This is a genomic window from Rhizobium sp. SVR5-9E (assembly GCF_056755095.1).
The window spans coordinates 1-53,945 of record NZ_JBNDHS010000019.1; the positions used below are offsets into that span (position 1 = coordinate 1).

The following is a 53,945-nucleotide window of genomic DNA, read 5'->3' on the forward strand; positions in this document are numbered from 1 at the left end:
AGCTAATAGATACCTATCCGGCGTCTGCCAGCGTGGCGGGCGGAAAAGGGCTGGACCAACCGCTGTTCGACAGCGTCATAGTTGTCACTGATCGACGCCTTCTGGACAAGCAGCTGCGTGACAACATCAACGACTTCTCGGAAGTCAAGAACATCGTCGCGCCGGCCATGCGCTCCGCCGACCTGAAATCGGCACTGGAGAATGGCAAGAAAATCATCATCACGACGATCCAGAAGTTCCCCTTTATCATCGAGGGAATCGCCGACCTCAGTGACAAACGCTTTGCGGTGATCATCGACGAGGCGCATAGCGGGCAAAGTGGCAGCGCGCATGACAACATGAACCGTGCAATGGGCGCGGGCGAAGCAGACCCCGACGAATACGACCCGCAAGATCGTATCCTGGCAGCGATGCAGTCACGCAAAATGCGCGGCAACGCCTCCTATTTTGCGTTCACGGCGACGCCGAAGAACACAACGCTCGAAAAATTTGGTCAGCTTCAGCCCGACGGAAGCTTCAAGCCGTTCCACCTCTACAGCATGAAGCAGGCGATCGAGGAAGGCTTCATCCTGAACGTCCTGGCAAACTATACGACCTACAAGAGCTATTACGAAATCCAGAAGTCGATAGCGGACAATCCACTGTTTGACACCAAGAAGGCTCAGAAAAAACTCCGGGCTTACGTGGAGCGCAGCCAACAGACGATAAACACAAAAGCTGAGGTCATGCTCGACCATTTCATCGAGCAGGCTGTGACGCCGAAGAAGCTTCACGGCAAGGCCAAGGGTATGGTCGTCACCCAGAACATCGAGTCGGCGATCCGTTACTACAAGGCTTTGACGAAGCTACTGGCAGAACGAGGTTATCCGCTCAAGGCCTTGATCGCGTTTTCCGGTGAGAAGGAGGTCGACGGTGTGACCTACACCGAGGCCGGCATGAACGGTTTCCCGGAGTCGGACACGAGGGACAAGCTCGACGAGGATGAATATCGGTTGCTTGTGGTCGCAAACAAGTACCTGACCGGCTTTGACCAGCCAAAGCTGACCACCATGTATGTCGACAAGAAGCTGCAACATGTTCTGGCTGTGCAGGCATTGTCACGGCTGAATCGCTCCGCGCCGAAACTCGGCAAGCGTACCGAAGACTTGTTTATCCTCGACTTCTTCAACGACGTCGCCGATATCAAATCCGCCTTTGATCCATTCTATACGGTCACCACACTGTCGTCGGCGACGGATGTTAACGTACTGCATGAGATCAAAGACGCGCTCGACGTCGTCGGCGTTTATGAGTGGCAAGAGGTAGAGGATTTTGTCGGCCGGTACTTTGCCGGTGACGACGCCCAGTTGCTTAGCCCAATCATTGATACAGCTGCCGATAGGTTCAATCATCAGCTGAACTTGGCCGACAACGACAAGATCGACTTCAAGATCAAGGCGCGCCAGTTCGTGAAGATTTACGGCCAGATGGCGTCAATCATGGCGTTCGAGGTCGTTGAGTGGGAAAAGCTCTTTTGGTTCTTGAAGTTCCTGGTCCCGAAACTGCTTATCACGGACCCAGACCAAGACATGCTCGACGAACTTCTGGAGGCCGTGGACTTGTCGTCTTACGGGCTCGAGAGAACCCGATTGAACCAAGACATCGAGCTTGACGCCGCTCCGACAGAGCTCGACCCGCAAAACCCCAATCCCCGCGGTTACCGGGATGGCGAACAGGAGCAAGACCCACTCGACGATATCATTCACACCTTCAATGAGCGATGGTTCCAGGGATGGGGCGCGACACCGGAGGAACAACGGGTGAAGTTCATCAATGTCGTAAACGGCATCAGAGCGCACCCCGATTTTACCGAGAAATACGAAGAGAACACCGACCCATACAATCGCGGACTTGCGCTCGAGAAGATGATGCAGGATGTGATGCTGAAGCGCCGTAAGGAGGAACTCGAGCTGTACAAGCTCTTTGCCTCTGACCCAGCCTTCAAAGCCGCCTGGAGCCAAAGCATCGAAACGGTCCTTAGAACCGGGGTGTGATGGTTGCCCAATATCATGGTTAGGCGCGCCAACGATGTATCATCGAAGAAATCATGGCATGATCTCCAATTGCATCGGCTTCTCGCGACATCCGCAGATATGCTGCGTTTTGACGCAGCGGCATACCTAGACGCGCCTTGCCGCGACCTCCGGCCACAAACCAAGTATCAAACGAACGCTTTCAAGCTGCCCGCCGCCGCTAACCCATCGGCGCAGGAAAATGGTGTCTACGAGAGGATTCGAACCTCCGACCCCAGGATTCATACCACTTCGGCTTTAACCGCCGCCCTAAGGCGTTCGTGGTCTGGACTGTCCCTTCACCATGGGCCGAAGCCTTTAGGTGCTACCCATCCAGTCTCTACACCTTCAACGGATTTCTCCGAAGCTTGGCTCGGGATTGGCATGCTGAAAGTTCAGCGAAGCGTTCCCCGACTTTGAGTAGATCGACTACACTCTTTCGTCGTGTAGCCCCCAATTTGCAACCAGGAATCCTGTGCTCTATCCTGCTGAGCTACGTAGACAAACCTTTGTTCCATTCGGTTCGTAACGCATGCTCACTCGAAGATCAACACCCGGGCGTCACCGCGATTCTCCATCGTTGTCGCGTCTATCCTCGCCTTTGATCTTCAGAACGGGATAAAGCCATCAGGACCTATGAAATCGTCCGGGCAATCTCTGCGACGCCCTCGACCGTCTGCGACCCGCAGATTATCCTCACTAACTCGAGCGATTTCATCATAAAGGCCATCGAGGTAAGACATCGCCTCGTGGAACTCATCCTCTAAAACGAAGCCATCAGAGTATGTGCAGAAGTCTTTAAACCGCTGGACCGACCTGTCGGCGACATCCTTCGCCTCTGTTGCCTCCTCAATCGATTGCTGGCCCGGTTCCCATGTCTCGATCAGCAGGGATCGAAACGCTTGCGCGGCTTCGATTTCATTCACAAGGATCGTGCGCAGAGTGAGGACTCGCATCTCCTCTGCCCTGGAGTTACATTCTCGGATGTCGTCGAGAAGCATGATTTCACCAAATACAACGTCGGGATAGCTATTCATTCCATTCCTCGGTGCTGCAGCGTGATATTGGCGGATTGAGTACGCGCTCGCGGCTTGTCGCCGCCAATAATGCCGAATGAAGTTGAACCTATCAACAGGCCCGAAACCAAAAGGAAGTCCGGGCGCGGTTTGAACAATCGCTTGCCAATTAGGACACCCGGTGCCTCCCATCGACCACGATCCAGCGAGGCACGAGGTCAACACGCTCGATCGATCGTGGGAGCGTTCGACAGGCAATTAAAGCCATCAAGGCAGTTGAGGCTGATAGCCGTCAAAACTCGCCGGCGATTTGCCAAACGCAAGCAGTCGTCGTCGAGAAATCTGCCAGTCCGATGGGAACACGAGCATTGTCGTGCCAAGACGATGACGGATAACTCTCGGGCGATTGGCAGGCTTGTCAGAAATTCGTACCGATCTTGGTACCGACAATAACCCAACCTCTTCAGTGGGTTGGAGAAGTGGTAAAACCGGTATGCCCTAAAAACTGCTCTATCCTGCTGAGCTACGGGACCACTGATGCCATGCATACAAAAGGCTCGGCGCGAAGCCAAGCCTTTTTGAAGTCCCCACAGCTATGAATTCAAGCGCCCAGGCGCTGTTCGGCCAACCGGACCCAGTAGGAAATCCCGTGGGCGATGACTTCGTCGTTGAAATCGTAGGCCGGGTTGTGGAGGCCCGCGGTGTCGCCGTTGCCGATGAAGATGAAGGCGCCGGGGCGGGCGTTCAGCATGTAGGAAAAATCCTCGCCGCCCATCATCGGATCGATCTCCGGATTGACGTTCGCCGCCCCTGCTATGTCGGTGGCGATGGCGATCGCGTGGGCGGTCTCGGTCGCGTGATTGACTGTAACGGGGTAGTTGCGGTGAAAATGGATATCGGCCTCCGCGCCATGCGCAGCCACCAGGCCGTTGATGACCTGCTTCAGCCGTGTTTCCGCCAGATCGCGGATGTCGTCATCAAGCGTGCGGATCGTGCCGGCGATCACCGCGTCGTTCGGGATGACGTTGTGGGCAAAACCCGCATTGAACTTGGTGACCGAGACGACGACGGAGCGCAGGGGATCGGCGCTGCGGGAGGCGATCATCTGCAGGTTGGTGACGATCTGAGCGCCGATCGCGATCGGGTCGATCGTCCGGTGAGGCTGGGCGGCATGGCCGCCGCGGCCCTTGATCGTGACGGTAAACTCGTCGGTTGCCGCCATGATCGGACCCTTGCGGATGGCGAAATGCCCGACGGGCAGCCCAGGAAGATTATGCATGCCGTAGACTTCCTGGATGTTGAAGCGCTCCATCATGCCGTCCTGAACCATCAGGTTCCCGCCGCCGCCGCCTTCTTCGGCCGGCTGGAAGATCACCGCAATATCGCCGTTGAAGTTGCGCGTCTCCGCGAGATATTTGGCAGCACCGAGCAGCATCGCGGTGTGCCCATCGTGGCCGCAAGCATGCATCTTGCCGGGAGTGGTTGATGCCCAGGGCTTGCCGGTAATTTCAGTCAGGGGCAGGGCGTCCATGTCGGCGCGCAGGCCGATCGTCCGGCTGCCTTCACCCTTGCCCTTGATCAGGCCGACGACACCGGTGCGCCCGATGCCGGTCACAATTTCGTCAACGCCGAACTCCTGCAGCTTCGCGGCAACGAAGGCTGCCGTGTTCTCGACCGCGAAAAGAAGCTCCGGCCGGGCGTGAATATAGCGGCGCCACTCGCTCACTTCGTCTTGTAATTCAGCGGCTCTGTTCAAAATCGGCATGCATGATTTCCTATGACGAGATCGGATGATTGGCGGCGGGCGCGATGCGAATGCCGCAGAAAGAACTTATTCAATGGCCTTTGCCATGTCATGGCCATATAGGCTAAATAGGTGAGGTTTCGAAATTTCCGGACATCTTAAGGACTAATCGTGTCGACGCGCCAGAACAATTTGTTTGCCGCTTTGCGGCCGCTTTCATTCGCAGCTGCCGTTACCGCCGCATTTTTGTCTTCCGCCCCGCTGGCGCAGGCCAACCCGCACATTCTCGTCGACGTTCAAAGCGGCCGCGTGCTGGAGCATGAGGAAGCGTTCAGCAAGTGGTATCCGGCCTCGCTCACCAAGCTTCTGACGATCTATACCACCTTCGAGGCGGTGCGCTCCGGCCAGATCAACTTTGACACGCCGATCGTCATGAGCAAGCGCGCCGCCTCCCAGCCGCCGGCAAAGATGTATTTCAAGCCGGGCCAGAAGCTCACGCTCGACAGCGCCATCAAGATCCTGATCGTCAAGTCGGCGAACGACATCGCGGTCGCGGTCGCCGAAGCGGTCGGCGGTACGCAGGAAGCCTTCGTGATGCGCATGAATGCCGAGGCCCAAAAGCTCGGCATGACGGATTCACATTTCATCAATCCGAACGGATTGCCCGGCAAGGGCCAGTACACGACGGCCCGTGACCTTGCGGTCCTCGCCGTGGCTCTGCGGCGCGACTTCCCGGAATATGCCGGTTACTTTTCGGTCGAAGGTATCACCACCGGTAAGCAGAACATTCCCGCCATTAACGTGCTGATCGGCCGTTTCGCCGGCGCCGACGGCATGAAGACCGGCTTCATCTGCGCCTCCGGCTTCAATCAGGTGAGCTCGGCCACGCGGAACGGTCGCACGCTCATCTCCGTCGTGCTCGGCACCGACAGTCTTGCCGCCCGCGCCGACGATTCCGCCGATCTTCTGCAGAAGGGCTTCACCACCGCCGCGACGAGCAACGACACGCTCAGTTCGCTGAAGCCTTATGGGCCTGGGCAGGATCAGGTCGCCGACATGACTGCGGACATCTGCAGCACCAAGGGCGCCAAGGTGCGCAGCGAAACCCGCGACGAGGTTGGCCGCATGAAGATCCTGTCGCCCTACATTCAGGAGCGGGACCACGAACCGAGTTTCGTCTATGCCGGCCTGATTCCCGGGCAGGATCCTCCGCCGAGCAAGGTGGCGAAAGCAGACGAAATCGGCGATATCGCCAACGTGCCGGTGCCGGTGCCGCGCCCGGCGTCCTTCTGAGGCTAAGCGATGAGCGTTCATCCCGACAGGATCCCCGTCACGATCCTGACCGGTTTTCTCGGTGCCGGTAAATCGACGCTTCTGAACCGCATCCTCAAGGATCCGGCGATGAAAGATGCTGCCGTCATCATCAACGAATTCGGCGATGTCGGCATCGATCACCTTCTGGTCGAGAGGTCGGGCGATGCGATCATCGAACTTTCCGACGGCTGCCTTTGCTGCACCGTGCGTGGCGAACTCGTCGATACGCTGGCGAACCTGATGGATGCGGTACAGACCGGCCGGGTGAAGGCGGTCAAGCGCGTGGTGATCGAAACCACCGGCCTTGCCGATCCTGCGCCGGTCATGCAGGCCGTCCTGGGCCATCCGGTCATCGCCACGAATTTCGACCTCGACGGCGTCGTTACGGTTGTGGATGCCGTCAACGGGCTTCAGACCCTCGACAATCACGAGGAAGCCCGAAAACAGGTCGCCGTCGCCGATCGCCTGGTCGTATCGAAGCGGTCGATGGCGTCCGCAGAGCTGTTGCAGGCGCTGGAGGCGCGGTTGCGCCAGCTCAACCCGCGGGCAGCTTCGATCGATGCCGACAGCCCGGGTGCCGGCAGCGCGGAAATCCTCGTAAACGGCCTGTACGATCCGGCAACGAAGATTGCTGATGTCAGCCGCTGGCTTCATGACGAAGACGAGCAAGACGGGCATCACCAGCACGGCCATCATCATGGTCACGATCACCATCACCATCACCATCATCATGGGCATGACCATCAGGATCCCCACGATGTGAACCGTCACGACGCGTCGATCCGGTCTTTCTCGATCGTCGAGGACAAGCTGATCGAGCCTATGGCGGTCGAGATGTTCATCGATCTGCTGCGGTCCGCGCATGGTGAAAAGCTGTTGCGCATGAAAGCGATCATCGCCGTTTCGGATCGGCCCGAACGGCCTCTGGTCCTGCATGGGGTGCAGAATATCTTCCACCCGCCGGTTCGTCTTCCCGCCTGGCCGAATCCGGCCGACCGCCGGACGCGCATGGTGCTGATCACCAAGGATCTGCCGGAGGATTACGTCAGGGACCTCTTCGATGCGTTCCTTGGCAAGCCGCGCATCGATACTCCGGATCGCGCGGCTCTCAACGACAATCCGCTTGCCATTCCCGGCATGAAGCTCTGAGGATCAGAGCCTTGAAAGGCTCTATCCCTTGCGGATCAGGAACCGGTGGCCGGTTTCGGTCTTAACCGTTTCCAGCAGCTCGTGTCCGTCTTCCTTGCAGAAATGGGGGATGTCGATTCCGGCTAGCGGGTCGGTCGTTTCGACGCGGATCACGCTGCCGCTTGCCATCGCGGAAAGCTTGCGGCGCGTCTTCAGGACGGGCAGAGGACATTTCAGGCCGCGCAGGTCATAAGAAACGGCGTCCAAACCGGCCAGTTCCTCTACCAAAATTTCCAGAATGGCTTCTTGGCGGCTTCGGCCGTTTGCTGCGGTGGTGCCACTGGGGCGAAAGCCAGCGGATTCTGCGTGGGAATCGGGACATTGGCAGGTGCGGCGGCAACGGCTGTTGCGTTATCCTGAACCGCGGTTGCCGGTGCAGCCGGCGCTGGCGCTGCAGTGGCCGTCATCGTGGCAGTTGCCGCAGGTGCGGCCGGTTTCGTCATCAGCTCTTCAAGCTCGGCAGCCTTGACCATGCGGCCGGCTTGCAGTGACGTGCCGGTCGGTGCGTAAGCGAGCTCGCGGCCCATGCGCAGCTTGGCTACAACGGCTTTGCGCTCGGCTTCGGTGGGATCGTACCACGCCATGCCGTCGAACTTCTTTTCGGCCTTGGCATAATCGGCCGCATAAGTCTTGTCGTAGGAGGAGAGTGCCGCTGTCAGGGCTGGAGGCGTCGACATGGCAGGACACTGGCCGGCGGGATTGAAGGCGGCGCCGTCTGCGGCTTGCTGGTTGAAGACGTATTTCTTTTCGCAGACGTTCACTTCCGGCGGACGCTTGGTGACCTCGAAGTTGTCGTAGCCAACCTTCAGCATCTTCCAGAAATCATAGCTCGGGCTCAGGCGGTGCTTGAACATGTTTTCCGCCGTCATGCGGAAGGGGAAGGCCTGCAGTTGAACCGTGGTCTGACCACCTTTGAAGGCATCGCGTGCGAAAGCGTAGATTTCCAGAACCTGTTCGTCGGTCATGGAGTAGCAGCCGGAGGACGAGCATGCGCCATGGATCATCAGGTCTGAGCCTGTGCGGCCGTTGACGGCGTCGTAGCGGTTCGGAAAGCCGGTGTTGATCGCGAGATAATATCTGGAGTTGGGGTTCAGGTTTGCCCGCGTCAGTTCGTAGAAGCCTTCCGGAGCCTGCCGATCGCCAGTCTTGACCTTCGGGCCCAGACGACCGGACCATGCGCAGATCTTATAGTCGGCAATCTTGTCGAAGCGGTTGTCCGTCTTCGCCTTCCAGATCTCGAGAGTCCCCTCTTCCTTGAAGATACGGACCATGATCGGCGAATTTCGGTCCATGCCTTTCGCCTTCATATCCGCAAGGATACGTGGCGGAAGAGGCTGTTCCACCTTGTTCTTGATCTTCGACAGATCGGTGTGGGTGACTTCCAAAGCGTCGTTGCAGCCGGCAAGAGCCAGCGCCATCAATGACACATAGGCAAAATGACGAATGCGCATTCCCAACTAGCCCATTAAAAATCGATGCGACCCGATCCGCTCCCTGGACTCCGGGCATTCCCCAGAATCATAGGCGGCCGATAGTTTACAATTTCTTACCAGCCTATGACCTGCTTGGGGATGCCCTGCAAGCGCGACTGTTATAGATAATACTATTGTGGCCAAGGTTTGGCCGCAATCCGGTCAGGGATGATGAGGGCTAGCCGAGATTTCGGCCCATGGCGAGGAATTTCTGGCGGCGGTCGCTGCGGAGTTGCTCGCCGGAACGCGGTGAAAGCTCGGCGAGCGCGTTGGCGATGACATCGCCGGTGGCGGCAATAACGCTCTCCGGATCGCGATGGGCGCCGCCGAGCGGTTCAGGAATGATGCCGTCGATAATGCCGAGCGACTTCAGATCTTCGGCGGTGATCTTCATGTTGGTTGCCGCTTCCTTGGCGCGGGTCGAATCGCGCCACAAAATGGAGGCGGCACCTTCCGGCGAAATCACGCTGTAGATCGAATGCTCGAGCATGTAGACCCGGTTGCCGGTCGCGATCGCGATCGCGCCGCCGGATCCGCCTTCACCGATAACGACGGAGACGATCGGCACTTTCACGCCAAGGCACATTTCCGTCGAGCGGGCGATCGCTTCCGCCTGACCGCGCTCTTCGGCGCCGACGCCCGGATAAGCGCCTGCGGTATCGACGAGGGTGATGACGGGAAGACCGAAACGGTCCGCCATTTCGAGAATGCGGATTGCTTTGCGATAGCCTTCCGGACGGGCGCTGCCGAAATTGTGCTTCAGGCGGCTCTTGGTGTCACTGCCCTTTTCCTGGCCGAGGATGGCGACCGGCTGCCCGCGAAAGCGGGCCAGTCCGGCCTGGATCGCCGCATCCTCGGAAAATTTGCGGTCTCCCGCCAGCGGCGTGAATTCCTGGAAAAGCGTCTTGGCATAGTCGACGAAATGCGGGCGCTGCGGATGGCGCGCGACCTGCGTCTTCTGCCAGGCGTTGAGCTTGGAGTAGATATCAACCATCGCTTCGCGGACGCGAACTTCCAGCCTGCCGACCTCATCGGACGTGTCGATGCTCTCGTCTTCCGACGCAAGCTTCTTCAGTTCGATGATCTTGCCTTCGAGGTCGGAGATCGGCTTTTCGAAGTCGAGATAGTTGTGCATGAGGTGCGTTTCCGTTCCTTGTGCGCGGGGCATTTTCCAGGCTCTGCCCCATGTCGCCGGTCCTATTCGTGCTTTTTCGCCTGTTTGGCAAGGGGGTGATGCGTCTGAACCAATTGCTGAAGCCGTTCCTCGAGGACATGCGTGTAGATCTGTGTGGTCGAAATGTCCGAATGACCGAGGAGTTCCTGAACGACGCGAAGATCCGCGCCGTTGGCAAGCAGATGGCTGGCGAAGGCGTGGCGCATCACGTGCGGTGAGATCATAGAAGGCGTCAGCCCGGCACGGATCGCGAGGCTCTTCAGGTCACGGGCAAAAACCTGGCGGGGCAGGTACCCCTCCTTGGATGCTGCCGGAAAAAGCCAGGGACTTTCGACCGGATCCTTGGCTTTCGCATGCTCTTCGGAAAGCGACCGGCCATAGGCCTTCAGTGCTGCGACGGCGGATTGCGATAGCGGCACGAGCCGCTCCTTGTTGCCTTTACCGCGAATGATCAGGAAGCGGCCCTCCTGATCGAGAACACGGACCGGTAGCGAAACGAGCTCGCTTACACGCATCCCCGTCGCATAAAGCAACTCCAGCAGCGCCAGCATCCGTCTTCGCTGCAATTGGCCCTGCGCAGGATCGTCGGCTTCCGCTTCGGCCTGGCTCAATAGCCGCGTCACGTCATCGACGCCCATCGTCTTTGGCAGCGCGCGCGCCTTTTTCGGAGCATCGAGAACACCGGTCGGGTCATCGACCCGCAGCCCCTCGGCATACAGAAATTTGTAGAATTGCCGCATGGCGGCCAACCGGCGGGCCTGGGACGACGGCTTGAAGCCCTGCCTTGCGAGCGAGGAAAGGTAGGCCGCGAGGTCGGCGGAGGCGGCATCCGTCAACCGCACGCTTTTGCCGTTCAGGAATGCATGAAGGTCGTCCAGATCGCGCTCGTAGGATTGCAGCGTGTTCGCCGCCGCTCCGCGCTCCGCACTCATCATCTCCAGAAATGCTTCCACGTGGGCGCGGCTCAGATCCATCATCGGATCACTTCTTCGCCGGTTTGATCGCGCCTGTCGCCGGTGGATTGATCCTCTCCGATGGAATGCGGATCGTCACGTCGCGCGGTTGCGGCTCGACGAAGGTCACAAGCGCGACCATGCCGCCGTAGATCGCCCCGGCGATCAGCGCCAGGACAGCCAGCAAACGGAAAAGGGTCGGCATTTTCGCAACTCCATGAACTCTGCCTCTTTTATGAAGAAGCGGGTTTACGTGCAAGAAGCGGCTTTCCAAGCATGTTTCCCTTGCCTGCGACTTGACGCTACACCCGCATTTGTCGATACCGTTTGCAAACAAAGTGTGAATGGACCGATGAGTGACCCAGTTCTGAAAGCCGGAGACAGCCTGAAAGACAGAGCTCGCGCCGCGCTCGGTTCACGCAATCTGATCCTCGTCGGTCTGATGGGGGCGGGGAAATCCTCCGTCGGCCGCATTGTCGCCCACCAGCTCGGCATTCCTTTCGTCGACAGCGACAACGAAATCGAGCGCGTCTCGCGCATGACGATCTCCGAGCTTTTCGCAGCTTACGGCGAAGAGGAGTTTCGGGCGCTGGAAACACGGGTGATGAAGCGGCTCTTGAAGAACGGCCCGCGTGTCGTCTCGACTGGCGGCGGCGCTTTCATCAACAGCAGAACGCGCAAGCATATCAAGAAGGGCGGCTTGTCGATCTGGCTGAAAGCCGATCTCGATGTGCTCTGGGAGCGCGTCAACAAGCGCGACACACGCCCGCTTTTGAAGACCGAGAATCCAAAGCAGACGCTCGAAAACCTGATGAATGCGCGATACCCGGTCTACGCCGAGGCCGACGTCACGGTGTTGTCGCGTGATGTTCGCAAGGAAGTCATGGCCGATGAGGTGCTCAAGGCCGTGATTGAAGCCCAAACCGAAAGTGCAGTTCCATGAATGCGATCTCCTCCGCTTCCGCCGAACGGAAAGTCCACGTGCCGCTCGGCGACCGCGCCTATGATATTCTGATCGGGCCAGGCATCATCTCCCGCGCCGGTGCGGAAATCGCATCGCGTCTGAAGGGGCGCAAGGCTGCGATCATCACCGACGAGCACGTCGCGCCGCTTTATCTCGAGACGCTGGTCAAGAGCCTCGAAGGCGCGGGCATTGCACTCGCGCAGCTCGTGCTGCCGGCTGGCGAAAAGACGAAGAGCTTCGAGCACCTGATCACCGTCTGCGACCGGGTGCTGGAAGCGCGCGTCGAGCGGAATGATTGCGTCATCGCCCTTGGCGGCGGCGTCATTGGCGACCTTGCCGGCTTTGCCGCCGGGATCGTGCGCCGGGGCGTGCGTTTCGTGCAGGTGCCGACGTCGCTGCTCTCGCAGGTGGATTCTTCCGTCGGCGGCAAGACCGGGATCAACAGCCGCCATGGCAAGAACCTCATCGGTGTTTTTCACCAGCCGGATCTGGTGCTTGCCGATACGGACGTTCTGAATTCCCTGAGCGCGCGTGAATTCCGCGCCGGCTATGCCGAAGTGGCGAAATATGGCCTCATCGACAAGCCGGATTTTTTCGCCTGGCTTGAAGCGAACTGGAAAGCAGTCTTTGCTGGCGGTGCCGCGCGCATCGAGGCGATTGCCGCGAGCTGCCAGGCCAAATCCGATGTCGTGGTGGCCGACGAACGGGAGAACGGGCCGCGCGCGCTCCTCAATCTCGGCCACACGTTCGGACACGCTCTGGAAGCGGCGACGGCCTATGACAGCGCGCGCCTGGTCCACGGCGAAGGCGTTTCGATCGGCATGGTTCTCGCGCACGAATTTTCCGCGCGCATGAACCTGGCAAGCCCCGACGACGCCAAGCGCGTTGAAAGCCACCTGAAAGAGGTTGGATTGCCGACGCGGATGTCCGACATCCCGGGTTCTCTTCCGCCGGCGGAAAAGCTTCTCGATGCAATGGCGCAGGACAAGAAAGTGAAGAACGGAAAGTTCACCTTCATTCTCACTCACGGCATAGGTCAGTCGTTCATCGCCGATGACGTGCCGGCTTCCGAAGTGTTGAGTTTTCTCAAGGAAAAACACCCGCAATGATGCTCGAAGGCGCGCTGGCATTTCTTTCGGTTTACTGGCCGGAAATCCTTTCCATCGTGGCCTTGGTGCTCATATCAGCTTTCTTTGCTGGCTCGGAGACGGCGCTGACGGCGGTTTCGCGCAGTCGCATGCATACGCTCGAGGCAAACGGAGAGGTGCGCGCCGGTCTTGTGCGCCAGCTGATCGAGCGGCGCGACCGGCTTATCGGCGCCCTGCTGATCGGCAACAACCTCGCAAACATCCTGGCTTCTTCTCTGGCGACCAGCGTGTTTCTCAGTCTTTTCGGCACGTCCGGGGTGGCGATCGCAACGCTTGCGATGACCATCGTCCTCGTCATCTTCGCCGAGGTGCTACCGAAGAGCTGGGCCATTTCGGCGCCGGATCGTTTCGCGCTCACCGCTGCTTTTCCGATAAGGCTTTTCGTCGCGGTCGTGGGTCCGGTTTCGTCTTTTATCAACGGATTCGTTCGCCGGATTCTGGCGGTCTTCGGCATCAATCTTTCACGCGAAACCTCGATGTTGACGGCGCATGAAGAGTTGCGCGGCACCGTCGATCTCCTGCATCGCGAGGGATCGGTGGTGAAGGCGGACCGCGACCGCCTCGGCGGTGTCCTCGATCTCAGCCAGCTCGAAGTTTCCGACGTCATGGTCCACCGGATGGCGATGCGGGCGATCAATGCCGACGACGCGCCGGAGGTGGTGATCCGTACCATACTCGAGAGCCCCTACACCCGCATGCCGCTCTGGCGGGGGGCAATCGACAACATCGTCGGCGTCGTACACGCCAAGGACCTCTTGCGAGCGCTGGCCGAGCCGGACGTCGAGCCGGAGAACCTCGATATCATCAAGATAGCGCAGAAGCCGTGGTTCGTTCCGGACAGCACCAATCTCGAGGATCAGCTGAATGCGTTCCTTCGTCGCAGGCAGCATTTCGCCGTCGTCGTTGACGAATATGGCGAGGTGCAGGGCATCGTGACGCTCGAAGACATTCTCGAGGAGATCGTCGGCGATATTTCCGATGAACACGACATTGATATGCAGGGGGTCCGCCAGGAATCGGACGGGTCGATCGTTGTCGATGGCAGCGTTCCGATCCGCGACCTGAACCGCGCGCTCGATTGGCAATTGCCGGACGAGGAAGCGACGACCATTGCCGGCCTCGTCATCCATGAATCGATGACGATTCCCGAAGAGCGGCAGGCTTTCACTTTCTACGGCAAACGTTTCATCGTGATGCGTCGGGAAAAGAACCGCATCACCAAGTTGCGTATTCGTCCCGCCGGAGAGGACGAGATCAAGCCGGTATGATCCAGCCAGACGCGGGCGATGATCCTCCTTTGTAAAAGGAGGGCAAAAGCCTATATAATGCAGGTGTTCCGCTACCAGCGGGTCACTTCGCCGGGTGCGGCGGGTTCGACGGCGAGGGCATGCAGCCCGGCGTCCAGCTCCGGTTTCAGCAGTTCGGTAATGGCCCGGTGACGGGCGAGCCTGGTCATTCCTGCAAATTTGGCCGAAACGATGCGCACTCGCATGTGCGTTTCGCCCATGCCTGTGATATCCGGCTGGTGGCCGGCATGCAGGTGGCTTTCGTTGATGACGTCAAGGCGTTCAGGGGCGAAAGCCTCGGTCAGTTTTGCTTCGATGCGGGTCTGGAGAGTCACGATTTCGTCCGGTTGGTTGGCAAAAAAGGGGTTCCCACCAAGCCAGCAACAATCGTGTTTGTCAATTCTTGTTGTCGCCTCTTCGGAGGCTCATAATTAGCGCCGCCATGAGACTTGATTCCAAATATTTCGATCGCATCCGCACCCGCCGCAAACGCGAGCAGGAAACCGAACAGGCTCCTCCGACCTGTCAGTGGGACGGCTGTGACAAGAAAGGCGCGCATCGCGCACCCGTCGGACGCAACGCCGAAGGGCAGTTCTTTCTTTTCTGCTTCGAGCACGTCAAGGAATACAACAAGGGCTACAACTATTTTTCCGGTCTCTCCGACGGCGAAATCGCGCGCTATCAGAAAGAAGCGATTACCGGCCATCGTCCGACCTGGACCGTCGGCGTCAACAAGGCCGCCAAGAACAGCCCGCTGCATTCCGACCTCCGTTCGGGTTCCTACCGCGTGCGCGACCCTTTCGGTTTCGTCAACGGCACCAAGGGAAGCGGACCGCGTTTTCCCGAACAGCGCAAGCTGAAAAGCCTGGAAGCCAAGGCTTTCGACACGATGGGCCTTGCCGCCAGCGCGACCTCCTCGGAGATCAAAAGCCGCTATAAGGAGCTGGTCAAGAAGCATCATCCCGACGCTAATGGCGGAGACCGCGGTTCGGAAGACCGTTTCCGGGCTGTCATTCAGGCCTATCAATTGTTGAAGCAGAACGGTTTTTGTTAATTCCTGTCCTTGCTCTCCGCCTTCAATCGGGTATGGTCCAAGTCGGCTGAGGCCGCAGGCAACCGCGGCAGGAATCTGTGCGTTTTGCCAACCCGCCTTCGCCAACCTTCCGGACGCGGCGTTTCTTGTCCGGGACTCAGTTCCAGAATGCTCGCACGCGGTCATTATCCCGCCGAGGTTTCGCTTCAGTCCCGGAGAAGTATCGCCGAGTTCCCACCTGAACGGCGCGGAACAAAGCTGCGGCGTCATGGTCGTGAAATGGCCTGAGATAGTATGGCCGGGTGGAAGCACCCGCCTTGGAGACATGATGAGCAAGATAGACCTTGATATTTCCGAGCTTCCCGATACCACCGTTTCGGTCAGGGAGGTCTTCGGGATCGATTCCGATATTCGCGTTCCGGCCTACAGCAAGGGTGACGCCTACGTTCCCGACCTCGATCCGGACTACCTTTTCGACCGCGAGACGACGCTCGCCATTCTCGCCGGTTTTGCTCACAACCGGCGCGTCATGATCTCCGGCTATCACGGAACGGGTAAATCCTCTCACATCGAACAAGTCGCTACCCGCCTCAACTGGCCCTGCGTGCGTATCAACCTCGATAGCCACGTCAGCCGTATCGATCTCGTCGGCAAGGACGCCATCGTTGTCAAGGACGGACTGCAGGTCACCGAGTTCAAGGATGGTATCCTGCCCTGGGCCTATCAGCACAATGTTGCGCTCGTCTTCGATGAATACGATGCCGGCCGCCCGGACGTGATGTTCGTTATCCAGCGCGTGCTGGAATCGTCCGGCCGCCTGACGCTGCTCGACCAGAGCCGGGTTATCCGTCCGCATCCCGCTTTCCGCTTGTTTGCGACGGCAAACACGATCGGTCTCGGTGATACAACCGGCCTCTATCACGGCACGCAGCAGATCAACCAGGCGCAGATGGACCGCTGGTCGATCGTGACTACGCTGAACTACCTGCCGCACGATCACGAAGTGAACATCGTCGCCTCCAAGGTTAAGAGCTTCGGGAAGGACAAGAACGGCCGCGAGACCGTTTCCAAGATGGTTCGGGTCGCCGATCTGACGCGCGCCTCGTTCATGAACGGCGATCTCTCGACCGTCATGAGCCCGCGTACGGTCATCACCTGGGCCGAGAACGCGGAGATCTTCGGGGATCTCGCCTTTGCCTTCCGCGTGACCTTCCTCAACAAGTGCGACGAACTTGAGCGTCCGCTGGTTGCCGAACACTATCAGCGCGCCTTCGGGGTCGAGCTCAAGGAAAGCGCAGCCAACATCGTGCTGGAGGCCTGAGGCCGGTCGATCATGGCATCTCGTGGTGACAATTCCAAAGCAAGGCCGAGCGGCCCGGTCGACGTCGAGCCCTTGCGGCGTGCGATAACTGGCTGCGTCCGGGCGATTGCGGGCGACGGCGAAGTCGAAGTGACCTTCGCCAACGAGCGCCCCGGCATGACGGCCGAGCGCATTCGTCTGCCGGAGCTTTCCAAGCGGCCGACCGCACACGAACTGGCGGTGACGCGCGGCCTGGGCGATTCCATGGCGCTTCGGCTCGCCTGCCATGATGAGAAAATGCATGCCACAATGGCGCCGCAGGGCGCTGATGCGCGCGCGGTGTTCGACGCCGTCGAGCAGGCACGGGTCGAATCGATCGGAACGCTGCGGATGGAAGGCATGGCGGCCAACCTGCGCTCCATGACCGAGGAGAAATACGCCAAGGCGAATTTCACCGGCGTCGAGCGGCAGGAAGATGCGCCGGTCGGCGAAGCCGTCGCCATGATGGTGCGTGAGAAGCTGACCGGCCAGAAACCGCCGGCTTCCGCGGGGAAGGTGCTCGATCTGTGGCGCTCCTTCATCGAGGAGAAGGCTGGTTCGGAACTCGACAACCTGTCGAACGTCATCAACGACCAGCAGGCCTTTTCCAAGGTCGTCCGCAACATGCTGTCGGCGATGGAAATGGCCGAGCAATACGGCGAAGACGACAACGAGCCGGATGCCGACGACCAGTCGGATCAGCAAGACCAGCCGAACGGCGACGAGCCGGATCAGGACGAGGTCGATGATGATGCCGGCACCGACGCGGCTCCGGTCGAGGATAGCGAAGTCGCCGACGAGCAGATGGAGGACGGCGAAACCGAAGGCGCCGAGATCTCCGACGATGACATGATGGAGGGCGAGGACGATTCGGAGACGCCCGGCGAGACGCGCCGGCCGAACACGCCCTTTGCCGATTTTAACGAGAAGGTCGATTATCACGTCTTCACCGAAGAATTCGACGAGATCATCACCGCGGAAGAGCTCTGCGACGCTGCCGAACTGGAGCGCCTGCGCGCCTTCCTCGACAAGCAGCTGGCGCACCTGCAAGGCGCCGTTGGCCGCCTGGCCAACCGCCTGCAGCGACGGTTGATGGCGCAGCAGAACCGCTCCTGGGATTTCGATCTGGAGGAGGGCTATCTGGATACGGCCCGCCTGCAGCGCATCATCATCGATCCGATGCAGCCGCTCTCCTTCAAGATGGAGCGGGATACGCAGTTTCGGGATACGGTCGTGACGCTGCTGATCGACAATTCCGGCTCCATGCGCGGACGGCCGATCACGGTGGCGGCGACCTGCGCCGATATTCTTGCCCGCACGCTGGAGCGCTGCGGCGTCAAGGTCGAGATCCTTGGCTTCACGACCAAGGCCTGGAAGGGCGGTCAGGCCCGTGAGACCTGGCTCGCCGGCGGAAAGCCGCAGACACCCGGCCGTCTCAATGACCTGCGCCACATCATCTACAAATCCGCTGATGCGCCGTGGCGCCGCGCGCGCACCAATCTCGGGCTGATGATGCGCGAAGGTCTGCTCAAGGAAAATATCGACGGCGAGGCGCTGATCTGGGCGCACAACCGCCTTCTGGCCCGGCGCGAACAGCGCCGCATTCTGATGATGATCTCGGATGGCGCGCCGGTCGATGATTCCACGCTGTCGGTCAATCCGGGCAATTATCTCGAACGCCACCTGCGAGCCGTCATCGAGCAGATCGAAACTCGTTCGCCGGTCGAACTGCTTGCGATCGGTATCGGCCACGATGTGACGCGCTACTATCGCCGCGCCGTTACGATCGTCGATGCGGATGAGCTCGCGGGCGCGATGACCGAGCAGCTTGCTTCGCTCTTCGAGGACCAGGCATCGCAGCCGCAGGCCGGCCGCCTGCGGCGCGCAAGCTGATTGCCGCAGGGAAACGGCTTGATGATCCGTCTCTCCCGCGTGGCTTTGCTCACCCTCTGTCTCGCGGCGGATGCTTCAGGCGCATTTGCGGTCGATAAGACTGAGATCAGCAGTCGTGCCATCCCGACGTTCAAGATCGGCTCCAGCGAGACGAAGTTTGGACCGTTGGAATTTCTCGGCGGGCTGGAGATGGTATCGGGCAACCGGCTCTTCGGCTCCTGGTCGTCGATCCGTTTCAGACCGGACCAGAAACATTTCGTCGGCGTGCTGGATACCGGTCATTGGCTGACCGGCAGCATCGAGCGCGATCCGCAGGGCAGGCTCTCCGGTCTGTCGGGCGTTGAAATCACGCCCATGAAGAATGGGACCGGGCAGACTTTCGAAGGCAAGGGACACATGGACGCCGAGGGCCTCGCGCTGAGGGGCGACCAGGTTCTGGCTTCCTTCGAGCAGGATCACCGGGTCGAGACCTATCCCGATCCCGGCTTCGAGAACTCGCCGTCACTAGGTTCGATCCCGCTCCTCGTGCCGACAAGATTGTTGCGGCCCGGCCGTGGCTTCGAGACGATGGCGGTGGCACCGGCTGATAGCCCGCTGAAGGGTGCGATCGTCATCATTTCCGAAGAGAGCCGGGATAAGCAGGGCAACGTCTACGGTGCGATCCTCGATGGGCCGCTAAAGGGACGCTTTTCGGTGATCCGTAAGGACGACTTCGATCCGACGGATGGCGCCTTCTTGCCGGACGGCGATCTCCTGCTTCTGGAGCGGCGTTTCAACATCGCCGAAGGCATCGGAATGCGTATCCGGCGTATCGGCGCAGGAGAGATCAAGCCGGGCGCCATGGCCGACGGCGAAGTCTTGCTGACAGCCGATTTCGGCTATCAGATCGACAACATGGAAGGCCTGGACACCTTTCAGGCGCCGGACGGCACCACCCATGTGATCGTCGTTTCCGATGACAACCACTCCATTCTGGAGCGGAACCTCATGCTCGAATTCCGTCTCTCGGAATAAACGCCGTCCGAAAGCAGCCCTACCTGTCAGGTTGCCCGCGCCACTTGCATCGGCCGCAATGTGTTCATGAGAGCGCTGTAGGGCAGCAACATCACAAGGCCCATGATCATCTTCACCGAGAAGTCGCTGATTGCCCAGGAAATCCAGCGAGGCGCCTGAGCGGCAAACGCACCGAGGATCGGGGCCGGCTCCAGCGCGAACGGCTCGTTCGGGCCGAGGAAGACGAAGAATGCGGCAAACGCAAAGGAGAAGAAGATCGCCGTATCAAGGGCCGAACCGATCAGCGAGCCGACGAGCGGCGCGCGCCACCAGGTCTGGCGACGGAGGCGATTGAAGACGGCTATATCGAGCAGCTGGCCTGCGAGATAAGCGGAACCTGAGGCGATTGCAATGCGCGGCACTGCCGTGAAGAAGGACAGCCCGACGCCGACGACGAAGCCTGCGAACACGACCTTTCGTGCGGCCTGAGGGCCGAACTGACGATTTGTTAAATCGGTGATCAGAAAGGCGACCGGGTAGCTGAATGCGCCCCAGGTCAGGATGTCGGCGAGGTTGATGCCGGCAACCTCGGCGTTCAGCGGAAACTGGACGAGGAAGTTGGAGGCGACGACCACCAAAGTCATCAGAGCGATATAAGCGAGCGTGTAGCGGGTCTTCAGCATTTTTTTATCCTGGGTGATGCCACCAGTTGGAGCGATAGCTAGGCAAAGCAAAAGGCTTGTCCGGCGTCAGCCGTGCAAGCCTTTTGAAGCGGTATGAGAGAAAGCGTCGAAGCTTATGCGGCTTCGGCGGTCTTCTTGACGATCTGGCGGCGCAGCAGACGCGCGCGCATCGACAGTTCGTTTTCACTTGCCTTCAGCAGGAAGGAGTCGAGGCCACCGCGATGCTCGACCGAACGAAGAGCAGCAGCCGAAACGCGCAGACGATAACGCTGGCCGAGAGCGTCAGAGATCAGCGTAACCTGGCACAGGTTCGGCAGGAACCGGCGCTTGGTCTTGTTGTTAGCATGGCTGACATTGTTGCCAACGAGGACGGCCTTGCCGGTCAATTCGCACACGCGAGACATTGGACACCTATTCTTGGTTTTCTCGGCCATCGGCTTGCAATCCCCGGCAAAACCGGGTCAGCAATCCAACAGGCCATAATTGGAAAGTTGCGGTTCTATAGTCAGAGCGGCCGCCCGCGTCAAGCCAAACGTTGGCCTTTCCCGCGATTCTGTCAAAAAGCTTGTGTTTGCTTACACACGAGGCAGGAGTATAGACTCTCTATGCGGGGCAAATCCGCCCCAAAGAAGGCTCTCGTCATGGTTCATCTGGGCAAGCGAATTTTCGTATTGTCAATTGCAGCACTGATGTCCGTCCCGGCCACTGCAAGCGAGATCCGCCATCGCACGGAATACAAGGTTGCTCTGGGAATTCTGCCGATTGCGCGTGCCGCTTTCGTTACCCAGATCGAGGACGATCACAGCTACCAGGTTTCCGGGGATATCAGTTCCGCAGGGCTTGCCGATCTCGTGACGAAGATTGCTGCAAAGACCACTGTCACCGGAGTCATCCGCGACGATCGCCTGCAGGCGCAACGCTATTACCTTTACTACAAGAGCGGCAAGCGCGCGCGTACCTACGAAGTCCGTTACAGAAACGGCAATATCGTCTCCACCACGGTCAGGCCGGAACGGCGCCCGCCGAAGAATTGGATCGATGTCAAACCGGGAGACATGCGCTCCGTACTCGACCCCATCTCAGGCTTGATCTTCCCTGGCGACGCGAAGCTTTGCTCGCAGCGGCTGCCGATCTATGACGGTGAGATGCGCATGGACCTCGTGCTTTCGCCGAAGCGATCAGAGGATTTCACGACGAACGGATTCTCGGGCAAGGCAACCGTCTGCGGCGTGCGTTTCGTGCCGAGGTCGGGATACAGGAAGGGCCGCAAGGATATCGACTATCTGAGCAGAAGCGGCGCCATGGAAATCTGGTTTGCAAAGGCGCAGGCCGCAAATGTATATGCTCCGGTCTATGTCCGCATTCCGACGCAATACGGAATGGTGACGATTACCGCTGTGAAATACGGCGTAAGCTGACGGAGCTGGTCTCCGTGAAGGGAGACAGGTGAAGCTTCGGGCGACATTGATCGGATTCACGGCCATTCTGATGTGGTCGTTTCTGGCACTCTTCACCGCTGCGTCCGGCAAGATGCCGCCGTTTCAGCTTTCGACGATCTGCTTTGCAATCGGCAGCATTCCGGGCATGGTGGTGATGATCCTCAACCCATCCCGCATTGCGCTGCTGAAGCAACCTGCAAAGGTCTGGCTCATCGGCATTGCCGGCCTATTCGGCTATCACTTCCTGTATTTCACGGCGCTTCGCAATGCGCCGGCGGTCGAGGCTGGATTGATCGCCTATCTCTGGCCCCTGCTCATCGTCGTCGGCTCTGCACTGCTGCCGGGCGAAAAGCTGCGCTGGTATCATGTGGCGGGCGCGCTTGCCGGGCTCTGCGGCACGTTTCTCATCGTCGGTCGAAACGGGATTGATTTCGATGGCGCCTATGCGGTCGGCTACGGTGCGGCTCTCCTCTGCGCCTTCACCTGGTCCGGCTACTCGCTGCTGACGCGGCGTTTCGATGCGGTTTCGACGGATGTCGTCACCGGCTTCTGCCTCGCGACCTCGATCCTGTCGCTCATCTGTCACCTCGGGCTTGAGACGACGGTCTGGCCGGAAACGGCTACGCAATGGGTCGCGGTCGCCGGTCTCGGGCTTTTCCCCGTCGGGGCTGCCTTCTATGCTTGGGATTTCGGCGTCAAGAACGGCGATATTCAGATTCTCGGTGCGGCAAGCTATGCCGCCCCGCTGCTGTCGACGCTGAACCTTACGCTTTTCGGCTTTGCCGAGCCGAGCTGGCGCATCGCGATCGCTTGTGTCCTGGTGACCGGCGGTGCAGTTCTGGCAGCACAGGAGATGTTTCGCCGCAAGAGTGCCGCAGAACAGCCCGCGGCAGCCGAGTAGCTTGGGGCCTGACCCTAGCCTCCGGGTTTCCAATCCGGCGGAGCCATTTCGAATTTCGAGAATTCGAAGCCGGGCGCTACCGTGCAGCCAACGAGTGTGTAATCGCCAAGCGTTTCAGCCGATTGCCAGCAGTTCGCCGGAATGATCGCCTGCGGCCGTTCGCCGTTGAGGATGTCGATGCCAAGCCTCAAGGTTTCGCTCGTCACGCCGTCTTGCGACCGGTGGAGCGCCAAGGGCGCGCCGGTATAGTAGTGCCAGACCTCCGCCGCATCGTGGACACGATGCCAGTGCGAGCGTTGCCCCGCCTTCAGCAGGTAATAGATTGCCGTGGAGTGGCCGCGGTCTCCGCCATTGTCATCACGAAACGTCTGCACATACCAGCCGCCTTCCGGATGCGGCTGCATCGAAAGCGCCTCGATGATCTGGTCGGGCGACATTCAGAAATGGTCCTTGCGGCTGCGGATTTCCGCGAACACTTCCTCGTTCGTCCGGCCTTCCATCAGGAGGTTGCGGCGGATCGCAGGATCCGCGGCGCGGAGGAACGGGTTGGTTTCCTTCTCCAGCGCAAGCGTCGTCGGGATCGTGAACTTGCCTTCGGCACGCAGCGCTTCGATCTCTGCCGCGCGGCTCTTCAGACGCTCGTTGTCCGGATCGATCGTCAGCGCGAAGCGGGCGTTGGAGAGCGTGTATTCATGGCCGAAATAGATCGCTGTCTCATCCGGCAGGACAGCCAGCTTCTGGAGCGAGTGCCACATGTCCGCGGCGGGGCGCTCAAAGAGGCGGCCGCAGCCAAGTGCAAAGAGGGTGTCGGCGGCAAAAAGGAGCTTATCGTCAACGAAATGGTAGCAGATGTGACCGGCGGTATGGCCTGGGGTTTCGATGACGTTGACCGTATGGTCGCCGAAGAGGAAGCTGTCGCCATCGGCCATGGTCTTGTCCAGGCCTGGAATGGCGACGGCCTCGTTGACCGGGCCGATGATCTCGCAGCCGAACTGCTCCTTCAGTGGCAAATTGCCTTCCACGTGGTCGGTGTGGTGATGGGTGGTGAGGATGTGCGAGATCCTCCATCCACGCCGCTTGGCCGCGGCTGTCACGGCTGCCTCTTCCGGCGCGTCGATCGACGCCGTCAGGCCCGTCTCCGCATCATGCACGAGGACGCCGAAATTGTCGGATCGGCACGGAAAAACTTCTAATTCCAAAGGTTTCATCGTCTAAAGGGCCTCTTTCCCACGGATATGCCCGGAATGTAGAGACTTCGACCTTGAAGTCCAACTGCCCGCTGATAACATTTGTCGCGATGCACATGGATATTGTCGATCTGCGCCAGTTCTACCACTCCGAGCTCGGTCGCTTTGCCGAGCAGTCGATAGCCATGGCGCTGTCGTCGCTTTGGGTACGCCTGCCGCAGGAGCGGCTCGTGGGCATAGGCTATGCCGTTCCGTTTCTTGATCGGTTCTGCGCGGATACGGAGCGCACGTTTGCCTTCATGCCTGCCGGACAAGGCGCCGTGAACTGGCCCATGGGGTCGCTGTCATCGACCGCCCTCATCTTCGATGAGGAATTGCCGCTTCCCGATTCTTCCATTGATCGGGTGCTGATGGTTCATTCGCTGGAATTTGCCGAAAGTCCACGGGAGACGTTGAAGGAACTCTGGCGGGTGCTTGCTCCCGGCGGCCGCCTTGTCATCGTCGTGCCGAACCGGCGCGGCGTCTGGGCGCGGATGGAGCATACGCCCTTCGGCTCCGGCCGCCCGTATTCGCGCGGCCAGCTTACGAACCTGCTGCGCGAGACAAACTTCACTCCTGGGGCCACCGCGGAGGCGCTGTTCTTCCCGCCGTCGAAGCTTCGTGCGGTTCTTAGCCTTCGGCGCGGTTTCGAGCGCGTCGGCCGCGCGCTCTGGCCGGCCTTTTCCGGCGTCATCGTCGTCGAGGCGCAGAAGCGGCTCTATCAGGGCCTGCCGGTCGCTGCCCGCGCGTCACGCCGCGTCTTCGTTCCGGTTCTTGCCCCTCATGGCGTTCCGACGACGCGCAGCCGCTAAGTCTCACTCGACAAAGGCCGCTTTCCGCTTTATTGCCACAGGGCAATTTCCAGCCGGTATTCCGGCATTTTCCAAGGTCGATCCTATGAGCGTTGAGAAGAGCAAGCCCGTTCCGCGTCCCGGTATCCTGGATATCGCAGCCTACGTGCCGGGCAAGGAGCACGCGCCAGGTGTCGCCCGCGTCTACAAGCTCTCGTCCAACGAAACGCCGCTCGGCGCGAGCCCGAAGGCAATCGAGGCCTTCCGTGCGGCTGCCGGCCATCTCGAACGCTATCCGGACGGCCAGGCGATCGCGCTGCGCGAGGCGATCGCCGCCGTCCATGGTCTCAACCCGGCCAACATCATGTGCGGCAACGGCTCGGACGAGCTGCTCGGCCTGCTTTGCCACGTCTATCTCGGCCCCGGCGACGAAGGGATCATCACCGAGCACGGCTTTCTCGTCTACAAGATCCAGATCATGTGCGCGGGTGCGACGCCCATCGTGGTCAAGGAGAAGGATCACACCGTCGATGTCGACGCGATCCTTGCTGCCGTGACGGAGAAGACGAAGATCGTCTTCATCGCCAATCCCGGCAATCCGACCGGTACCTATATCCCGGTCAGCGAAATCCGCCGGCTGCAGGCCGGGCTGCCGAAGCATGTCGTTCTGGTGCTCGATTCTGCCTATGCCGAATATGTCCGCCGCAACGACTATGAAGCCGGCATCGAGATCGTGTCATCCAATGCGAACGTCGTCATGACCCGCACCTTCTCGAAGGTCTATGGTCTTGCCGCGCTCCGTGTCGGCTGGATGTACGCTCCGGCCGACATCATCGACGCAGTCAATCGCGTCCGTGGCCCGTTCAACATGAACGCCCCGGCCATTGCCGCCGGCGCTGCAGCTATCCGCGATCAGGCATTCGTCCAGGAAGCGGTCTCGTTCAACCAGATGTGGATCGAGAAGCTTACGTCGGCGCTCGAAACGATCGGTCTCAAGGTCACGCCGTCGGTTACCAACTTCGTTCTCATCCATTTCCCGGATGTCGACGGCAAGCGCGCTGCTGACGCTGACGATTTCCTGACGAGCCGTGGCTATATCCTGCGTGCGGTGCATAGCTACGGCTTCCCCAATTCGCTGCGCATGAGCGTCGGTCCCGAAGAGGCTAATCGCGGCGTCATCGAAGCGCTCGGCGAATTCATGGGGCGCTCGGCATGACGGTGCAGTTCGATCGCATCGCGCTGGTCGGCATCGGCCTTATCGGCTCCTCGCTTGCCCATGACATCAAGCGGCTGGGTATTGCCAATGAAGTGGTGATTGCCACGCGCAGCGCTGAAACGTTGAAGCGCGCCGAGGAACTGCAGCTCGGCACTCGCTATACGACGTCGGCGGCGGAAGCTGCCACGGATGCCGATCTCGTCATCGTCTCCGTGCCGGTCGGCGCGTCCGGGAGTGTTGCCAAGGAAATCGCAGGAAGCCTCAAGCCGGGCGCGATCGTCACCGACGTGGGATCCACCAAGGCGTCGGTTATCGCGCAGATGCAGCCGCATATGCCGCCGCACGTGCACTTCATTCCTGGTCATCCGCTGGCCGGTACGGAGAAATCCGGTCCTGATGCCGGCTTCCCCGGCCTTTTCGAAGGCCGCTGGTGCATCTTTACGCCGATCGCCGACACGGATGAAGCTGCGGTGAAAAAGCTCCGCACATTCTGGGAAAGCCTTGGTTCCAAGGTTGATGAGATGGATGCCGAGCATCACGACAAGGTGCTGGCCATCGTCTCGCACCTTCCACACATCATCGCCTACAATATTGTTGGTACGGCCGACGATCTGGAAACCGTGACGGAATCGGAAGTCATCAAATATTCCGCGTCGGGCTTCCGCGATTTCACACGCCTTGCCGCCTCCGACCCGACGATGTGGCGTGACGTCTGCCTGCACAACAAGGATGCTATCCTCGAAATGCTGTCGCGTTTTTCCGAGGACCTTGCCTACCTGCAGCGGGCGATCCGGTGGGGCGAGGGCGACAAGCTTTTCGAACTCTTCAGCCGCACGCGCGCCGTTCGCCGTTCGATCATCCAGGCCGGACAGGATGTGGATACGCCGGACTTCGGCCGCCCGCACCTGCAAGAGCAGAAGAAGAGCTGAGCCTCAGATCGGCGGAATAGCGCCGAGCGGGATGAAACCGCCGACCGTGGCTAGGCCATGTTTGACGACGAGATCGACTGAAACCCTGTCCCCGCCGATTGCGAGCGCCTTCAGAAGCTTGGCAGCTGTATCGACAGTATCGGCGACCTCCGGGAAGGCCTTCTTCATGCTGTCACGCCAGGGTCCCAGTTTCTCGATTTCGAGCTTGAACTTGCCAGACAGAAAGCCTTTTTCGTCGAAGGAGAACGGGCCGGTCAACGTCATCACTCGGCCGTTGCCGATGTCGGCCACGACCTTGCGCAGCTCTCCGCTCGCCCCGTAAAGCCCTTGCTGGTCACTGCCGTCGATCATGCCCGCCTTGCCCGCGAGTGTGAGATCGGCGCTCGCGGAAAACTGCGGGAAGACCTGCGGCCAGTCCTTGATGACCGCATTTGCATCCTGAAAGGAAATCGCGCCATCGAGATCGCCGGCATTCTGGCGCAGATGCACTTCGGTGCGAGCGGCATCGACATCGATCGTCTGCCCTGTCTGGGAGGAGACGGCGGTCGCCTTCAGGCCTTCGATGACCGTCGAGCTGCGGTCGACGCCTTGCAGCTTCGTCACGAGACTGGATTGTAAGTTTGCCCACTGTGCGGAGATCGAAAGGCCGTTGGCCGTGCGGATTTCGGCCGGTGAATCGAGCTCCCAAACGATGTGGCCCGGGGCGTAAACCTGTGCTGCGGAGCGAAGCTCGCCAAAGGAGGCGGAGACACCGTTCATCTTGTCATCCACATCGACTTTCGAGCAAAAGAGGCCGATGCGGAACGGATAGCCGCGAAAATCGATATCGTCACATTCGCCGCTGACCCCGGCTGTCGTGCGCGGCGCGATTGCTCTCAGCACCGTCTCCTTGAGCTGACCAGCCGCATAGAACCAGCCAGCGGTATAGATCGCGATGAAGAGAACGATGCCCAAGCCGAGCAACCAGAATTTTCTGCCGCTGCCGGATTGGCTTGACGCTGCCATGATGCTTCTCCAATGGTGAATCGCGAATGAGGGAGTTTCGGTCTGGCCTGCGATATGGACGAATTTTGGGTGTTTGGCTACGGATCCTTGATGTGGAATCCAGGCTTTGAGTTTCTTGAGCGGTCTCAGGCTCTTGTTTACGGCTACCGGCGTTCCCTATGCGTCCATTCCTGGGTCCATCGCGGCACGCAAGAAAATCCGGGGCTTGTGCTCGGCCTCGATCGCGGCGGCTCCTGCCGGGGCATGGCGTTTCGCGTGGATCCCGAGAAGTGGGACGAGGTGATCGACTATTTGCGTGCCCGTGAGCTCGTGACCAATGTCTACCTGGAGCGCCGTGTGCAGCTAGTGCTTCCCGGCCGCCGTACGATCAAGGCCATCGCCTACATCGTCGATCGCGATCATCTGCAATATGCCGGCGCGCTCGAGGCCCTCGCCGCTGCGCGTGTGGTAAGCGAGGCCAGAGGGCAGTCAGGGCCGAACGACGCTTATGTCTTCAATACGCTTGCCCACCTGAAGGAGATGGGTATTCGCGACCACTGGTTGGAAGAGGTCGCAGGCGAGGTCAAGCGGCTGCACGCGGCCTAAGCCGAGGCTGCCTTCGCGCTGCGCAATTGCGCCAAGCGTTCGACGGCTGTCGGCGGCAGCGGCAGGTGTGGATTGCGCTCCACCGTATCGATCAGGAGCTCGTCGCTCGCCTTCTCGGTCACGCTGATCAGATGCTCGAAAAACGCATCCGGGTCCATGCCCGGCTGAATGGCAGGCAGAATGCGAACCTTGAAGTGGCCGGGACGGCGGATGGCGCTCCGGCGCGGCCAGAACAGGCCGGGATGCATGGCGACCGGCACGACGGGGATGCCGAGGTCCCGATACATGCGGGCAATTCCGTACTTGTAGATCGGCTCGGCGCCCGGCGGACGGCGCGTTCCTTCCGGATAGATGATCAGCTGGCGGCCTGTCGCCAGTTCCTCCTTGGTGCGCTTCAGCACTTCCACCATGACCTTGCCGCGTGCGCCGCGATCAACCGGGATCATGCGTTGCTTCTTGGCGTACCAGCCGAAAAGCGGGATCCACATCAGTTCGCGCTTGAGGATGTAAACCGGGTCTCTCAGCCACGGCAGCAGGGCGTACGTGTCCCAGAAGGACTGGTGTTTCGGGGCCAGAATAAAGCTGCCGTCCGGCAGGTTTTCCATGCCCTCGATTTCGAAGGTCGTCCCGACGATCTTTTCCATCAGCCAGTGGTTCGAGAGCGCCCAGTTCTTCGGGATGGCATAGGCCGTTTTGCGCGGAACGATGAAATAATACGGCGAAAGCACGATCATCCGGAGGATGAGATTGGAGTAGAAGATCGTGTTGAAGAGAACGGAACGCAGGGCGATCATGAAATTTTCCAAAGCCAGTATCGGCGCCAGAGGCTGCTGGCACTGCCTACACGATAATGGCCGTCATAAAAAGCGTCCGATGAAAATCAGTTCTGGGCGGTATTACCAGCGGAGCGAAGGCCGGCATGGCGTCCAAAGCCGGTCATGTTGCGCGCAGCTGCCAGAAGCACCTTGACGTATTCGGCAAGCATGACACGAAGTGCATTCGGATCGGTGAACCAGGCGCGGGTCTTCAGGTCGGAGTTGACGACCGGGTAGGGGATGAATTGCGTTTCAGCATCGACATAGGCAAGTTCGGCCAGGCTGCGCGGCATGTGGTAGTTGTTGGTGACGACCAGAACGCTCTTGTAACCTTTGGCATGGATCCAGTTCGAGGCTTCCTGCGCGTTGCCGATCGTGTCGATTGCGTCGTAACCGATGTCGACGCAGCAATTGAAAAGCTCGGCCGAAGCGGATGTGGTCTTGCGAATCTGTCCCGGTGTTGTGGATGGATGAACGCCCGATATGAGCAGGCGCTTGCCTGCACCTTTCTCGAGCAGCGCGACGGCTTGATCGATGCGTTGATAGCCCCCTGTCAGAACGACGATGGCATCGGCTTTCGGTTCCGCCGGAGGCTTCAAGGTTGTCACGGAGTCGGCAAATCGCAGAAAACCGACGAAGAGAAGCGCAGTTGCGAGCACGCAGGTGAACCCGCCCCACCTCAACATCCGGCGGATGGGACCACGACGCGGGGCCTCGACACGGTAGCTCGCAAGCGCCGGGTCAGGACGAATCGGATTGCGTCTAGTTTGGCCCATGGTCATGAGTCGTGATATACGCAGATTGCGGCAGGTAACAGACACTTTCGTGCAAAAAAGGCGAAGTCGTTCAATTCGCGATGCCATCAGTTCGCGTCGGGTCGGAACGTAGCGTATCGATTTCATAGATCGTGCGCATAACAGTGAGCCGCGCTGTAAGTGTCGTCAGCAATGCAATGACGATCATCGTCGCGAAAATACCGAGATAGCCGAGGGCTCCGACCGAGAAGGTGCCGAAGAGGGCGGTTGCCTGGTCGGTTTGCGGCGTTGCGATCGTGCGGCTTTGCAGGAAGCCCGCGGCAAAGAAGAAGAGCGCCGCCAAGGCGCTGCCGATTGCCGAGCCTTTGAGGCTGATTTTCAGGAAATGCTTCTGAAATTCGGTGGCGACGAAAGAACTTTCGGCACCCACGAAATGCAGGACCTCGACGATATGCCGGTTGCCGGAGAGCGCCCCGCGCGTCGCAAAAACCACCGTCAGCACCATCGCGGTGAAGACAAGGAGCAGGATTCCGGTGCCGATCATGACCGTTGTATGGGCCATTGATACGAGACGATCGACCCATGTGCGGTGATCGTCGAGTGAGGCCTGGGGAATGCTCTCCTTCAAGAGCGAGCGCATTGCCTCGAAGTCTGGCGGGTTCGCCTCGTCGATCGTGATGATCACGAGACGGGGGACGGGAAGCTCCTTGATATCAAGGCCGCTGCCGAGCCATGGCTCCAAGAGGCGGGCCGTTGCGGCCTCGTCGACGATCTGGCTGCCCTTTGTGCCGACGAAGGTCATGGCGATGTCGCGCGCCTGCGTCAGCGCTTTTTCCATGTCCAGACCGTCATCCGGTTTGATCTGGATGGTGATCTCCCGGGAAATCTGGCTCTCCCAGCTGGCCGCCGTCGAGCGGACCATGCTGACGCCGCCAAGCGTCAGGCAGGCGAGGAAGGCCATGATGCTGATGACCACCGTCAAGGCGTTGCCCTGAATGTTGGAGGGCGGTAGGATCGGCCCCGTTGGCCGCACGCGCATCTCCGCCCGCTTCTGCTGGGCTCGGGCGGCGCCTTGCGCGCGGTCGGTCGATACGGGCTCAGTCATAGACGTCAAGATGCCCTTCCGAAAGGATCATGCGGCGGGCCTCCACCTGATCCATCAATGTGAGATCGTGCGTCGCGATGACGACGGCCGTTCCAAGACGGTTGAGTTCGAGAAAGAGGTTCAACAGGCGGCGCGCCATCGGCGGATCGACGTTGCCGGTGGGCTCGTCGGCCAGCAGAACCTCCGGCCGATCGATCAGCGCGCGGGCGATCGCGGCGCGCTGCTTTTCACCGCCGGAAAGCACGGGGGGAAGCACGTTAATGCGTTCGCCAAGCCCGACCCATTTCAATAGCTCCAGCACATCGGTTTTGTAGGAGCTCTCGTCTTTCCCTCGCACACGGAGCGGCAAGGCCACGTTCTCATAGGTCGTCAGATGATCGAGCAGGCGGAAATCCTGGAAGACGATGCCGACACGGCGGCGAAGCAGCGGCAGCTCCGGTCGCGGGATGTCGGAGATATCCCGTCCGAACATGCGGATCAGGCCACGCGTTGGCTGCAACGACATGAAAAGCAAGCGCAGAAGCGTCGTCTTTCCGGCACCTGAGGGACCGGTCAGAAACTGGAAAGACTTCTTCGGAATGTCGAAGGTCAGGTCCCGGAGAATCTCCGGGCCCATGCCATAGCGCAATCCGACATTTTCAAAGTGAATCAACAGGCAGCCCAGTCTTTCACGGTTTCACCCCATCGACTTGTTAACCAACGCCGTTAACAACCGGTAAATTTCGCCAGAAAGACGCCCCTCTTAAGGCCGGTTAGCGAAGGATTAACTATTAAAATTTACGACTGGGCAGGATTCGTTTCAATGCCCGGTTTTCGGCCGTGCACTGAAACCATGTGCAGATGGGAAAGGCCGTCAACATGGAAGCATCATCCTTCGGGCGTCATGCGCCGGGTTATGCCTACGATTTCCTGCCGCCGGAGCCTGCCGCGCGTCGGGTTCGCCCCCACCGCCCGGCCGATGTGGCCGACGCCGAATTCATCGTCATCGGCAAGCGGGGCCAGAGCTTCAACGCCAGAAGTTTCAACGACGCTCGCGAGCGCGCTGCTCCTGGCAAGTCATCCGCGCCGCCCGCGGCGGTTTCGAAGGCTGCCGTGTTCCTCAAGCGTGCCGAAGAATGGTTGCAGCAGGCTTCATTCAAAAGCTTCACAGCCCTTGTCTTCATGCTCTTCGTCCTCGTCTTCGGCCTGGCCGGCGGTTTTTCCGGCCTGTCACCGAATGACGCCGCCGCGTCAGCCTCGCCGCTGCACTTCACGCATGTCACGATGACGCCGCGTGATGCCAACGGCATGCGAATTCTGGTGATCAACGGCATTATCGAGAACGAGAGCGGTACGACGCAGTCCATTCGCCCGATCCGCGCCGATCTGATGACCGATGACCGGCTGGCGGCCAGCATCGTCATCAATCCGCCGACAGACGTGATCTATGGCGGCGAGAGCCGCGGCTTCTCGGCGCGCGTTCAGCACTCGGGCGGAAAAATGCCGGAAGTCCGCCTTTCGTTCATGCCCTAGGGTGTTTCCGCGCTGCTAATGTGCTAACGGCTACCCTTCGTTTACATGGAGAAGCCGTATGCCTGTCGTGCGCGGAAAAAATATCGAGCCTCTTTTCACCGCCGAGCAGATTGCCGAGCGCAATCACGAGATGGCAAGACGGATTGCCGCAGGTCCGACGAAGGACCTGCTCGTCATCGCCGTGTTGAAGGGCTCGTTCATTTTCGCCGCCGACCTGATCCGCGCACTGCACGACAGCGGGCTCGCGCCCGAAGTCGAGTTCATTACGCTTTCGAGCTACGGAACAGGAACCGTTTCGCAGGGTGTGCGCATCGTCAAGGATATCGACAGCGACGTTAAGGATCGCGACGTGCTGCTGATCGACGACATCCTCGAATCCGGCCGTACCCTGCTTTTCGCCAAGGAACTGCTTTACGCGCGCGGCGCGCGGCACGTCAGGATCGCCGTGCTGCTCGACAAGAGCGTCAAGCGCAAGGAAAAGCTCGAGGCGGATTACGTCGGCTTCGAATGCCCCGACTATTTCGTCGTCGGCTACGGCATGGATGTCGCCTATGCCTTTCGCGAACTGCCGTTCGTTGGCGTGGTTACCGGCGACGCCTGATCTCATGGCTTCAAGACGGGTTGTTAACCATCCCGTCCATCGCTTGCTTCCGTTTACCGATCGAAAAGGACCGCCGTGCAATTTCCGCTTCGGGGCATGAAGACGGAGCGATGCACATCATGGCAAAAATTCTGATCACGGAAGACGAGGACTCGCTTCGCTCTTTCGTAGCCCGGGCCTTGCGCCTTGACGGTCATGAGACCGACGAAGCAGCCGATGGCGCCGAGGGGCTGGAGAAGCTGAAGGACGGGGTCTATGACCTGCTGCTTTCGGATATCCGAATGCCGGTGATGGACGGCATCGAGCTTGCGCATCAGGCGAAATCCGCCTTTCCGGCGCTCAAAATCCTGCTGATGACCGGCTATGCCGAGCAGCGCGAACGCGCTGATGATCTTGCGGAAAAGATCGTCGATGTCGTGTCGAAGCCTTTTGCGCTGCCGGATATCCGCAAGGCGGTTGCACGCGCTCTGGCTGCCTGATCCTGGGGCAGCCTCACTTCTCGTCCGGGATGAACTTACCTTCGTAGCGCACCCGGAAATTCCGTCTATGAAAGTCCTGCTCGAAGCAGACAAAGACCAGTTCGATATCGTTGTCACTGTCACGTTTTCCGAGAAGACTTAGCGTGATGACGGAGACGCCGCTGTAGCCGCGCGTCAGCCGGAAAGCCGCATTGCGGATGTCCGTCGCTTCCGGATCCTTGCGATCGTCGCGGCGTTCGTAGATGACCCAGAAGCGGGCGGCATCCCATGTCTTCCTGAGGACCTCGCTGATCTCGGCCTTGAACTCCTCGGCATGCATCGCCGGTCCCCAGGACAGCGCCGTCTCGCCGGTATCGCTGACGACATTGAGATAGCCGTCATATCGAGAGGCGCCGGAGAGCGCCTGTTCGATCATCTCAAACGCGGTGTTTTCGCTAATTACAGTCTTGAAGAGAATGGCCATCGAATCGTTATCGTCCGTCAATTCCGCGGACGACATTACGAAGCTCTTCGCTGAACGGAAACGGCTTATCTTGTCCGGTCACTGAATATCCAGCAGCCGCTCGAGGTAACGCCGCTCCATCTCCTGCGGTGGGTTGTTCCCCAGCTTTTCGCGGATGGCATCGAGGATCTCGCGGGCGCGCTGGACGTCGATCTCGTCAGGAACCTTGACGTCATTGCCGAAGTCCGGACCGTTGGCGCGGCGCGGGCGGCCCAGCGGATCGCGGCCGTTCTGGTTGCCCTGTCCGACCTGCCCTTGCGGTCCCTGGCCCTGCTGGCCTTGCTGCGCCTGCATCATCTGGTTCATCATGTCGCGGGCGCCCTGGCGGAGCGCTTCGAGCGCGCGGCCTTGGCCCTGCACGGCCGTGTCACCGCGGCCTTGGCCGAGTTCGCGGCCGGCTCCCTCCATTTCGCGCTGCGCCTGACCGAAGCCCGGTCCGGGCTTCATGCCCATCTCGCCGAGGCCCTTCTGCAGTTCCCCAAGCTGCTTGCCGAGTGCATCCTGCTGGGCGCGCAATTGCTTCAGCGCTTCGCGAAGCTGCTCTTCGGTCATCTGGTCCGAGGGCTGATCGCCCTGCTGGCCGTTCTGGCCCTGCTGTTGGTCCTGCGGCTGGCCCTCCTGGCCCGGCATCATTTCGTCCAGCAGCGGATCGTTCATGCCCATGTTCGGGTCGCCCCGCTGCATCCGGTCCTTCAATTGCTGGTCAAGCTTGAACGTCTGCTCCATCAGTTGCTGCTGGTCGCGGAGGATCTGGCCGAGCTTGTCCATCTGTTGGCGCATCTGGCTATTGTCGCCCTGCTGGCCTTGCTGGGGCCTGCCGGCCTGCAGGTTGTTCATCATCCGCTGCAGTTCGGACAGCAGTTGCTGAGCGGCGTCGCGGTTTCCGGAGCGCGCCAGATTCTCGATCTGGTCCATCATGCGCTCCAGATCCTGCTGGCGGATGAAGTTCTGCGCGTTCTGGTTCGGCTGCATCGGCGCATTCTGCATGCGCTGGGCCAGTTCCTTCATATACTCGTTCATCGCCTTGCGGAGCTCATCCATGAGCTTCTTGATCTCCGCGTCCGGCGCATTGCGCTGCAGCGCATCGGCGAGGTTCTGCTGGGCATTGCGCAAGTTGCGCTCGGCAAGCGAAAGGTCACCGTCCTCCATACCGAGGGCGATATCCCAGAGGTAATCCGCCGTATCCTTGAGCTGCTCTTCGTTGCGGGCAAGCTTCATGCGGATGCGGGCAGATTCCAGCAATAGGTAGTTGGTCAGTTTGGGAATAGTCTCCTCAGGCCGAATCGTCAGCGCCTCGTTGAGCGCGATTGCCTCCGGCATCTTGCGGGTGTCAAGGGCAAAGACCTGACGCTCCTCCGCAACCGCGGCGGCCAGTGGCTCAAAGAACGGACGCGACGGCAGCGTCATTTCATGCGGCGGGCTTCGGCCGGTCTGGCCCGCTGCGTCCTTCGCAACAAGCGTCACGCGCACCCGCTTGCCGGCAAGCGGGTGTTCCGTCAGGTTCTTGCTGGTGACGGCCTTGGCGTCCCGCGCGTTGCGGCGCGGAATGTCCAGCCGGAAATCGGGCAACGGATAAAGCGCCTTTGCCTCCGGGTCGGATTCGACCGGCACGATTTCAGCACGCGCCTCCTGCACCCCGTAATCGTCCTTAACCCTAAAGCCGATCTCCAGTGCGCCATTGACGCTGCGTTTGGGCAATCCATCGAAAGCAATCTCGGGTGCCTTGTCTGGAATGACCTTGAAGGTCCAGGTGCGGCCGTTGACGAGCAGCGCGCCGTTCTCCTCAAGTTTCATCACATGCGTCTGTGCAGCAAGCACCGGAGTGGCAGGCGTGCCGGCAGCCGGCGGCTGGCCCTGCGGTGCGGCGGGCTGTTGCTTTGTGTCCGCAGAAATTTCCTGTGCCTCGCCGGACGCCTTCTTGAAGAGAACCTTCTCGGCCACCTGCCCGCCGCTGACACGAACCGTCAGGTTCGAGGACTGCGGAACGTTGATAGCGCCCTGCTCGGAGCCGGTTGCCGTCAGATAGACCGGCGCGCGGCCGGTATAGGATGGCGGCGTGACCCATGCGTCGATGCGGACCGCCGGGTTGCTTGCCGCGGGCGTGGCCGGCGGCTGCAAGGCGTCGGTGATCGAGCCGCCACCGGTTGAAAGCGAGTAACCGAAGGCGGTAACGACAAGAAGAGCCGGGATGGCGCGGAGCGCGAAACGGTCGTGTGCTGCGATGTCCGGACGGGGAAGGCCTGCATCAAGGGCCGCGATCTTCTCCGCCATGCGCGTCTGGTGTTCGCGCCAGAGTGCCTGTGCGACCGGCGTATCGAAAGCCGGCCGGTCCTCCTGCACCGTCACCGGCTGGTGCGGCAGGCCATTGCGCTCCTCCAGCAGACGGTCGGCGGCGGCAATATTCGGCCAGCGAAGCTTGCGAAACGGAGCGAGCGAAACAAGCAGGGCAATACCGAAGGCAATCAGCAGGCCGACACGCGCGAAATCAGGTATGAAACGGAAAATGCCGAACCAGGAAGCCGCAAGATAGAGGGCAAGCACCGAAAGAACGCCGACCAGGGACGGCAGGATCTGCTCGGAAACGAGCACCAGGCGCGCAAAGAACCGCTTTACCGCCACAAGCCTCGCAAGAGAGGGCCGAAGGGCAAATGCACCTTGTCTTTGCCTGCGGGGGCTCTTCGTCAATCCGGTCTCCGCCGTTTGGTGTTAGAGTAACAGATGGCGCTTCCGGCGATTGCTGGGCAATACGCTCGCATCACAAAAAGATAACACTCTTTGTGGCGAAGACGAGGGCGAACGGCCAGCAAAGCCGGTTTTTCATGTCTATTCGAGAAAAAGTGATGGGTTTCTCAGCCGAGCCAGGCGGGCACGGAGTCGAGACCTATCAGTTCCTCATAGGTTCCGCGAGGACGAACCACGTGGAAATCGGCCCCCTTGACCAGAACTTCCGGTATCAGCAGGCGGCTGTTGTAAGTGCCGGCTTGCACTGCGCCATAAGCACCCGCGGAACTGACGGCGAAAAGATCGCCCGGCTTCGGCATCGCCATTTCACGATCGAGTGCCAGATAGTCACCGGTCTCGCAAACCGGACCGACGATATCCGCCTTGATCCGCGGCGCGTTGGCCGCCGAGATCACGACCGGGCGGATTTCGTGATAGGCGTCATAAAGCGTTGGGCGGATGAGGTCGTTCATCGCGCCGTCCACGATAACGAAGGTCTTTTCGCCGCCGTCCTTCACATAGATGACTTCGGTGACGAGAATGCCGGCATTGCCGACGATGAGGCGGCCCGGTTCGGTGACGATCCTGCAGTTAAGCCCGCGAAGCTGGTTCTTGACGACCGCGGCATAGGCCTCCGGAGGCGGCGGCGGATTGTTGTCGTCCTTGTAGGGGATACCAAGGCCACCGCCGACGTCGACGTGGTGGATATCGTGACCGTCGGCGCGAAGCGTGCCCACGAGCTCGCGCAGCAGCTTGAAGGCGTCTTCGAACGGCTGCAGTTCGGTGATCTGGCTGCCGATATGCATGTCGATGCCCGTGACTTCGATGCCGGGCATTTTCGCCGCCTGAGCATAGACGGCGCGAGCACGCTCCCAGGAAATGCCGAACTTGTTTTCCTTCTTGCCGGTCGAGATCTTCGCATGCGTCCTAGCATCCACGTCCGGGTTGATACGGAAGGAAACCGGGGCCTTCTTGCCCGCCTTGATGGCGCGCTGGTTCAGGATCTCCAGCTCCGGTTCTGATTCGACGTTGAAGCAATAGATTCCAGCTTCGAGCGCAAAATCCATCTCGCGCGGCGTCTTGCCGACGCCGGAAAACATGATGCGGCTTGCCGGAATGCCGGCCGCGAGCGCGCGGCGCAGTTCACCTTCGGAAACGACATCGATGCCGGCGCCGAGCTTGCCCAGCGTCTTCAACACCGCCTGGTTCGAATTCGCCTTCATGGCATAGCAGACCATGGCGTCGATATCGCTGAAGGCTTCGGTGAAGACCCGGTAGTGGCGTTCGAGCGTTGCGGTCGAATAACAATAGAAAGGCGTGCCGACGGCCTTGGCGATTTCCGGAACGGGGACGTTCTCGGCGTAAAGGATGCCGTCGCGGTATTCAAAGTGGTTCACGGGAGTATGCCTTAGAGCAGGGGATCGAGGAGGAACGGCCTGTCGACGGTGCCCGGCTGTTTTGTCGGCTTCGACACGTCGCCTTCCTTCGTGGCCATCGCGCTCGGCGGATCGAGATCGCCTTTGCGTCCGCATCCGGCAACGGCAAGGCCGACGACGGCAAAAACAACCGTCAGGCGGATGAGGTACGGCAAGCTGATCTGCATAGGGGCCTCGTATCGAAGGGCAGAAGGTTGGACATCTTCATAGCGAAGTTTCTCAGCCTTGTGCACCCTGATTGTTTTGTCAGTTGCGGCCGCGCCAGTAGGCGATCTGCTTTCTGACTTCGGAGGGTGCGGTGCCGCCGAAGCTCTTGCGGCTTGCGACCGATGCCTCGACCGTCAACACGTCATAGACCTTGTCTGTGATACCAGGGTTGATCGCCTGCAGATCGGCAAGGGGCAGTTCGGCGAGGTCGCAGCCCTTGCTTTCGGCAAGGGCGACGGCGCGGCCAGTCACATGATGGGCATCCCGGAACGGAAGGCCTGCCTCGCGCACTAGCCAGTCGGCAAGGTCGGTGGCGGTAGAATAGCCGGAGCCGGCAGCCGCCTTCATCCGGGTGGTGTTGATCGTCATGTCGCGCACCATGCCGGTCATGGCTGCGATTGCCAGCTCCAGGCTCTCGGCGGCGTCGAAAACCTGTTCCTTGTCTTCCTGCATATCCTTGGAATAGGCGAGCGGCAGGCCCTTCATGATCGTCAGCAGCGCGACCAGCGAACCGTTGATGCGGCCGGTCTTGGCGCGCACGAGCTCGGCCGCGTCGGGGTTCTTTTTCTGCGGCATGATCGAGGAGCCGGTGGAGAAGGCATCCGACAGGCGCACGAAGCCGAACTGCGGCGTCGACCAGATAACAATCTCTTCGGCGAGCCGTGACAGATGCATACCACAGATTGCGGCGATCGACAGGAACTCGATGGCGAAGTCGCGATCGGAGACCGTGTCGATCGAATTGCGGGTCGGCTCCCGGAAACCGAGCGCCTTTGCCGTCATGTGGCGGTCGATAGGGTATCCAGTGCCGGCAAGTGCCGCAGCCCCGATCGGGCTTTCGTCGAGATGTTCGATGGCGTGACGCACACGCGAACGGTCGCGGCCGAACATTTCCACATAGGCCATGCAGTGATGGCCGAAGGTGACGGGCTGTGCCGTCTGCAGATGAGTGAAGCCCGGCATGACGCTTTCGACGTGCTCTTCGGCTCGGTCGAGGAAGGCCGCGATGAGGTTCGTCAGCATCGCCTCGGTTTTCTGCAGTTCTTCCTTCACCCAGAGGCGGAAGTCGAGCGCCACCTGGTCGTTGCGTGAGCGGGCGGTGTGCAGGCGTCCGGCGGCGGGACCGATCAGCGTCGCAAGCCGGGCCTCGACATTCATATGAATGTCTTCGAGCTGGCGGGAGAACTCGAAATTGCCGCTCTCGATTTCTGACAGGATCGTGTTTAGCCCGTGAACGATCTTGTCCTTATCCTCTGCGGAAATGATGCCCTGATGGGCAAGCATCGTCGCGTGGGCGATCGATCCACGGATATCCTGGGCAAACAGCTTCTTGTCGAAACCGATCGATGCATTTATCTCCTCCATGATGGCGTCGGGACCGGAAGCGAAACGCCCGCCCCACATCTGGTTGGAGGATTTGGTGTCCGTGGTGTCGGCCATGAAGCTGCCTGCCTTGAAGAATGCATGCTCTGGGGAATGAAATGACGACAAGAAAGCCGTTCGGACTGCCATCTCTGAAGTTGATCGGGATAGCCGCCGTCGCGGGCATCATTGCCGGTGCGGCAGCGGTTTACATTAAGGAGACCGGGTATGGCAATGGCGGCGCGCAAACGGCATCGGGCGAATGTAGTGCCGCCAAGCATCTCGCGGGGAAGATAGGGCCGCTCGCCAGGGGCGAGGTTGCGGCGATGGTTGCCGTCGATGAACCGCGCAAACTTACATCGGTTGCCTTCAACGGCCCGGACGGCAAGCCGCTGACGCTTGAGAATTTCGCAGGCAAAACCGTGCTTCTCAATCTCTGGGCGACGTGGTGCGTGCCCTGCCGCGAGGAAATGCCGGCGCTGAACGCGCTGGCGAAGGAGATGGGCAACGAGAAATTCCAGGTCGTTGCAGTCAATATCGATACCGGCGATGACGAAAAGCCGAAGGCCTTCCTGAGCGAAACCGGCGTCGATTCCCTTCAGCTCTACCGCGACAATACCATCGGTGTCTTCAACAGCCTGAAGAAGGAAGGGCTTGCCTTCGGCCTGCCCGTCACTTTGCTGATCGACGACAAGGGCTGCCTGGTTTCGGCGATGAACGGCCCTGCCGCCTGGGATAGCGGCGATGCCAAGGCACTGATCAAGGGTGCGGTGGGGACGTGAGCGTCGATAACCTAGGATCTTGCCTCAAAGAGATCGCGCGGCCATCGATGTTGGCGGCACATTGCCGACCTGGCCGTGCGGCGCTACATTACGAACGAGCCTAAGTTGCGTGCTTAACGCATAAGTCGAGCCCGCGACCAAATTGACGCCGAAGGAGACGGCGTCTCTCAAGCTTTTGAAGCTTTAACTCGCTTCGCTCAGGTGGCAGGGCGACGTAGCCCTATCGAACGCAGGTCAGTTTACTGGTGCGACAGCGTAGGAGGCGTAAATGGCAATTTCGCGCAAGCAGGCAGAGCGTTTGCTAACGGCGGACGAATGGCAACTCGTTCAAAAAACCCACCATCCGGCAATGCAGGACCTGTCGGATGCTGATCTCTCGGACCTCGCCAAGAGAATACGTGAAAGGCGCGATCGCGCACAAAGCGAGGCGAACAGGCAGCGAAGGGAAATCAGAGGCAAGGCGCAACCCAAAGGGGCGACGCCAGCACGCAAGGATACGGGAACGAGAGCCAAGCTCGAAGTTCTGGCAATGGGCGTGCGCAGTGTGAACGTCGAACAAGCTCGTCGGCGTAGAATGCTTGCTAAAGTTCAGATGGTCGAGAACATGCGAGCCGCGTTGGCGCGAAAGAAAGAAGCGAAAAGCGAGAAAGACGAGTCATTTAACGCACGCCAGGCCCATGCAGGCATGCACTCGATCGAAAGTTCAAAGCCCAAAAATCTCATCCGTCCTATGGAGCGAGGCAGATTGCGGAAGGCTGGCGCTGTTTCACAGGCAAAGCGCGACGCTCGCGGCGCATAGGCGTCGATAGTGTTTTGACAGCGCACTCACCAGCCTATTCCTATGGTGTGATAGCAGGAATGGGAACCGACATCTCGCGGATCCGCGAGATCATTTGGCGCCTTAGCGCGTCGGGACCGGCGTCTCGCCGCGATAGTCGTAGAAGCCGCGGCCGGACTTGCGGCCCAGCCAGCCGGCTTCAACATATTTGACCAGCAGTGGGCAGGGACGGTATTTCGAATCCGCCAGGCCATCATGCAGCACCTGCATGATCGAGAGGCAGGTGTCGAGGCCGATGAAGTCGGCAAGCTGCAGCGGTCCCATCGGGTGGTTGGCGCCGAGCTTCATGGCCGTGTCGATGGCATCGACGGTGCCGACGCCTTCATAGAGCGTGTAGATCGCCTCATTGATCATCGGCAGCAGGATGCGGTTGACGATGAAAGCCGGAAAGTCTTCAGCAACCGTGACGGTCTTTTCGAGCGACGCGACGAAATCCTTCGCGGTCGCAAAGGTTGTTTCGTCGGTTGCGATGCCGCGCACCAGTTCGACCAGTTTCATCACCGGGACGGGATTCATGAAATGAATGCCCATGAAGTGCTCGGGCCGGTCCGTCGCCGAAGCCAGCCGCGTGATCGAAAGCGAGGATGTATTGGTGGCGAGAATTGCTTCCGGCTTCAGGACCGGACAGACTTGCGCGTAGATCTTGCGCTTAACAGCTTCCTCTTCGGTCGCCGCTTCAATAACGAGATCGGACGGCGCGAGGTCGTTCAGGTTGGCCGATCCGGAGATAAGGGAAAGCGTCGCCTTGCGCTCTTCATCCGTCATCTTGCCGCTCGTGACGTGCCGGGCGAGATTGCCGTTGATGGTCGCCAGGCCTGATTCGATGCGCTCCTGGGACAGATCATAGAGGTGGACTTTGTAGCCCGCAGTTGCTGAGACCTGGGCGATGCCGCAGCCCATCTGACCCGCGCCGACAATCCCGATCATTTTCAACACCGCATTCATCGCCAACCCCCGCGGCAGTCGTCTTGCTCTGCCGTGCTTATCTAAATGAAACTGCCGGGCAAAGTATCGCCCGGCAGCAGTAGTAGCGCTATAAATGATAATTTTCCAGTCTTTCGCAGATGCGAAAAGTGGGCAATCTGCTCGTTCAGAGGGCCTTCTTCAGTTCCGGCAGGGCTTCGAACAGATCGGCGACGAGGCCGTAGTCGGCCACTTGGAAGATCGGTGCCTCCTCATCCTTGTTGATGGCGACGATGACCTTTGAGTCCTTCATGCCCGCGAGATGCTGGATCGCACCCGAGATGCCACAGGCGATGTAGAGATCAGGCGCGACCACTTTGCCGGTCTGACCGACCTGCCAGTCGTTCGGCGCGTAGCCCGCGTCGACCGCCGCGCGCGAAGCGCCGACGGCGGCACCCAGCTTGTCGGCGACCGGCAGGATGACTTCCTTGAACTTCTCGGCCGAGCCGAGGGCGCGGCCGCCGGAGATGATCACCCGGGCCGAGGTCAGTTCCGGCCGGTCGGAAGCCGAAAGTGCGTCCTTGACGAAGGTCGAAAGGCCGGGATCGGAAACGGCCGGGATCGCCTCGACCGCTGCGGAACCGCCTTCGGCGGCAGCGGCGAAGGAAGCGGTGCGCACGGTGATGACCTTCCTGGCATCGGTCGACTGCACCGTCTGGATGGCATTGCCGGCATAAATCGGCCGCTTGAAGGTGTCGGCGGAGACGACCTCGATGATTTCCGAGACCTGCGCGACGTCGAGCAGGGCCGCGACGCGGGGCATAACGTTCTTGCCGGTGGAGGTGGCGGCCGCGACGATCGCGTCGTAGCTGGCGGCCAGCGAGACGATCAGATCGGCGAGCGGCTCGGCCAGATTGTTGGCCAGTTCGTCGCTTTCGGCGAGCAGCACCTTCGAAACGCCGGAGAGTTTGGCGGCCTGATCGGCGGCAGGCTTGGCGCCCTTGCCGGCGACGAGGATGGTAACATCGCCGCCGATTTGGGTAGCGGCGGTCAGCGCCTTGGCGGTCTGGTCGGAAAGGCTTTGATTGTCGTGGTCAGCCAGAAGAAGAATGGCCATGGTCGTATTCCTTTCTCGAACCTTAGAGGACGCCGGCTTCGGTCTTGAGCTTCTCGACGAGCTCGGCGACCGACTTCACCTTGACGCCGGCCTTGCGGCCCGACGGCTCTTCGGTCTTCAAGACCTTGAGGCGCGGCTCGGTAGAGACGCCAAAATCGGCAGGAGCCTTCTTGTCGAGCGGCTTCTTCTTGGCCTTCATGATGTTCGGCAGCGAGGCATAACGCGGTTCGTTGAGGCGCAGGTCGGTGGTGACGACGGCCGGAAGCTTGACCTCGATCGTCTGCAGGCCGCCATCGACCTCGCGGGTCACGGTTGCCTTGCCCTCACCGATCTCGATCTTCGAGGCGAAGGTCGCCTGCGAAATGCGCAGCAGTGCCGCCAGCATCTGGCCGGTCTGGTTGGAATCGTCATCGATCGCCTGCTTGCCGACGATGATCAGCCCCGGCTGCTCGGCCTCGACGACGCCCTTGAGGATCTTGGCGACGGCGAGCGGCTCGACCTGATCGTCGGTCTCGACGAGGATCGCCCGGTCGGCACCCATTGCAAGCGCGGTGCGCAGCGTCTCTTCGGCCTTGGCCGGACCGATCGATACGGCGACGACCTCCTCGGCCTTGCCGGCCTCCCTCAGCCGCAGCGCTTCCTCGACCGAGATCTCGTCGAACGGGTTCATCGACATCTTCACGTTCGAAAGCTCCACACCGGTGCCATCCGGCTTGACGCGGATCTTCACGTTGTAATCAACCACCCGCTTCACGGGGACGAGAATTTTCATGGGGTCCTTCCTTCAACTCTTTCGCCAAGAAAATGCGCCCTTCGGCGCCGCTCCGATTGTCGAATGGCGACATGGATACGCGTTTTTCCTCCAAATACAACGCTCGCCGGTCGCAGACGGACAAATTGCTCCGGCAAATATATACCGCTTACGTTCACGTCAACATTTAGGTCCGGCTGGTCATGTCCGCCTCACAGCCGGCGTGCTTCGGACGGCCCGGGGCGTAACGATCTCGCGATCGAATAGAGGTACGCCTCTGCGGCGCATGAAGAAGACCAGAACGGCGCCGGCGATGATCCCGCCGGCATGGTCACTCCAGGAAACATTGCCGTCCGGATCGACAATCAGCATGAAGAACTGCTGACCGATCCAGAGCAGCAGCGGCACGAAGGCCGGAAGTGGCAAAGGAATGCGGGCGAAAACCAGCACCCACACCCTCACGCGCGGGTGAAGGATGACATAGGCCGCGACCACGCCGGAAATCGCACCTGAGGCGCCTATCAGCGGTGCCTGCGAGTCGGACGTAAGCAGACCATGACAAAGCGCGCCGAAAGCGGCGCAGATGAGATAGAACACCAGAAAGCGAAAATGCCCCATCGCATCTTCGACATTGTCGCCGAACACCCATAGAAACAGCATGTTGGAAGCGAGATGCCAGAAGCCGGCATGGACGAAGGCATAGGTGACGTAGGTTAGCGCGTCGGGAGCGATGGCGAGTCCGGGAGCGAGCACGGCGTGGTGAAAAGCGACAGCCGGTATGTAGCCGAGGCCGACCGCCGCTGCCTGAGCCACCTGCTCGGGAACGAGGAAATCGGTGAAAAGCCAGACTGCGATATTCACGCCGATCAAGCTCAGCGTCACCCACTGCACTTTGATGTGCTTCAGCGTATTGGCGTCGTGCAGCGGTATGAACATGAAAGCCTGCCCCCGGCGATCCTAACCGGCGAGAGCCTACCTGTTTTTGCCCGGAACCCAAAGCACGTCCGCATTGCCGCGATCATTCGCGTATCGCGCCGCAACAAAGAGGAAATCGGAAACCCGATTGACATATTTCAGCGCTGCCTCGCTGACGATTTCACCCGGGGTGCGCGACAGCGCCACCATCAATCGCTCGGCGCGGCGCGAAATGGTGCGGGCGAGATGCAAATGTGCGGCTGCCGCTGAGCCGCCCGGCAGGACGAAGGATTTCAACGGCTGCAAGGCGGCATTCAGCGCGTCAATGTCGTGTTCAACCCGCGTTACCTGCGTGTCGACGATGCGGAGCGGTTCGTATTCCGGCGTCTCTCCCGTCTCGGGTGTCGCCAGATCGGCGCCAAGATCGAAGAGGTCGTTCTGGATGCGGATCAGCATCTGGTCGAGATCGGGCATGCCTGCCGTGTGCAGCCGGGCGATGCCGATCGCCGAGTTCGTCTCGTCGATCGTGCCATAGGCTTCGACGCGCAGATCATGCTTCAGCCGCCGCGGTCCGGAAACGAGCGCCGTCGTGCCGTCGTCGCCCGTCCTGGTATAGATCTTGTTGAGCTTGACCATTTATCCTCCTTGGAGAAATCGTCAGGTCGGCCGCCCGCCGCCCGTCAGCCACAGCGTCAGCATGATGAGGATCACGGCGATCGCCTGCAGCAATATGCGCAACTGCATCAGCTTGTTGGAAAGGTTCGGATTGCCGCCCTTCATCATATTGAAGAGGCCGCGGATCAGCACGAGCGCCACAAGGCCCATGACGATGATTGCGAGAATGTAGGTGACCGTGGACATGGCGTTCGGCTTTCTTGTTCAGTCGGTCCGGCGCATCAAACGGTAGAAGAGATCCGCCGGAAGCAGCCTCTTCAGGAGCATGCCCTGTTTTGCCGGAGTTGTTACAGGGTAATGTGGCCTCGGAGCGTCCGAGTTCAATGCGTGTTTCAGCACGGTATAGACGGCATCCGGCTGAAGCTTATGTCGATTCTTCAGGCCCGTCCCCTCAAGCCGCGCGAGCTGCCGTCGGTAGTCTGCCGCATGCACCGAATTACCGATATCGACATGCGCTTTGAACTTGGCGAGCGCATTGGCAGTAAAGCGGGAGGCGATCGGTCCCGGCTCGATCAGGCTTACATGGATGCCGCTACCCTGAAGCTCCATCCGCAATGTAATGCTCAGGCCTTCGAGCGCGAATTTCGATGCAATGTAGGCGCCGCGAAAGCGATAGGGTACCAACCCTAAAATGGACGAGCATTGCACGATGCGGCCCGAACCGCGCTTTCGCATCAAGGGCAGCACCTGCCGCGCCAGTTCGTGCCAACCGAAGAAATTCGTTTCGAACTGCGCGCGCAGCACATCGGTCGTCAGATCCTCGACCGCGCCGGGCTGGCCGTAACCACCGTTGTTGAAAAGCGCGTCGATGCGCCCGCCGCTCGCCTCGGTCACATCCCGAACGAAGCCAGAGATCAAATCCGGCCGCGTATAATCCATCAGGAAAGCTTCGAGTCCGTCAGCACGCAACGATGCAACGTCGTCGTGTTTCCGCGCTGTTGCAAAGACGCGCCAGCCGTCATCCTTCAGAGCTCGCGCGCAATAAGCACCGATGCCGGACGAGCATCCGGTCACGATGATGGTACGCTGCTCCGCCATGGATTGATTCCTGTACAAAATGGGACTGGTTTCCCATATTCGACGGGAGGATACAACGACGAAAGCCGGCAGACGAATGGCCGAAGATGGGGACGGAATGCCGAAGATAGTGCGGACGTTCTACGACGTGGCATACGACGCAATTTGCCATCTCATCGAGGATGACGGTTTCGCCATGGCAAGCCATGTTGCATTGTCGATCCTGCTTGCGGTTTTTCCCTTCCTGATCTTCGGCACGGCGCTTGCGAACTTCCTTGGCGCCGATCAGTTTTCTGCGACGGCCGTCCATCTCATTTTCGATACATGGCCGGAGGCGATCGCCAAGCCCGTTGCCGATCAAGTGCTTCAAGTCCTGACCGTCCCGCGTGGCGGGCTGCTCACGGTCTCGGTGCTGGCTGCCGCCTACTTCGCCTCGAACGGTGTCGAGGCGCTGCGCATTTCGCTCAATCGTGCATACCGCGTGCAGGAAACGCGCCCATGGTATTTAACCCGCCTTGCCAGCCTCGGTTATGTCCTCGTTGCGGTCATCATTTTTGCCGCCATCAGCATCCTGCTCGTCGCCGTGCCGGTGGGGCTCAATTATGCGCGCGAATGGCTGTTGAACAACGACACCCTCGAATGGCTCCCCGACATCATCCGCGAACGGCTGCCGCTCATCGTCGACGCACTTCAGATCGTCTTCAGCTGGCGAATCTACGGAACGCTCTTCGTCCTGACGGTCGGCCTGCTCGTCGTTCACCTTTGGCTGCCGGCCGGCCGGCGGCACGTTTATGACGTCATACCGGGCGTCCTGCTGACACTGCTTTTCTGGCTCGCGGGAGCCGTGATCTTCGCCTACTACCTTGCGACCTTTGCCAACTACACGGCGACCTATGCAGGTTTGGCATCGGTGATGGTCGTGCTGATTTTCCTTTACATGGTTGGCGTCATCTTCATCATCGGCGCAGAGGTCAACGCGGCGCTGATGAAATTTCGCGTACGCGCTATCTTTTCCCGCAACTTCCTGGGCGGACAGGCCGGCAAGTCCTCAAAGGCCGACAAGGTGCCGGATATCGGCCGCTGACAAGCCCTTGGCTCTTAGTTCGGCAACGCCGGTATCGCCTTCGCTTTTGGAGAGTTTGCGTCCCGCCGCATCCGTCACCAGCCGATGGTGGTGATAGATGGGTTCCGGCAGACCGAGCAGGGCCTGCAGCAGCCGGTGGACGGACGTCGCATGAAAGAGGTCGAGCCCGCGCACCACATGCGTGACACCCTGCAGAGCGTCGTCGATGACGACCGAAAGGTGATAGCTCGACGGTGCATCGGAACGCGAGAGAACGACATCTCCCCAAATTGATGGGTCGGCGGCAATCTCGCCGGTTTGTGCGTCGCCGGTTTCGGCCCAGCGCAAGGTGCGGCCGAGGGATTGCAGCGCGCGCAGCATATCGAGACGCCAGGCGTGCTTCAGTCCCGATGCGAGCATCCTCTGCCGCTCACCCTCGCTGCGGTCGCGATCGTCAGCTGGATAGTGCGGCGAACCGTCCGGATCGCGCGGCCAGGGATTGCCGCCGGCTTCGGAGGCGGTCACTCGGGCTTTCACCTCGCCGCGCGTCAGAAACGAAGGGTAGACCAGTCCGCGCTCGATCAGCCTGCGCAGCGCCGCCTGATATTCCGTGAAATGCTCGGACTGCCGCCGAACGGGGCTTTCCCAGCCGATCCCCAGCCATTCGAGATCGGTGTAGATGCCTGCTTCGAAATCAGGTGTACAACGCGTCTGGTCGATGTCTTCGATGCGCAGCAAAAGACGTCCGTCCGCCGCCGCTGCCATGTCCTGATTGAGGAAAGCCGAAAGCGCGTGGCCGAGATGCAGCGGGCCGTTGGGGCTGGGTGCAAAACGAAAAACGGGCTTTTGACGCTGAGTCGTGGTCATGCTTTCTTCTGCCACGGATTCGAAACCATCGCGAGGCACCGTGCAGATCATTCGAGGCGAAGAGGATATCCGCGAGGGAATGGAGCATCTGCTGCGCCTCGACCCGCGGCTCGCAGTGATTGCCGAGGAGGCAGGCCCGATTCCGCTCCGCCTTCGCGAACCCGGGTTTGCGGGGCTTGCGCATATCATCGTCTCGCAGATGGTTTCGCGCGCAAGCGCCGAAGCCATCTGGCGGCGCATGCTTCCACCAGATGGACTGCCGACGGCCGAAGGCTATGTCGCGCTTCATCCGGAAGCCTGGCGGCAGTTCGGCTTGTCGCGCGCGAAAGCGGTGACGCTGTCGGGTATCGCCGACGCGGTGGCATCGGGCGATCTGGATCTCGCGGCACTTTCCGCGAAGCCGCCCGCCGAAGCGCTTGCCGCGTTGACATCCTTGAAGGGCGTCGGTCCCTGGACGGCAGAAGTCTATCTGATGTTTTGCGGTGGGCATGCCGACGTCTTCCCATCCGGAGACGTCGCGCTGCAGAATGCAGTTGCTGCGGCTCTTGGTCTCGAAAAACGCCCACAGGCAAAAGCGCTCGCCTCGCTTGCCGCGATCTGGTCTCCCTGGCGATCTGTCGCAGCAAGGCTGTTCTGGGCCTACTACGCGCAGAAACTGGGTCGTGGACTGCTGCCGGTCGGCTGATCGCCAACGCTCATGAATTAGCCTTTATTCGCTGAATTTATTGGACTTCACAAGGCTGTCACAACCGGCCTAATATAAGGATGCAGATGCCGAATCGCTCAGGAGAGTCCTTTGACGATTGCAGTCTCCCCACAGGCCCTGCCGGCGCTCGTCCTGAACGCTGACTACAGGCCTTTGAGTTATTATCCCTTGTCGCTTTGGTCCTGGCAGGACGCGATCAAGGCGGTTTTCCTTGACCGTGTGAATATCATCGCAGAATACGAACATTCGGTTTCGTCGCCGAGCTTCTCGATGCGGCTTCCGAGTGTCGTTTGCCTCAAGACATACGTGCAGCCTTCACGGAACCCGGCCTTCACGCGATTCAACGTGTTTCTCCGGGACAAGTTCGAATGCCAGTATTGCGGCGAGCATGATGATCTGACCTTTGATCACGTCATCCCGCGCGCCCATGGCGGCGAGACAACCTGGCAAAATGTCGTGGCGGCCTGTTCTCCCTGCAATCTCAGGAAGGGCAGCAAGCTGCCGAAGCAGGCAGGGATGTTCCCCACGCAGAAGCCGTATCAGCCGACCGTGCAGGATCTGCACAACAATGGCCGCCTCTTCCCGCCGAACTATCTGCACGACAGCTGGCTCGATTATCTCTACTGGGATACCGAACTGCAGCCGTAACGGCAGCAGTCTCTTTCAGGCCGACTTGCGGACGCCGATGAAGGCGAAGGCCGCAAGAACGAGGCTTGCAATCACATTCCAGCCCGCAAAGGACAGGCCGAGCACGCGGAGCGCCGCGTCGGTGCAGGAAGGACCGGTGATCGTATTGAGTTCCGTCAGGAGGTCGCCGGCGTTCTGCGTCATGCTGCTTGCGCTCGTCGAGCAGGTCGCAGGTCCCGCCCAGAAGTGCCATTCGACACCTGCGTGATAGACCCCCATTCCGGCTCCGACCACCATCAGCATCCCAGCCGCCAAAAGCAGCGCGCGGCCGATCCAGTTCGGTAGACCGAAAAAGGATGCAAGCGCTCCCAGGATCGCGATCGGGATGGCGTAGTAATAAGGCTGGCGCTGCAGCAGGCAGAGCGCACAGGGAATATAGCCGCCGATATATTGGAACCCCAGTGCCGTTCCGACCACTACTGCCATGCCGAGAGCCAGGAGCAGCGAATAGATGACGACTGGACGAGAAGACGGCGAGGCGATGGCAGTCATGGAGGAACTCCGGGAGGTTGGCTCAGTGTGCAAGGTACCGGTATGCAATATAGAGCACGATCGCGACCACGGCACCGATGCTGACGATATGTCCAAGGCGCTTCTCGATGAAATGGCGGATCGATTCGCCATACCGCCGAAGCAGCCAAGCCAGGAACAGGAAGCGTGCGCCACGCGCAACGATCGCAGAGACGATGAACAGCCAGATATTGACGTGAATGACGCCGGAAAGGATCGTTACGATCTTGATCGGTGGCAGGTGCGCCAGCCCCGAGGTTACCAGCAGAAGCAGGATTGTCTCGTAGGTGACGTACGACTTCATCTGCTCGAAGGCATCGAGCTTCCCATAAAATTCCAGTACCGGCTTCGCCACCGTCTCGTAGGCGTAGAAACCAAGCGCCCAGCCGGCAATGCCGCCGAGAACCGAGGCGATCGTCGCGACGATTGCATATCGGTAAGAGCGCTCGGGTTTGGCCAGCGCCATCGGGAGGAAGAGGACATCGGCCGGAACGAGAAAGACGGAGCTTTCCACGAAGGCGATAACGGCGAGCCAGATTTCGGCCGATTTGCGGGCGGCGAGAGACATGGTCCAGTCGTAAAGTCTGCGGAGCATTCCATTCCTTTCGTGCTGCGGTGCAAAAGCTTTAGGGAACCGATCCGGGCCTGTAAATCCTTTAGCGTGGCGATAACGTCAGCCCGCCGGCGAAAATTTTCGTGATCCGAATGTCAGCACCGCTCGCGGCATTTTGGCAGATTGCAAATCGGTCAGTCGGCTGCAAGCTGCTTTCGGGTCTATTTTACAGGTGCGACGAATGAAATTTAGGGTGATTGAAGGCGGCCTGGGCAAAGCGGCTGATGAGGTGGGAGCCGCAGCCCAAAGGCGGCCAAGCAGCGAAGATGTGCAGCGGGAAGCGGTCCGGCGTCTTCGTGAAAGCGGTTATCACACGTCGTACGTGCGACAGCTTGCGACAGGGGCTCCACAGCCCGAAGCGCTGAGATATCTGAAGATGCAGCTCGATTTTGCGGCCCAAACGCTCTCTCGGCTCAATCCGATTCCCGAGGATTACCACGCCGATGCCTATTGGCCTTCGGTGGAGCGTTCGCGCTGATCCGGCTGCGCTTGGCGCTTCGCCCGCATGACATTCATTTCCGCTCGTTCGCGCGCCATCTCGCTGACGGCAGTCCTTAATGCCGGGTGGTGCGCGGTGAACATGTTGAAGTCACGGCGGTCCAGCACCAGGAACTGGCAGAAATCGACAGCGATGACATCGGCCGTTCGCCGCCCACCCGTCAATAGCGCTATTTCGCCGAAAAAGGCGCCGGCTTCAAGGCGAACTGGATCACCATCGACGCGCACCTCCACCGCGCCCGAGGAAATGAAATACATCCCATCACCCCGGTCGCCCTTGCGCACCACCCTTTCGCCGGGAAGCGCCGATTTCGGCCGGAAAAGCAGCAGCAGCTCCTCCTGAGAATACTCGTCGACCTCGGAAAACAGCGGAAAGGTCTCGATGAGCTTTTCTATCTCCAGTTTATGCTCGCGCGCGCGTTTTTCACCGAGCAGGCGGTTTTTCTCGAGTTCGCGGCCCAGGACATCGAGCCGCCGGCGGCCGTAATTGTCGTAAAGATGCGGCCATTTCGCATGGGCGCGCCTGTGAAGCACCTCGGCACCGTAGCAGACGGCCGGATTGAACGTGATCGACAGGATCGCGGTGGCGAGGATCAGGTCCTGTCCTTCCTGCGGCAACAGGCCGAGCGAGATCCCGAGGCCGGCCAGGATGAAGGAAAATTCGCCGATCTGCGCCAGCCCGCCCGACACGGTCAGGGCCATTCCGATCGGATAACGAAGCATGATCACGATCAGGAAGGAAATGATCGCCTTGCCGACGATGATCAATGCCAGCGCACCGACCACGGCCATCGGCTGGCGCACCAGGATCGACGGATCGAACAGCATGCCGACCGAGACGAAGAACAGCACCGAAAAGGCGTTCTGAAGCGGCAGGGAGTCGGCGGCGGCCCTGTGACTGAGGTTGGACTCACTCATCACCACGCCGGCGAAGAAAGCGCCGAGCGCGAACGAGACGCCGAAGATTGCAGCGGAGCCGAAAGCAATGCCGAGCGCGACGGCGAGCACCGTAAGCGTGAACAGCTCGCGTGAACCTGTCCGGGCGACTCGCATGAGGAGCCAGGGGACGATCTTCGGTCCGAGCAAGATCGCCAGGATCGCAAAGCCGCCGACTTTCAGCAGCGTCAACGCAATCGTCAGCCAAAGCGGCAATCCTGCATCATGCGCAGCACCGTTGGCGGCGTGGCCGCCGAGGAATTCGGCGAGAGCGGGCAGCAGCACCAGCGCCAGAACCATGGTCAGGTCTTCGACGATCAACCAGCCGACGGCGACGCGTCCGCTGGCCGAATTGAGAAGGTTTCGCTCTTCAAGGGCCTTCAACAGCACGACCGTGCTTGCGACCGACAAGGCGAGACCGAAGACAACCCCCGCGCCGAGACCCCACCCCCACCATTTCACGAGCCCGATGCCGAGAAGGGTAACGATCACGATCCGCGCGATCGCGCCCGGCACCGCGACGCCGCGCACGGCCAGCAAATCGGCGGTGGAAAAATGCAGGCCGACGCCGAACATCAGCAGGACGACGCCCATTTCCGCCAGTTGGCCGGCAAGCGCGGTATCCGCCACGAAACCGGGGGTATACGGTCCCATAAGAATGCCGGCCACGAGATAGCCGACAAGCGGCGGCAGCCGGAGTCTGTCGGCTAGGTATCCGAGCCCCGCCGCAAAGACGAAACCTATGGCAATCGTCGCGAAAAGGGTTGCTTCCTGATGCACATCCGCCCCTGACGTTGGTTCGAGGCGGCCACTTTTAACGAAGTATCAGGGAAATTAAACACTTGATTTGAAATCGCGCGATTCAGGCCGTCGCTTAGAAGACACCAGCTTGGCGCTAGGTTCAAAGCGAAGTATAATATTGCACTAAACATAATATTGAGTCTCACTGGAGAGTTCCATGCGAGAACTAAAAGCCGTTGATCTCACATCCAACCGATATTTCGAAGCCGTAGAATTTGGATATGTTCGGAAAGTCTTTCTCGAGGACGAAGCTTGCTGGGGTCTTTTTGACTCCGAGGGCGACGTCATCTTTGTCGGCGACGATCCGGAGGAATGCCAATCGTTCGCTGCAAAGGAGGAGATCAGGATCCAGACGATCCACTAGAGGCCGCGCGGTTGTTTTTTGAAGTCGGTGGTGCCCCATGCCGGGGTCGAACCAGCACTTCTTT

Annotated in this window: 59 protein-coding genes and 1 tRNA gene (1 of these 60 running past the window's edge); 26 read left to right on the top strand and 34 right to left on the bottom strand. The window is 60.1% G+C overall.

Features of this window, described 5'->3' with window-relative positions:
• The coding region (locus ACPYOJ_RS11640) for a type I restriction enzyme subunit R domain-containing protein (RefSeq protein WP_481416398.1) at positions 1–2,033 on the top strand (2,033 nt) is incomplete at its 5' end.
• Between the two features lie 626 nt (positions 2,034–2,659).
• Here the strand turns inward: ACPYOJ_RS11640 and ACPYOJ_RS11645 are convergent.
• Both ACPYOJ_RS11645 and ACPYOJ_RS11650 read right to left on the bottom strand, forming a co-directional pair.
• Entirely contained in the window at positions 2,660–3,088 is a 429-nt protein-coding gene (locus tag ACPYOJ_RS11645; RefSeq protein ID WP_481416399.1) for a hypothetical protein, read from the bottom strand.
• 580 nt (positions 3,089–3,668) lie between these two features.
• Positions 3,669–4,832, bottom strand: a complete 1,164-nt coding sequence (locus ACPYOJ_RS11650; protein ID WP_481416400.1) for a M20 aminoacylase family protein — start codon at positions 4,830–4,832, stop codon at positions 3,669–3,671.
• A gap of 150 nt (positions 4,833–4,982) precedes the next feature.
• On the opposite strand from ACPYOJ_RS11650, the gene ACPYOJ_RS11655 reads away from it, so the two are divergent.
• Complete coding sequence (locus tag ACPYOJ_RS11655; protein ID WP_481416401.1) at positions 4,983–6,104, top strand: D-alanyl-D-alanine carboxypeptidase family protein; 1,122 nt, start codon at positions 4,983–4,985, stop codon at positions 6,102–6,104.
• A 9-nt stretch (positions 6,105–6,113) separates the two neighbouring features.
• Entirely contained in the window at positions 6,114–7,274 is a 1,161-nt protein-coding gene (locus ACPYOJ_RS11660) for a CobW family GTP-binding protein (protein ID WP_481416402.1), read from the top strand.
• Between the two features lie 21 nt (positions 7,275–7,295).
• Here the strand turns inward: ACPYOJ_RS11660 and ACPYOJ_RS11665 are convergent, their stop codons facing one another.
• From ACPYOJ_RS11665 to ACPYOJ_RS11685, 5 genes are all read right to left on the bottom strand, one after another.
• On the bottom strand, positions 7,296–7,520 hold the full coding sequence (locus ACPYOJ_RS11665; RefSeq protein WP_481416403.1) for a sulfurtransferase TusA family protein: 225 nt from the start codon (positions 7,518–7,520) through the stop codon (positions 7,296–7,298).
• Positions 7,521–7,534: 14 nt separating this feature from the next.
• Positions 7,535–8,764: a L,D-transpeptidase family protein gene (locus tag ACPYOJ_RS11670; RefSeq protein ID WP_481416404.1), complete on the bottom strand. Its 1,230-nt coding sequence runs from the start codon at positions 8,762–8,764 to the stop codon at positions 7,535–7,537.
• A gap of 199 nt (positions 8,765–8,963) precedes the next feature.
• Positions 8,964–9,920, bottom strand: coding sequence for an acetyl-CoA carboxylase carboxyltransferase subunit alpha (locus tag ACPYOJ_RS11675; RefSeq protein ID WP_481416405.1), 957 nt, complete (start codon positions 9,918–9,920; stop codon positions 8,964–8,966).
• Between the two features lie 62 nt (positions 9,921–9,982).
• On the bottom strand, positions 9,983–10,936 hold the full coding sequence (gene xerD, locus ACPYOJ_RS11680; RefSeq protein ID WP_481416406.1) for a site-specific tyrosine recombinase XerD: 954 nt from the start codon (positions 10,934–10,936) through the stop codon (positions 9,983–9,985).
• A gap of 4 nt (positions 10,937–10,940) precedes the next feature.
• Positions 10,941–11,117, bottom strand: a complete 177-nt coding sequence (locus ACPYOJ_RS11685; protein ID WP_168832642.1) for a hypothetical protein — start codon at positions 11,115–11,117, stop codon at positions 10,941–10,943.
• A gap of 147 nt (positions 11,118–11,264) precedes the next feature.
• On the opposite strand from ACPYOJ_RS11685, the gene ACPYOJ_RS11690 reads away from it, so the two are divergent.
• The 3 genes from ACPYOJ_RS11690 to ACPYOJ_RS11700 are packed head-to-tail and all read left to right on the top strand — an operon-like array spanning position 11,265 to position 14,292.
• Positions 11,265–11,855 carry a shikimate kinase gene (locus tag ACPYOJ_RS11690; protein ID WP_481416407.1) on the top strand — a complete coding sequence of 197 codons (591 nt, stop codon included), beginning with the start codon at positions 11,265–11,267 and terminating at the stop codon, positions 11,853–11,855.
• A complete protein-coding gene (gene aroB / locus ACPYOJ_RS11695) occupies positions 11,852–12,985 on the top strand; it encodes a 3-dehydroquinate synthase (protein ID WP_481416408.1) in 1,134 nt (377 codons plus the stop codon). The genes ACPYOJ_RS11690 and aroB overlap by 4 nt, the downstream gene beginning before the upstream one ends.
• Positions 12,982–14,292, top strand: coding sequence for an HlyC/CorC family transporter (locus ACPYOJ_RS11700; protein ID WP_481416409.1), 1,311 nt, complete (start codon positions 12,982–12,984; stop codon positions 14,290–14,292). The genes aroB and ACPYOJ_RS11700 overlap by 4 nt, the downstream gene beginning before the upstream one ends.
• A gap of 71 nt (positions 14,293–14,363) precedes the next feature.
• Here ACPYOJ_RS11700 and ACPYOJ_RS11705 read toward each other — a convergent pair whose 3' ends face one another.
• Complete coding sequence (locus ACPYOJ_RS11705; protein WP_312862183.1) at positions 14,364–14,648, bottom strand: BolA family protein; 285 nt, start codon at positions 14,646–14,648, stop codon at positions 14,364–14,366.
• A gap of 104 nt (positions 14,649–14,752) precedes the next feature.
• On the opposite strand from ACPYOJ_RS11705, the gene ACPYOJ_RS11710 reads away from it, so the two are divergent.
• From ACPYOJ_RS11710 to ACPYOJ_RS11725, 4 genes are all read left to right on the top strand, one after another.
• The gene (locus ACPYOJ_RS11710; protein ID WP_168832637.1) at positions 14,753–15,364 is read left to right on the top strand and encodes a J domain-containing protein; all 612 of its coding nucleotides are present in this window, start codon (positions 14,753–14,755) and stop codon (positions 15,362–15,364) included.
• A gap of 307 nt (positions 15,365–15,671) precedes the next feature.
• On the top strand, positions 15,672–16,664 hold the full coding sequence (cobS, locus tag ACPYOJ_RS11715; protein WP_168832636.1) for a cobaltochelatase subunit CobS: 993 nt from the start codon (positions 15,672–15,674) through the stop codon (positions 16,662–16,664).
• A gap of 12 nt (positions 16,665–16,676) precedes the next feature.
• On the top strand, positions 16,677–18,575 hold the full coding sequence (gene cobT, locus ACPYOJ_RS11720; RefSeq protein WP_481416410.1) for a cobaltochelatase subunit CobT: 1,899 nt from the start codon (positions 16,677–16,679) through the stop codon (positions 18,573–18,575).
• Positions 18,576–18,596: 21 nt separating this feature from the next.
• On the top strand, positions 18,597–19,589 hold the full coding sequence (locus tag ACPYOJ_RS11725; protein WP_481416411.1) for an esterase-like activity of phytase family protein: 993 nt from the start codon (positions 18,597–18,599) through the stop codon (positions 19,587–19,589).
• Positions 19,590–19,615: 26 nt separating this feature from the next.
• Here the strand turns inward: ACPYOJ_RS11725 and ACPYOJ_RS11730 are convergent, their stop codons facing one another.
• Together ACPYOJ_RS11730 and rpmB are read right to left on the bottom strand one after the other, a co-directional pair.
• Positions 19,616–20,251 carry a queuosine precursor transporter gene (locus ACPYOJ_RS11730; protein ID WP_481416412.1) on the bottom strand — a complete coding sequence of 212 codons (636 nt, stop codon included), beginning with the start codon at positions 20,249–20,251 and terminating at the stop codon, positions 19,616–19,618.
• A gap of 113 nt (positions 20,252–20,364) precedes the next feature.
• Positions 20,365–20,655 carry a 50S ribosomal protein L28 gene (gene rpmB / locus ACPYOJ_RS11735; RefSeq protein ID WP_168832632.1) on the bottom strand — a complete coding sequence of 97 codons (291 nt, stop codon included), beginning with the start codon at positions 20,653–20,655 and terminating at the stop codon, positions 20,365–20,367.
• A 237-nt stretch (positions 20,656–20,892) separates the two neighbouring features.
• Between rpmB and ACPYOJ_RS11740 the strand changes: the two genes are divergently transcribed.
• Together ACPYOJ_RS11740 and yddG are read left to right on the top strand one after the other, a co-directional pair.
• Positions 20,893–21,669: a DUF3108 domain-containing protein gene (locus ACPYOJ_RS11740; protein WP_168832706.1), complete on the top strand. Its 777-nt coding sequence runs from the start codon at positions 20,893–20,895 to the stop codon at positions 21,667–21,669.
• Positions 21,670–21,697: 28 nt separating this feature from the next.
• Entirely contained in the window at positions 21,698–22,591 is an 894-nt protein-coding gene (yddG, locus tag ACPYOJ_RS11745; RefSeq protein WP_481416413.1) for an aromatic amino acid exporter YddG, read from the top strand.
• Positions 22,592–22,605: 14 nt separating this feature from the next.
• Here yddG and ACPYOJ_RS11750 read toward each other — a convergent pair whose 3' ends face one another.
• A complete protein-coding gene (locus ACPYOJ_RS11750) occupies positions 22,606–23,028 on the bottom strand; it encodes a cupin domain-containing protein (protein ID WP_481416414.1) in 423 nt (140 codons plus the stop codon).
• A complete protein-coding gene (gloB, locus tag ACPYOJ_RS11755; RefSeq protein ID WP_481416415.1) occupies positions 23,029–23,799 on the bottom strand; it encodes a hydroxyacylglutathione hydrolase in 771 nt (256 codons plus the stop codon).
• A 53-nt stretch (positions 23,800–23,852) separates the two neighbouring features.
• On the opposite strand from gloB, the gene ACPYOJ_RS11760 reads away from it, so the two are divergent.
• The 3 genes from ACPYOJ_RS11760 to ACPYOJ_RS11770 all read left to right on the top strand — a co-directional run bounded on the left by ACPYOJ_RS11760 (position 23,853) and on the right by ACPYOJ_RS11770 (position 26,753).
• Positions 23,853–24,629: a class I SAM-dependent methyltransferase gene (locus tag ACPYOJ_RS11760; protein ID WP_481416416.1), complete on the top strand. Its 777-nt coding sequence runs from the start codon at positions 23,853–23,855 to the stop codon at positions 24,627–24,629.
• A gap of 85 nt (positions 24,630–24,714) precedes the next feature.
• Positions 24,715–25,824, top strand: a complete 1,110-nt coding sequence (hisC, locus tag ACPYOJ_RS11765) for a histidinol-phosphate transaminase (RefSeq protein WP_481416417.1) — start codon at positions 24,715–24,717, stop codon at positions 25,822–25,824.
• Positions 25,821–26,753, top strand: coding sequence for a prephenate/arogenate dehydrogenase family protein (locus ACPYOJ_RS11770; RefSeq protein ID WP_481416418.1), 933 nt, complete (start codon positions 25,821–25,823; stop codon positions 26,751–26,753). Before hisC ends, ACPYOJ_RS11770 begins: the two co-directional genes overlap by 4 nt.
• Before the next feature lie 3 nt (positions 26,754–26,756).
• On the opposite strand, the gene ACPYOJ_RS11775 is transcribed toward ACPYOJ_RS11770, so the two are convergent.
• Entirely contained in the window at positions 26,757–27,758 is a 1,002-nt protein-coding gene (locus tag ACPYOJ_RS11775) for a DUF2125 domain-containing protein (protein ID WP_481416419.1), read from the bottom strand.
• A 54-nt stretch (positions 27,759–27,812) separates the two neighbouring features.
• Between ACPYOJ_RS11775 and ACPYOJ_RS11780 the strand changes: the two genes are divergently transcribed.
• Positions 27,813–28,343, top strand: coding sequence for a gamma-glutamylcyclotransferase (locus ACPYOJ_RS11780; RefSeq protein ID WP_481416420.1), 531 nt, complete (start codon positions 27,813–27,815; stop codon positions 28,341–28,343).
• On the opposite strand, the gene ACPYOJ_RS11785 is transcribed toward ACPYOJ_RS11780, so the two are convergent.
• The 4 genes from ACPYOJ_RS11785 to ftsE all read right to left on the bottom strand — a co-directional run bounded on the left by ACPYOJ_RS11785 (position 28,340) and on the right by ftsE (position 31,670).
• The gene (locus ACPYOJ_RS11785) at positions 28,340–29,137 is read right to left on the bottom strand and encodes a lysophospholipid acyltransferase family protein (RefSeq protein ID WP_168832623.1); all 798 of its coding nucleotides are present in this window, start codon (positions 29,135–29,137) and stop codon (positions 28,340–28,342) included. The two genes, ACPYOJ_RS11780 and ACPYOJ_RS11785, sit on opposite strands and share 4 nt — an antisense overlap.
• A gap of 86 nt (positions 29,138–29,223) precedes the next feature.
• Positions 29,224–29,940, bottom strand: a complete 717-nt coding sequence (locus tag ACPYOJ_RS11790) for a YdcF family protein (RefSeq protein WP_481416421.1) — start codon at positions 29,938–29,940, stop codon at positions 29,224–29,226.
• Positions 29,941–30,004: 64 nt separating this feature from the next.
• Entirely contained in the window at positions 30,005–31,018 is a 1,014-nt protein-coding gene (locus ACPYOJ_RS11795; protein WP_481416459.1) for a cell division protein FtsX, read from the bottom strand.
• A complete protein-coding gene (gene ftsE, locus ACPYOJ_RS11800) occupies positions 31,011–31,670 on the bottom strand; it encodes a cell division ATP-binding protein FtsE (protein WP_022718083.1) in 660 nt (219 codons plus the stop codon). The genes ACPYOJ_RS11795 and ftsE overlap by 8 nt, the downstream gene beginning before the upstream one ends.
• Before the next feature lie 206 nt (positions 31,671–31,876).
• Between ftsE and ACPYOJ_RS11805 the strand changes: the two genes are divergently transcribed.
• The 3 genes from ACPYOJ_RS11805 to ACPYOJ_RS11815 all read left to right on the top strand — a co-directional run bounded on the left by ACPYOJ_RS11805 (position 31,877) and on the right by ACPYOJ_RS11815 (position 33,610).
• Positions 31,877–32,530 carry a hypothetical protein gene (locus ACPYOJ_RS11805; protein WP_481416422.1) on the top strand — a complete coding sequence of 218 codons (654 nt, stop codon included), beginning with the start codon at positions 31,877–31,879 and terminating at the stop codon, positions 32,528–32,530.
• Positions 32,531–32,588: 58 nt separating this feature from the next.
• Entirely contained in the window at positions 32,589–33,131 is a 543-nt protein-coding gene (gene hpt / locus ACPYOJ_RS11810; protein ID WP_481416423.1) for a hypoxanthine phosphoribosyltransferase, read from the top strand.
• 119 nt (positions 33,132–33,250) lie between these two features.
• Positions 33,251–33,610 (top strand): response regulator, encoded by a 360-nt coding sequence (locus ACPYOJ_RS11815; RefSeq protein WP_027512336.1) that lies wholly within the window; start codon positions 33,251–33,253, stop codon positions 33,608–33,610.
• A gap of 13 nt (positions 33,611–33,623) precedes the next feature.
• On the opposite strand, the gene ACPYOJ_RS11820 is transcribed toward ACPYOJ_RS11815, so the two are convergent.
• From ACPYOJ_RS11820 to argH, 5 genes are all read right to left on the bottom strand, one after another.
• Entirely contained in the window at positions 33,624–34,073 is a 450-nt protein-coding gene (locus tag ACPYOJ_RS11820; RefSeq protein ID WP_168832704.1) for a hypothetical protein, read from the bottom strand.
• Between the two features lie 78 nt (positions 34,074–34,151).
• Complete coding sequence (locus ACPYOJ_RS11825) at positions 34,152–36,797, bottom strand: TIGR02302 family protein (protein ID WP_481416424.1); 2,646 nt, start codon at positions 36,795–36,797, stop codon at positions 34,152–34,154.
• A 164-nt stretch (positions 36,798–36,961) separates the two neighbouring features.
• A complete protein-coding gene (gene lysA / locus ACPYOJ_RS11830) occupies positions 36,962–38,230 on the bottom strand; it encodes a diaminopimelate decarboxylase (protein WP_481416425.1) in 1,269 nt (422 codons plus the stop codon).
• An 11-nt stretch (positions 38,231–38,241) separates the two neighbouring features.
• Complete coding sequence (gene lptM, locus ACPYOJ_RS11835) at positions 38,242–38,436, bottom strand: LPS translocon maturation chaperone LptM (protein WP_481416426.1); 195 nt, start codon at positions 38,434–38,436, stop codon at positions 38,242–38,244.
• 79 nt (positions 38,437–38,515) lie between these two features.
• Positions 38,516–39,916, bottom strand: coding sequence for an argininosuccinate lyase (gene argH, locus ACPYOJ_RS11840; RefSeq protein WP_481416427.1), 1,401 nt, complete (start codon positions 39,914–39,916; stop codon positions 38,516–38,518).
• A gap of 41 nt (positions 39,917–39,957) precedes the next feature.
• Between argH and tlpA the strand changes: the two genes are divergently transcribed.
• Together tlpA and ACPYOJ_RS11850 are read left to right on the top strand one after the other, a co-directional pair.
• Positions 39,958–40,620, top strand: a complete 663-nt coding sequence (tlpA, locus tag ACPYOJ_RS11845) for a thiol:disulfide interchange protein TlpA (protein WP_481416428.1) — start codon at positions 39,958–39,960, stop codon at positions 40,618–40,620.
• A 268-nt stretch (positions 40,621–40,888) separates the two neighbouring features.
• Entirely contained in the window at positions 40,889–41,419 is a 531-nt protein-coding gene (locus ACPYOJ_RS11850) for a hypothetical protein (protein ID WP_481416429.1), read from the top strand.
• A 102-nt stretch (positions 41,420–41,521) separates the two neighbouring features.
• On the opposite strand, the gene ACPYOJ_RS11855 is transcribed toward ACPYOJ_RS11850, so the two are convergent.
• The 7 genes from ACPYOJ_RS11855 to ACPYOJ_RS11885 form a co-directional block, all read right to left on the bottom strand.
• Complete coding sequence (locus ACPYOJ_RS11855; RefSeq protein ID WP_481416430.1) at positions 41,522–42,403, bottom strand: 3-hydroxybutyryl-CoA dehydrogenase; 882 nt, start codon at positions 42,401–42,403, stop codon at positions 41,522–41,524.
• Between the two features lie 145 nt (positions 42,404–42,548).
• Entirely contained in the window at positions 42,549–43,478 is a 930-nt protein-coding gene (locus ACPYOJ_RS11860; RefSeq protein ID WP_481416431.1) for an electron transfer flavoprotein subunit alpha/FixB family protein, read from the bottom strand.
• Between the two features lie 22 nt (positions 43,479–43,500).
• On the bottom strand, positions 43,501–44,250 hold the full coding sequence (locus ACPYOJ_RS11865) for an electron transfer flavoprotein subunit beta/FixA family protein (protein ID WP_481416432.1): 750 nt from the start codon (positions 44,248–44,250) through the stop codon (positions 43,501–43,503).
• Positions 44,251–44,430: 180 nt separating this feature from the next.
• Positions 44,431–45,165: a rhomboid family intramembrane serine protease gene (locus ACPYOJ_RS11870; RefSeq protein ID WP_481416433.1), complete on the bottom strand. Its 735-nt coding sequence runs from the start codon at positions 45,163–45,165 to the stop codon at positions 44,431–44,433.
• Between the two features lie 36 nt (positions 45,166–45,201).
• Positions 45,202–45,780, bottom strand: coding sequence for a cob(I)yrinic acid a,c-diamide adenosyltransferase (locus tag ACPYOJ_RS11875; RefSeq protein WP_481416434.1), 579 nt, complete (start codon positions 45,778–45,780; stop codon positions 45,202–45,204).
• A gap of 21 nt (positions 45,781–45,801) precedes the next feature.
• Positions 45,802–46,005 carry a twin transmembrane helix small protein gene (locus tag ACPYOJ_RS11880; RefSeq protein ID WP_168832608.1) on the bottom strand — a complete coding sequence of 68 codons (204 nt, stop codon included), beginning with the start codon at positions 46,003–46,005 and terminating at the stop codon, positions 45,802–45,804.
• A gap of 18 nt (positions 46,006–46,023) precedes the next feature.
• Positions 46,024–46,857: an SDR family oxidoreductase gene (locus ACPYOJ_RS11885; RefSeq protein ID WP_481416435.1), complete on the bottom strand. Its 834-nt coding sequence runs from the start codon at positions 46,855–46,857 to the stop codon at positions 46,024–46,026.
• 97 nt (positions 46,858–46,954) lie between these two features.
• On the opposite strand from ACPYOJ_RS11885, the gene ACPYOJ_RS11890 reads away from it, so the two are divergent.
• Positions 46,955–47,920, top strand: coding sequence for a YihY/virulence factor BrkB family protein (locus ACPYOJ_RS11890; RefSeq protein WP_481416436.1), 966 nt, complete (start codon positions 46,955–46,957; stop codon positions 47,918–47,920).
• Here the strand turns inward: ACPYOJ_RS11890 and gluQRS are convergent.
• The gene (gluQRS, locus tag ACPYOJ_RS11895; protein WP_481416437.1) at positions 47,885–48,766 is read right to left on the bottom strand and encodes a tRNA glutamyl-Q(34) synthetase GluQRS; all 882 of its coding nucleotides are present in this window, start codon (positions 48,764–48,766) and stop codon (positions 47,885–47,887) included. The genes ACPYOJ_RS11890 and gluQRS overlap by 36 nt on opposite strands.
• Between gluQRS and ACPYOJ_RS11900 the strand changes: the two genes are divergently transcribed.
• Complete coding sequence (locus ACPYOJ_RS11900) at positions 48,765–49,451, top strand: DNA-3-methyladenine glycosylase family protein (protein ID WP_481416438.1); 687 nt, start codon at positions 48,765–48,767, stop codon at positions 49,449–49,451. The two genes, gluQRS and ACPYOJ_RS11900, sit on opposite strands and share 2 nt — an antisense overlap.
• Positions 49,452–49,562: 111 nt before the next feature.
• The gene (locus tag ACPYOJ_RS11905; protein ID WP_168832603.1) at positions 49,563–50,120 is read left to right on the top strand and encodes an HNH endonuclease; all 558 of its coding nucleotides are present in this window, start codon (positions 49,563–49,565) and stop codon (positions 50,118–50,120) included.
• A 15-nt stretch (positions 50,121–50,135) separates the two neighbouring features.
• Here ACPYOJ_RS11905 and ACPYOJ_RS11910 read toward each other — a convergent pair whose 3' ends face one another.
• Together ACPYOJ_RS11910 and ACPYOJ_RS11915 are read right to left on the bottom strand one after the other, a co-directional pair.
• Entirely contained in the window at positions 50,136–50,651 is a 516-nt protein-coding gene (locus tag ACPYOJ_RS11910; RefSeq protein WP_481416439.1) for a disulfide bond formation protein B, read from the bottom strand.
• Positions 50,652–50,673: 22 nt separating this feature from the next.
• Positions 50,674–51,264 carry a YqaA family protein gene (locus ACPYOJ_RS11915; protein WP_481416440.1) on the bottom strand — a complete coding sequence of 197 codons (591 nt, stop codon included), beginning with the start codon at positions 51,262–51,264 and terminating at the stop codon, positions 50,674–50,676.
• A 199-nt stretch (positions 51,265–51,463) separates the two neighbouring features.
• On the opposite strand from ACPYOJ_RS11915, the gene ACPYOJ_RS11920 reads away from it, so the two are divergent.
• Complete coding sequence (locus ACPYOJ_RS11920; protein WP_481416441.1) at positions 51,464–51,760, top strand: hypothetical protein; 297 nt, start codon at positions 51,464–51,466, stop codon at positions 51,758–51,760.
• Here the strand turns inward: ACPYOJ_RS11920 and ACPYOJ_RS11925 are convergent.
• Entirely contained in the window at positions 51,730–53,496 is a 1,767-nt protein-coding gene (locus ACPYOJ_RS11925) for a cation:proton antiporter domain-containing protein (protein WP_481416442.1), read from the bottom strand. The genes ACPYOJ_RS11920 and ACPYOJ_RS11925 overlap by 31 nt on opposite strands.
• 178 nt (positions 53,497–53,674) lie before the next feature.
• Between ACPYOJ_RS11925 and ACPYOJ_RS11930 the strand changes: the two genes are divergently transcribed.
• Positions 53,675–53,881: a hypothetical protein gene (locus tag ACPYOJ_RS11930; RefSeq protein ID WP_168832598.1), complete on the top strand. Its 207-nt coding sequence runs from the start codon at positions 53,675–53,677 to the stop codon at positions 53,879–53,881.
• Between the two features lie 28 nt (positions 53,882–53,909).
• Here ACPYOJ_RS11930 and ACPYOJ_RS11935 read toward each other — a convergent pair.
• Positions 53,910–53,945, bottom strand: a tRNA-Leu gene (locus ACPYOJ_RS11935) (it continues 49 nt past the right edge of the window).

What these genes read in the sequence shown, in the direction of transcription:
- ACPYOJ_RS11915 (WP_481416440.1), bottom strand. Translation starts at nt 51,264, where the DNA reads ATGCTCCGCAGACTTTACGACTGGACCATGTCTCTCGCCGCCCGCAAA.
- ACPYOJ_RS11900 (WP_481416438.1), top strand. Translation starts at nt 48,765, where the DNA reads ATGCTTTCTTCTGCCACGGATTCGAAACCATCGCGAGGCACCGTGCAG.
- cobS (WP_168832636.1), top strand. Translation starts at nt 15,672, where the DNA reads ATGAGCAAGATAGACCTTGATATTTCCGAGCTTCCCGATACCACCGTT.
- ACPYOJ_RS11740 (WP_168832706.1), top strand. Translation starts at nt 20,893, where the DNA reads ATGGTTCATCTGGGCAAGCGAATTTTCGTATTGTCAATTGCAGCACTG.
- tlpA (WP_481416428.1), top strand. Translation starts at nt 39,958, where the DNA reads ATGACGACAAGAAAGCCGTTCGGACTGCCATCTCTGAAGTTGATCGGG.
- ACPYOJ_RS11675 (WP_481416405.1), bottom strand. Translation starts at nt 9,920, where the DNA reads ATGCACAACTATCTCGACTTCGAAAAGCCGATCTCCGACCTCGAAGGC.
- gluQRS (WP_481416437.1), bottom strand. Translation starts at nt 48,766, where the DNA reads ATGACCACGACTCAGCGTCAAAAGCCCGTTTTTCGTTTTGCACCCAGC.
- ACPYOJ_RS11930 (WP_168832598.1), top strand. Translation starts at nt 53,675, where the DNA reads ATGCGAGAACTAAAAGCCGTTGATCTCACATCCAACCGATATTTCGAA.
- ACPYOJ_RS11790 (WP_481416421.1), bottom strand. Translation starts at nt 29,940, where the DNA reads ATGACCATGGGCCAAACTAGACGCAATCCGATTCGTCCTGACCCGGCG.
- ACPYOJ_RS11920 (WP_481416441.1), top strand. Translation starts at nt 51,464, where the DNA reads ATGAAATTTAGGGTGATTGAAGGCGGCCTGGGCAAAGCGGCTGATGAG.
- ACPYOJ_RS11885 (WP_481416435.1), bottom strand. Translation starts at nt 46,857, where the DNA reads ATGGCGGAGCAGCGTACCATCATCGTGACCGGATGCTCGTCCGGCATC.
- ACPYOJ_RS11725 (WP_481416411.1), top strand. Translation starts at nt 18,597, where the DNA reads ATGATCCGTCTCTCCCGCGTGGCTTTGCTCACCCTCTGTCTCGCGGCG.
- ACPYOJ_RS11805 (WP_481416422.1), top strand. Translation starts at nt 31,877, where the DNA reads ATGGAAGCATCATCCTTCGGGCGTCATGCGCCGGGTTATGCCTACGAT.
- ACPYOJ_RS11880 (WP_168832608.1), bottom strand. Translation starts at nt 46,005, where the DNA reads ATGTCCACGGTCACCTACATTCTCGCAATCATCGTCATGGGCCTTGTG.
- ACPYOJ_RS11770 (WP_481416418.1), top strand. Translation starts at nt 25,821, where the DNA reads ATGACGGTGCAGTTCGATCGCATCGCGCTGGTCGGCATCGGCCTTATC.
- ACPYOJ_RS11785 (WP_168832623.1), bottom strand. Translation starts at nt 29,137, where the DNA reads ATGATCGCCCTGCGTTCCGTTCTCTTCAACACGATCTTCTACTCCAAT.
- hisC (WP_481416417.1), top strand. Translation starts at nt 24,715, where the DNA reads ATGAGCGTTGAGAAGAGCAAGCCCGTTCCGCGTCCCGGTATCCTGGAT.
- xerD (WP_481416406.1), bottom strand. Translation starts at nt 10,936, where the DNA reads ATGATGGATCTGAGCCGCGCCCACGTGGAAGCATTTCTGGAGATGATG.
- ACPYOJ_RS11890 (WP_481416436.1), top strand. Translation starts at nt 46,955, where the DNA reads ATGCCGAAGATAGTGCGGACGTTCTACGACGTGGCATACGACGCAATT.
- ACPYOJ_RS11860 (WP_481416431.1), bottom strand. Translation starts at nt 43,478, where the DNA reads ATGGCCATTCTTCTTCTGGCTGACCACGACAATCAAAGCCTTTCCGAC.
- lptM (WP_481416426.1), bottom strand. Translation starts at nt 38,436, where the DNA reads ATGCAGATCAGCTTGCCGTACCTCATCCGCCTGACGGTTGTTTTTGCC.
- ACPYOJ_RS11750 (WP_481416414.1), bottom strand. Translation starts at nt 23,028, where the DNA reads ATGTCGCCCGACCAGATCATCGAGGCGCTTTCGATGCAGCCGCATCCG.
- ACPYOJ_RS11780 (WP_481416420.1), top strand. Translation starts at nt 27,813, where the DNA reads ATGGACGAATTTTGGGTGTTTGGCTACGGATCCTTGATGTGGAATCCA.
- ACPYOJ_RS11670 (WP_481416404.1), bottom strand. Translation starts at nt 8,764, where the DNA reads ATGCGCATTCGTCATTTTGCCTATGTGTCATTGATGGCGCTGGCTCTT.
- ACPYOJ_RS11815 (WP_027512336.1), top strand. Translation starts at nt 33,251, where the DNA reads ATGGCAAAAATTCTGATCACGGAAGACGAGGACTCGCTTCGCTCTTTC.
- ACPYOJ_RS11700 (WP_481416409.1), top strand. Translation starts at nt 12,982, where the DNA reads ATGATGCTCGAAGGCGCGCTGGCATTTCTTTCGGTTTACTGGCCGGAA.
- ACPYOJ_RS11730 (WP_481416412.1), bottom strand. Translation starts at nt 20,251, where the DNA reads ATGCTGAAGACCCGCTACACGCTCGCTTATATCGCTCTGATGACTTTG.
- hpt (WP_481416423.1), top strand. Translation starts at nt 32,589, where the DNA reads ATGCCTGTCGTGCGCGGAAAAAATATCGAGCCTCTTTTCACCGCCGAG.
- aroB (WP_481416408.1), top strand. Translation starts at nt 11,852, where the DNA reads ATGAATGCGATCTCCTCCGCTTCCGCCGAACGGAAAGTCCACGTGCCG.
- ACPYOJ_RS11795 (WP_481416459.1), bottom strand. Translation starts at nt 31,018, where the DNA reads ATGACTGAGCCCGTATCGACCGACCGCGCGCAAGGCGCCGCCCGAGCC.
- ACPYOJ_RS11850 (WP_481416429.1), top strand. Translation starts at nt 40,889, where the DNA reads ATGGCAATTTCGCGCAAGCAGGCAGAGCGTTTGCTAACGGCGGACGAA.
- ACPYOJ_RS11855 (WP_481416430.1), bottom strand. Translation starts at nt 42,403, where the DNA reads ATGAATGCGGTGTTGAAAATGATCGGGATTGTCGGCGCGGGTCAGATG.
- cobT (WP_481416410.1), top strand. Translation starts at nt 16,677, where the DNA reads ATGGCATCTCGTGGTGACAATTCCAAAGCAAGGCCGAGCGGCCCGGTC.
- ACPYOJ_RS11710 (WP_168832637.1), top strand. Translation starts at nt 14,753, where the DNA reads ATGAGACTTGATTCCAAATATTTCGATCGCATCCGCACCCGCCGCAAA.
- ACPYOJ_RS11820 (WP_168832704.1), bottom strand. Translation starts at nt 34,073, where the DNA reads ATGGCCATTCTCTTCAAGACTGTAATTAGCGAAAACACCGCGTTTGAG.
- ACPYOJ_RS11660 (WP_481416402.1), top strand. Translation starts at nt 6,114, where the DNA reads ATGAGCGTTCATCCCGACAGGATCCCCGTCACGATCCTGACCGGTTTT.
- gloB (WP_481416415.1), bottom strand. Translation starts at nt 23,799, where the DNA reads ATGAAACCTTTGGAATTAGAAGTTTTTCCGTGCCGATCCGACAATTTC.
- ACPYOJ_RS11645 (WP_481416399.1), bottom strand. Translation starts at nt 3,088, where the DNA reads ATGAATAGCTATCCCGACGTTGTATTTGGTGAAATCATGCTTCTCGAC.
- argH (WP_481416427.1), bottom strand. Translation starts at nt 39,916, where the DNA reads ATGGCCGACACCACGGACACCAAATCCTCCAACCAGATGTGGGGCGGG.
- ACPYOJ_RS11775 (WP_481416419.1), bottom strand. Translation starts at nt 27,758, where the DNA reads ATGGCAGCGTCAAGCCAATCCGGCAGCGGCAGAAAATTCTGGTTGCTC.
- ACPYOJ_RS11690 (WP_481416407.1), top strand. Translation starts at nt 11,265, where the DNA reads ATGAGTGACCCAGTTCTGAAAGCCGGAGACAGCCTGAAAGACAGAGCT.
- ACPYOJ_RS11870 (WP_481416433.1), bottom strand. Translation starts at nt 45,165, where the DNA reads ATGTTCATACCGCTGCACGACGCCAATACGCTGAAGCACATCAAAGTG.
- ACPYOJ_RS11865 (WP_481416432.1), bottom strand. Translation starts at nt 44,250, where the DNA reads ATGAAAATTCTCGTCCCCGTGAAGCGGGTGGTTGATTACAACGTGAAG.
- rpmB (WP_168832632.1), bottom strand. Translation starts at nt 20,655, where the DNA reads ATGTCTCGCGTGTGCGAATTGACCGGCAAGGCCGTCCTCGTTGGCAAC.
- ACPYOJ_RS11685 (WP_168832642.1), bottom strand. Translation starts at nt 11,117, where the DNA reads ATGCCGACCCTTTTCCGTTTGCTGGCTGTCCTGGCGCTGATCGCCGGG.
- ACPYOJ_RS11910 (WP_481416439.1), bottom strand. Translation starts at nt 50,651, where the DNA reads ATGACTGCCATCGCCTCGCCGTCTTCTCGTCCAGTCGTCATCTATTCG.
- ACPYOJ_RS11875 (WP_481416434.1), bottom strand. Translation starts at nt 45,780, where the DNA reads ATGGTCAAGCTCAACAAGATCTATACCAGGACGGGCGACGACGGCACG.
- ACPYOJ_RS11650 (WP_481416400.1), bottom strand. Translation starts at nt 4,832, where the DNA reads ATGCCGATTTTGAACAGAGCCGCTGAATTACAAGACGAAGTGAGCGAG.